The organism is Apibacter adventoris (genome assembly GCF_002964965.1).
Classification (GTDB): Bacteria; Bacteroidota; Bacteroidia; order Flavobacteriales; family Weeksellaceae; genus Apibacter; species Apibacter adventoris.
On sequence record NZ_PSZN01000005.1, the window covers coordinates 1 to 57,671 of the forward strand.

Below are 57,671 nucleotides of genomic sequence, written 5' to 3' on the forward strand. Positions count from 1 at the left end.
CGACGGGATATAGAACAGGCGGTTTTGAGGGAAAACAAAAAAAGACAAAACCTGATAGATATAGAAGTAACCTCCAATAATCCGAATATAATGCTCGGAGATATAGCTAAGATGCTGGTTTGGATTCCGGATCACAAAATATTCAAAAACGGGAAAGTACCTATAGAATCCTATAAAATCACGGAGATTATACATAACTTTGCCGATGGTGAGGGGTATACCAATACCTTTTACGGAGTGCCTAAAGACCTGAGTGTACCTTTTTACACAGACCTTACCGATACCCCCAAGGCAGACATCCAGCATGCCAAGGTTATAGATAATAAAGACCCACAGAAAATGGGAAGGGTACGGGTACAATTTACCTGGCAGCAGCCGTCAAACAGCAGTACCCCTTGGGTACAGGTGATACAGCCGCATAGTGGGGGAAGCAAGGGTACGTATTTTAACCCGGAGATTGGGGAAATGGTCTTATGTGCCTTTCAAGGAGGCAATGCCGAATGTCCGGTAGTACTGGGGACTGCCTATAACGGAGGGGAAATTGCGGCGTATTATACGCAAGGGAATGATATAAAGGTGATACAAACCCGCAGTGGAACCAAGATTATCTTTAACGATGCCCAAGGGAAGGGATCCATCTTGATAGAAGACCCCAGCGGAAACAAAATGTTTATGGATGGTGAAGGGAATATCTCGGTACATGCGCCTAAAAATTTTTCTGTACATGCCGGGGAAGATATAAAGCTGAGTGCCGGAAAAAATATGGTTACCAACGTAGGAATAGATCAAACCACAAGCGTAGGGAAAAATTCCTCCACCCAGGTAGGCAGGCAGTATTCCTTGTTTGCCGCAGATATTTTTGAAACGGCATCGGGAAACATTACTTCCGATTCTTCCCAAACCGTACGAAATGCTTCTCAAAATATTGAAACCCATTCTGCTGAGGGGAATATTATACAAAATGCCCAGTCTATGGTTAAAAACAACAGTGGAGAAAAAAGCACGCAATTTTAAGGCGAAGAGCTTATGGGACAAATAGTAAAAACCGCCGGAGGCAAAATTATAGAAAAGGCTAAGGGAAATGTAATTTATAATTCCAAAGGCTCTATAATGAATACTGCCGCACAGAAAGTACAGCAGCAAGGGGTAGAGAATGGCATAAGCTATGGAGAGTATGAAGATACCTGGAAACAATTTAAGAAATATGACCGGTATACAGGCATGGTAGGGTATACCACATTTGAATTAATTTCGCCCAATACCTCTGTTAAAAGTTGTCTTACCGGTATTTCTCTGTTTGTAAAACATGAAGCCTATAATCCGGAAGAAGTGGCTAAAATAGAAAAGGAGGATCCGTATGGTATACATAAATATACTCCTTATCATAACAACCTGAGTGTATACAATTTTTTAATTAACCGCTATGGGCGTATTGTAAAAGCAAATGTGGCAGATTGTACTTATAGAACCAATAAAATAACTAAAGATATGGAAGATGCCTACAGGAATCCGTCTGATACCGGAATACGGGAAATATCTTCCCTATGTACACAGACCCGTTTTTCAGAAAATGAAGGTTCTATATTGCATGATCAGATATTTACCGATAAAATATTGAAACTTCAGGGAGGAATTTCCCTATCTCTGGAAAAAGATCCTTTATTTTTAACCTTGGGAAAATATTTAGAAGAAGTAAGTCGTTTTAACCGTACCGTAGATATTTCTTATGTATTTGCTCTGAAAAATAAAAAAGACGAGGGAATAGAAGATATAAGCAACTATTTGGGCGTTTCGGGAGGTTTTCCTTTATTTGTTAATATTAAAAATAAGGGAGTAAATAGGTTTTTTTCCTTTTTGGGTTGGGTGGGTTATGCATTAGGCATTAAAAGTGCCTATGATTATGTAATAAACGATCTGGAAAAATACGATCCTGTCTTTTTGGGAGACGTAGTAAAAAACAGTTGGGAAAACCAAAAACAGACCCGTATAAATGAAAAAAAAGGAAAAGAATGCCTGGCTGATGATGTAGATAAAATATGGCAGGAAAGCCCGGGGATAACCTCTTATTATAAAGAAGAAAATGAAACCGATGTTAAATAATTTCTGGCTATGAGTAAACTATATTTACCGGAAAAGCTGGTACTAAACCAAAGAGAAGAAGACGTACGTCCTTACTTTGATAGAGAAAATACCTGCTTTTGCCTGGCCTTTACTGTAAACCGGGACGATATTGGCATCTATGTAGGGGGCAAAGAACAGGAAACCCGGGGCAATTGTTTTACGGCTGTAAGCTGGGTAGAAGATAATATGTGTATTTTACCCATAGAGGGAGTAGATCAATGGTACCCCCGTTATTATCGTATTATTAAAACCCTAACCTTTTATCTGGATATGGGGGGCTTTGTACAGACAGGTAATTACGAAGAAACCCGATTTTATGCCCAAAGACAAAGAAGGTCTCCCCAATCGGACAGAAATGATACTATAGAGAAATTAGAAGGTAAGGTAGAGCGTATTTCCAAAAAAGTACTCCCTATGGATTTTCTGCTGCATAACGATGTTATACGAGATCAAAAAATAAAACTGGAAGATGGTGGGGTGTATGAACTAAATCCTCATTCGGAATTTTACCGTTACCTGTGTTCGGTATCTGCATTTAATCATACGACTGATATGTCTTTTGTTTATGCCTCTGCCTACGAGGCTAAAAAACTACAGGGAAAAGCCGAAGCAGCAATAGGAGTGCTTACCTTTCCGGTAAAGGTATCTGAGTTACCGGTGGTTTTTGCCCTACAAACTTCCCTGGAACTGATTAGTTTTTTAATTGCCGCCAAGAATACCCTGAAACTGGATGAAAAAATGTTTAACTATAGGGGACCTATTATTATTTCCGATGTCTATTACAATCCTTTTATTAATAAAAAATTTTTTGATCCTAATGCAGGAATTGAAATATGGGGAATTCCAGAAATAGATAAAAATGTTAGCAGTTCTTCTTCATCAGATTTTTCTAAGAAAAATGAATTGAATGAGTTTTTAGTTTTAAATACTACCTTAGCCCAAGAAATAAAAAAATAATTTTTCATGAAATATTATAATATTGTATGCTACTCTTTATTAATTTCAGTATTCTTTATTTGTTGTAAAACAAAAAAGATAACAGAATATAAAACAATAGATGAATCTTCACCACCCACAATTGAAGAATTAGGGAATAAGTTTTATAAATATAAAAGGGATGAATCTATTTATAATTTTAGACTTCAAAAAAAGATTCCATTAAAATTTAATATTTATACTAATGTAGAACCACGTTCTAATAATCCAAATATTCCCAAACAGATAGATTATATATGGCGTCCGTTTTTCATTAAAGATACCGAAGACAGTAATGATATTAAATATTTTGAAGATAAGTTAAATAAGAAATATATTCTATATTTAGTAAAGGATAATCAAATTATAACAAGGGAATATGGAGAGTATTTTGTTCATGAAAATGGAAAATGGGATTCTATAAAATGGGCTAATATGGAGAAAAAAATATTCGACTCTCTAAATAAAAATCAAATCAAATATAAAGTAAATTATAAATATTCAAAAAACTTTGATAAGTGGATTAAAATAAACCTTATAGAAAAGGATTATTATGTTTATATTACAATAAATTCTATGTGGGCTATGACTAATACTTATTATCAACCGAAAGATACTATGTTTTTAATTAACCAATATGGGAAGTCCTTATTTTAATTATATACTTATAACAATTAGCTTAGTTTTACTTGGATGTAAATCTCAAAAAACAGAAAATTTTATTGGATTTACTTCACAGCCTACTCCAAATGAATTAAAAAAATATTATAAATATGATTTTAAAGGAGTTAGAGAATTAATTCAATATATAAAAGGAGATACCTTTCGATTTAGCCCAGTTATTTACACTAATATTCCTGAAAGCAATATTAATCCTAAGACTCCTATGTCATGTCTTGGTGTTTTAAGGGGAAAAAAGGAAGAAATTGAATATTTTGTAGAAAAGATGAATGGACAATATGTATTGTACTTGGAAAAAGAGGGGAAGATAATTATGCGTGAATATGGAATGTATTATGATTTTTTTAAAGATAGGTTCTATGATTCTATAAAATATGCAAAGACTCCAAAAATAGTTACAGAGCAACAAGTATATGAGTATTTAAAACAAAATAATATCAAATATAAATTGATTAGCAAAAAAAAATATGGTATTGATAATGAGATAAAAATACAATTACAACCCAATGGTTATTATACTTATATAACTTTTAATGGCAGACATTTAATTTCTAATACTTATTATCAACCTCAGGATACTTTTCCATCTAATAATGAATTAGGAAATTTACTATTAAGATAAATATAATTGGGTTTTTATTATTATTTAAGATGTTTACTATTTAAAAGGATATAAATTTAAGCAGTTCTTCTTCAGATCTTTCTAAAAAAGAGCAATTAAATATTTTTTTAACCTTAAATACTACTCAATCTAAAAAGATAAAATAATTATAATGAAACATATAAATTATATATTTATAACCATTAGCTTGGTTTTACTTGGATGTAAATCTCAAAAAACAGAAAATTTTATTGGATTTACTTCACAGCCTACTCCAAATGAATTAAAAAAATATTACAAATATGATTTTCCTAATTTTTTTGTATATAAAAGAAATGATACTGTAAGTAGTAATTATTTTAAAGCTATAATATACACAAATGTACCTGAAAGTTCAATCTTAAAAAAGTACCCTAAAAAAATATTTCTCTCTAAGATATCTATCCCAAAAGATGTGAAATATTTTGTAGAAAACATGGATGGGCAATATGTGCTTTATTTAGAAAAAGAAGGTAAAGTAATTATGCGGGAATATGGAAATTATTTTGATTTTAATAAGCTAAGAGATACTGATTCTTTAAAATGGCTAACAACTAAAATTACAACAGAGAAACAAGTATATGATTTATTAAAAAAGAATAATATAAAATATAGATTTATTAGTAAAAAATGTAGTGGTAATGAGACCGAAATAAAAATACAGTTGGAGCCTAGTGGTTATTATACATATATTACTGTTAATAATAATTTTTTAATTTCAACTACTTATTATTCAGCAAAAGATACTATTTATTCTTATGACAAATTAGGATATAGAATATTTTAATTTCTAAAATATCAATTATTTTTGCCCTGCAAACTTCCCTGGAGCTGATTAGTTTTTTAATTGCCGCTAAAAATACCCTGAAATTGGATGAAAAAATGTTTAACTATAGGGGGCCTATTATTATTTCTGATGTCTATTATAATCCATATATTAATAAAGAATTTTTTGATCCTAATGCGGGCAAATATTTATGGGGAATACCTGAAATAGATAAAAAATTTAATAATATTTATTCTTCAGATCTTTCTAAAAAAGAGCAATTAAATATTTTTTTAACCTTAAATACTATTTTATCTAAAGAATTAAAATAATGAAATATACTTTATATCTAACACTATTATTGTTTATATCTTGTAAAACTAAGATATCTGAAAATTTTAATGATATTACATTAAAACCTGTAAAAGAACAATTAAATAAAAATTATTACAAATATACTCAAGGAATAAAAGATGGTGATAAAATCTTAGATTTACTTATTTATTCTAATGTACCTAAAAGTAAAACTAATCCTGAGATGCCTATAAACTGCTTTGGACTATTTAATTCAGCAAAAGACTTACAATATTTTGTAGAAGAAATGGATGGGCAATATGTTCTTTATTTAGAAAAAGAAGGTAAAGTAATTATGCGGGAATATGGGAATTATTTTGATTTTAATAAGCTAAGAGATACCGATTCTCTAAAATGGTTAACAACTAAAATTACCACAGAAAAACAGGTATATGATTTATTACATAAGAATAATATCAAATATAAACTTATTAGTAAAAAAAGTAGTAGAACTGAAACTGAAATAAAAATTCAGTTGGAGCCTAGTGGATATTATACCTATATATCTTTTGACGGTTATCATTATTTAGTTTCTAATACTTATTACGAACCTAAAGATACCATTTTTAACTATAAGAAACTTGGATATTCTTTATTTCGATAGTTAAAATGAGGTATACTTTATTAATAGCCCTTTTGCTGTTACTTCTTAATTGTAAAACAACAAGAAAAGAAACAGCATTACTAGATACACACAAATATACCCAGAAAGAACTGCAAAGTAAATATTATAAGTTTAATGGTAGTTCCCCTTATAATTTTACAATCTACACAAATGTAGAAGGAAATCCTAATGATAAAAATATTCCCAGAAGTTTATTCTACCCTTCTATGGATGAAAAAAATTATGATTATTTTATAGATGAATTAGATGGACAATATGTCTTATACTTAGAAAAAGATGGTAAAATAATTATGCGGGAATATGGAAATTATTTTAGTATGAATAAACTAAGAGATACAGATTCTTTAAAATGGGAAACTTCTAAAATGAATTCAGAACAAAAGATTTATGATTATTTAAAAAATAATAATATTAAGTATAAATTTATCAGTAAAAAAAATGATGGTATCGAAAATATAATAAAAATACAACTTATACCTAGTAAATATTATACATATATAAGATTTTGTGGAAATTATATCGTTTCAAATATGTATTATCAACCTCAAGATACACTTCCATCTTCTTCTTACAATAAATTAGGGTATTTGCTATTACGGTAAATAATAATAGGAAACCAATTGTTATTTAAGTTATTTACTATTTAAGGATATAAATTTTAGCAGTTCTTCCTCTTCTGATTTTTCTAAAAAAAATGAACTTCAAAAATTCATAGAACTTAATACTATTTTAGCTAAAGAAATAAAAAAATGAAATATACTTTATATCTAACACTATTATTGTTTATATCTTGTAAAACAAAGGTATCTGAAAATTTTAATGATATTACATTGAAACCAACACAAAAAGAATTGATTAATATTATAAATACGATTTCAAAGGAATCAGAGATTTTAAAAAAATTGTAGGAGAAAAAACTAAAATAACGGTAATTAAATAAAAAGCTGCAGACTGGAAACCCGATGATTAAAATTAACAAAATGAAAAAAATATTATTTATGTCTATTTTATCTATAATGCTAAGTTTAGTTGGGTGTAATCGAGAAAAAAAATACTTAAAAGAGCATCAGGTTATTTATTATGGAACATTTGAATTTGAAAAATTTGAAAAAAATGCAAAAATAAATAAAGAAAAAGCATATAAACTAGGATTAACTTTTTCTAATAAAAATGGATTTATCATGGGAAATAATTTATTTTTTATAATAGATAATTATTATGCTTTTACTAATCACTATATACCTAAAATGCCTGCTGCTTCTACTTCAGGAATATGGGTAAATGCTGAAACCGGAGAAGTAAAATATGTTAAAAAAGGAATAATGCTTAGACCTAAATATCTTCCTGAGAATTACCCAGAATAGAGGCTTTGGGTGGAGGTATAAGGTTTTTCATGTAAAGATTGGAAATCCAATACTTTCAAACAACATAAAGGAGAAAAAACAAAAGTAACGGTAATTAAAAAAGAAGCTGCAGATTGGAAGTCAAAACAAAGATAATTTATAAAAAAAAATTATAATACTTATGTTATCATTTCTTAGTTTCTTAGGGATAAGTTGTAATAAAAAAAAATATTTATTCTGATGATCCTATATTTTCAGTAAAAGAATCAAAATTTAAAATAAAAAAAATAGCCATAGATATTTATAATCAGAATTTTATAAAAAATTTTAATATTTTAAAAGATGAAAATTTTGAAAATCGTTATACAAGGGTTTTTATCTAAAAAAAGAGTGTTATTATATTGGATATAAAAGTAATCTAGATAAACGGGATGTAAAAACAGCTTCTTTATTTTTTTAGCTAAAATTGATTCTAAGACAGGTGAAATTGTAAAGGTAGGAGAATAACTATTAGTAAAGGATATAATGAATTAAAAGATGAAGATTAATGTTTTTTTATATAATTTACTGAACATATTAATTATTATTTCTTGTCATAATAAAGATATGGAAAAAGAAGAATATTATATTTATGGTACCTCTGAATTTAAAGAAAAAGAAAAAGAATTAAAAATTTCTTTGGAAGAAGCTACCCAAATATATGCTAATTATATGTTAAAACAAGACATTCAAAAGGCCAAAATAGAATGCGTATTAGATATTATTTATGAAGATAATTACATATTTGTTAATTCTCCATTACATTATAATGCAAAAACAGGATATAATATTTCAGGAGTATGGGTAAATGGATATACTGGAGAAATAAAAGAAAAATATATATCTAAATACGTGAAAATTCCTAATAAATCTAAAAATATTAATGTGATAGTCCCCTTTCAAAAAGAAATATTAAAGAAAAAGTGATAATTATATAAGAAAATCATTATCAAATGATTTATCTATATATTATCATGATATTCCATAAACTAAGTAAAAATACAATCTTGGTGGGAAGAAAGATATAAACATCTGAAAGTATATAGTGTATGATCTTGGGATATAGAGCAATGTACTACAGCTGTTAGAATCTCTTTAAAAGAAAATACAGCAATATTAAATCTTATTTCTAATTATCAGTTATCCTACTAGATTAAAGCAAACTTCTGAAGGCTTAGAATTATTAATAAAATATGGTTGTCATACATATGGAAAATATAAAGGGGAAAAATTAAAAATATCAAAAGAATATTATGAATTAAAAGATGAAGATTAATGTTTTTTTATATAATTTACTGAACATATTAATTATTATTTCTTGTCATAATAAAAATATGGAAAAAGAAGAGTTTTATATTTATGGTACTTCTGAATTTAAAGAAAAAGAAAAAGAATTAAAAATTTCTTTGGAAGAAGCAGCCCAAATATATGCTAATTATGAATTCCAATTACTGGTAAATAAAAAAGATACTTTATCCTGCAATCTAGATATAATATATAATAATAATTATATATTTTCTCCATTTTTATACAATGCAAAAACAGGAGAATACAATTTATCTGGAATATGGATTAATGGAGACACAGGAGAAGCAAAGAAAATAAAAACAGATAAGAATATACACATCATACTTAAAATACCAAAAAATTATTATAAAAAAGAAATTATAAAGAAAAAATAGAACGTAGATATAAAATGAAATTTACAAATTTTATATTAGAATAATTTTTTTATGGGAATACAATACTTTACACTAATAAAAGGTAATAAATTAAGGTTTAGGTTATTTGATTATTTCTAAAGATGCACAAAAACCTTCCGGATTACTCAATGGATTAAACTATTTGATAACTAATAGTAAAGAACATAATGAATTAAAAGATGAAAATTAATGTTTTTTTATATAATTTACTGAACTTATTAATTATAATTTCTTGTCATAATAAAAATATGGAAAAAGAAGAGTTTTATATTTATGGTACTTCTAGATTTAAAGAAAAAGAAAAAGAATTAAAAATTTCTATAGAAGAGGCAAAAAAATTATATCTATCTGTGAATCAAAATGAAACTGAAAATTATTCTTTAGCTATTATCTATGGGGATAGTTATATTTTTAATTCAATTCTTCTTTATGATTTAAAAACAGGTATTTATACATTATCAGGCATTTGGATTAATGGAAATTCAGGAGAAATAAATAAAATAAAAACAGATAAATATATAAGAATATCATTATCAAATGATTTGTCCATATATTATCATGATGTTCCACAAACTAAGTAAAAATACAATCTTGGTGGGAAGAAAGATATAAACATTAGAAAGTATACAGTGTATGGACTTGAGATAGAGAGCAATGTATCACAACAGTAAAAATAGCAATAAATCAAGGTTTAGGTTATTTGATTATTTCTAAAGATACACAAAAACCTTCCGGATTACTTAATGGATTAAACTATTTGGTAACCAGTACATCCAAACAGCATAAAGGAGAAAAAACTAAAATAACGGTAATTAAATAAAAAGCTGCAGACTGGAAACCCGATGATTAAAATTAACAAAATGAAAAAAATATTATTTATGTCTATTTTATCTATAATGCTAAGTTTAGTTGGGTGTAATCGAGAAAAAAAATACTTAAAAGAGCATCAGGTTATTTATTATGGAACATTTGAATTTGAAAAATTTGAAAAAAATGCAAAAATAAATAAAGAAAAAGCATATAAACTAGGATTAACTTTTTCTAATAAAAACGGATTTATCATGGGAAATAATTGCTAATAATAAGACTTTAGTAAACCGGAGATAGTGGAAAAATATCCTCATACTTAGAAAAAGAAGGGAAAGTAATTATGAGAAAGTAAGAGAATTATTTTTCTGAGAAATTTTCTAGGAGTATTTGTAAATCTTTTACATTAATTAATCCGTTATATTTAAAAATAGGGATATATTCTTTAGAGAAAATCACCCAGGTAGGAGTTGCTATTTTTCCATTTTCCAAAGCATATAAGCAGGCTAGTTGATGGGCTTCGGCTTTTGTATTATATTCATAAACCTGATGATCGAAAATTATCTGAGATTTCTGTTCAGAATTAATTTTTACAAAATAAAAGTTATGAGAAAGGATATCTTGAACTTTTTTATCTTTACTTAATTGTTTTTGTTGTATGGAGCAATAAGCACAATAATCAGAATCTATATACAGTACAATAGGTTTTGGATTTTTTTTCATGTTTTCCGATAAATTATTAAAAGAAATTTGTGAAAACAAAAAACCATTTAAAAAAAAGAAAAACATGCACAGAAACTTACCTAAATTTTTTAAAAAAAAATAGTGTATAGGAAATAAAGAAAAGTATAAGTGTTTAAGCATATATTTTTTTCTGTACATGTTTTTCTATGTTATAATAATCTAATCTTAAAATAAATTATACCTTAGGCCTAAAAAACCATGAATTCCCTGTAATGAAGCATAATTATAAGATGTATCAAAAGTATATCCGTTAGGATTATTCACAGGATCGTCAACATTTTTATCAAATGGGTCAAAAGGACGCATTAAAGGATTTTTAGGAATAAAATTAAATAGATTTTTTAATCCTCCATACACTTCAATTCCATTATCGAATTTCTTAGTAACTTGTATATTAGCTATACAAAACCAAGGAGAATTTTCATCTCGATAATCATTGGGTTCTATAGGTAAACGCATTGGGCCGTTCCATTGACCGGTAAAATCAATAATAACATTTTTTGGGAATGTATAAGTAGCTACAAAGGTACCGGACCATTTTGGAGCATGGAGTTGTCGTACCTTACGGTTAATATAGTTTTCATCTTTCTCTTTCAGGTATACATCCATGTACGTGATTCCTGCAAGTAATTTAAGGGGAAAATTAAAAGTAAGATCTGCATTTAACGAGATTCCCTGAGAAATAGCATGACCGTCTAAATTATCATAAATAATCTGTTTAGGGTTTGTATCAAAATCTCCTACAATTTTATTGGTGAAATAAGAATAAAACCCGGTAACATCAAAATTCATAAGTAAATCGGAAGTAGGAATCTTAAGAACATAATTCAAATTTCCGTTATATGATTTTTCAGGTTTTAAAGAGTGAGTAATAATCACTTCTCTGGCTCCTGTAAGAGCCGCATGATCTTCCGTAAAAATATTAACAACTCTGAATCCTGTTCCAAAACTAGCTCTAAGTGTATTGTTAGTATTTGGCGAAAATTTATAAGCTATTCTTGGAGAGTGAATGTTACCGTGGTTTTTATCATGATCATATCTGTATCCCAATAATAATTTGTTTTGAGTATTTATTTTCCATTCATCCTGAATAAAAGCACCCGGAAGAGGCGTTTCGGCTGGATCGTTACGAAGTCCGTCAGAAGAAGCAGTAGCCGGAGTATTATCATCATAATGAGTAAACCGGAAGGACGCACCAAGCAAAATATTATGGTCTTTGATGGTTTTATCCCAATAAGTCTGTATAAAGGCAACTTGTTGAGTAGCTTTGTAAGGAGTTGCTCCATACCAGGAGTTTTGATCATGCCAATTATATGAAAACTGAGTGTAAATTTTTTCTTTTAAAGGAAGTTGATAAGCACCTATAATTTCAATTCTTTTAGTATAAATACTTTCACCATATACTTCATCACTTCCTCTGAATTTCTTATTCCAATTCATTTCACCTCCCCAACGATCTTCATTGACCCAGCGTAATCCTAAACTAGCAACTCTGTTTTCTTTTCTTTCAAAATTCCATTTATTAAAAACAGAAATTCTGTTTTGAATAGTTAAATCGGTAAATCCGTCGTGATTATTATCAATTGGATTATCATAATAAAAATAATTAATACCTAATAAACTTGTGGCTTTTTTACCTGCTTTAAATTTAAGGGAAGTATCAGTATTCACTTCACCCCAACTAGTACTAAAAACATCTAAACTAAATAGGGGAGCTTTAACTGGATTTTTTGTAATAACATTTATAATTCCTCCCATGGCTTCAGAACCATAAAGAGAAGCAGCAGGACCTTTAACCACCTCAATTCTTTCCACAATACTATTGGGGATACCACTTAGCCCGTAAACGGTCGAAAGTCCGCTTACAATAGGCATTCCATCAATTAATATTAAGGTATATGGGCCTTCCATTCCATTAATATGTATATCTCCCGTATTACATACATTACAATTTAATTGAGGTTTAACTCCGTTAACCATTCCGACGGCATCAAAAAGACTGGGAGTAGGATTTTTTTGAAATAATTTAGGAGTAATAATTTCTACAGGTATAGGGCTGTCAGATCTTCTTACTTCTTTAAGTGTTCCAGTAATGACAACATCTTCTATATTTTTAGCTCTGTCATTCTCTAGAGAATCTTTTTCCGATTGAGAAAATAAATTACTTACTGATATTAAAAGGACAAAAAGGCAATAATACTTTTTCATATATAATATTTATACTTGCAAAATTATAAAATTAGATTTATCTAACAAATTTATTTGGTTAAATTTTAATTTTTGCTTATTAAATAAATTTTTATATTTGTGCATGTACTCTTATGTAGAAGAAAACTATTTAAAAGCGTTATTGGCTTTGACCAATGAAAAAGGAGAGGTTTCAACTCTGGCTTTAAGTCAGTCTTTAAACATAAAAATGCCTACAGTTAATAGCATGATGAAAAAATTCTCTGAAAAGGGATTGGTTCATTATCAAAGTTATAAGCCATTTAAACTGACAGAAAAGGGGCTAAAAGAAGCGGGATTAATTCTTAGAAAACATAGGCTTACCGAAATTTATTTAGTGGAAAAAATGGGATTTAGCTGGGAAGAAGTGCATGAAATTGCAGAACAGCTTGAACATGTTCACTCAGATAAGTTTTTCGAAAAAATGGATAAATTGTTAGATTATCCTAAGTTTGATCCTCACGGATCTCCTATTCCGGATGTAGATGGAAAGTTGGAATGGGTGCATTATAAAAAGCTTAGTGAATGCAAGGTAGGGGATAAAGTTTTACTTGCTGCCGTAATGAATAGTTCCAGAGAATTTTTAAAATATTTAAATTCCAAAAAATTAACTTTAGGTTTAGAATTAGAAGTTATTCAAATTGAAGAATTTGATAAGAGTATGACCTTGAAAATTATTTCTTCTAATCGTGTAGAAGTGCTAAGTAATTTAGTTACCGAAAAATTATTAATAAAAAATAACTGATTTTTAAGTGCTTGTCAGGTAGTATTCTTATACTTTACTCAATCTTTATATTTATTAAAAAGTTAATTACTTATAAAGGTAGTTGGAGTTTTTTTAATTTTAAATTACTAATATACTAAAAGAATGATCTTTTAAGTTTAATGTAAATAAATATTGTTAGGTTGCCAGAGTTATTATTATAACTATTGATATATTATGAAAAGAAGATCTTATTATTGCTATTTGTGTTCATTGTAAAATTTAATTTTTCTGCTCAGGAAAAAGGATATAATTTCAAAAAAAAACTATTTGAGATTACAAACCAATAAAGCTTATATGGAGAGAATAAAAGAGGTAAAACCGATTTTCATTATATAACTAAATTTGAATTACCACGATAAAATAAATCCTTATCTCATATACAGAGAAAGGATTTATTTTTTTAAGATAAGTGAAATAAGTTTTTACCTTACTTATTATTTTTTTTCTTAGTAGTATTCTGAGCTTTTTCAGTAGTCTTCTTTACATCATTAATAGCTGATTGAGTATCTTCAATAGTTTTAGTTGTTTGATTAGCTGTATTGGATATACTGTTGGCTGTGCTTCTTACAGAGCTAGTAATAGAATTTACCGTATCGCAGGAAAAAAATAGTAGAGGAAATAGAGTAAGGAATAAGATCATGTAATTTTTTTTCATAATTTCAATAAATTTTCGGTTATTTTAATTGATTTCAAAAATAGAAATTACACTGCTTTATGATCCTTATACAAGTGTCTACAAAATATCTACCATACGTTTGCAAAGTATCTACATAGCATATGATCTTAGTTATAAAGTAAATATTTTTCCATAATTAATGTTTAGATTATTAGATGCATACATATATTTATTTTCCTTATTAATATTTATAATTTCAAGAGCATTTGCGTAACTTTACATAATGAAGAAAGGATATGCAGATTTGCCTTTACATTATGGAACAGTTCCAATTTGGCTTGCAAAAAGAATGAGTTTGCTAGGAGGAGCAATTGTAGAGGCTATTGTCCAGGAATATGGAAGAAAGGCATTACTGAAAAAATTAAGTGATCCATTTTGGTTCCAATCTTTGGGTTGTGTGCTGGGAATGGATTGGCATTCTTCGGGGATAACCACTTCTGTGATGAATGCATTAAAAAAATCGGTAAATCAGAGATCCTCTGAATTAGGAGTTTATATCTGCGGAGGAAGAGGAAAATCATCACGCAATACACCCTCAGAACTTCTAGATATAGCTTATAAAACAGGATTGAATGGTGAGGATTTAGTAAAAAATAGTCGTTTGGTAGCCAAGGTAGATAATACGGCTGTTCAAGATGGTTTCCAAATATATTTACATTCATTTATAGTAACCCAGGAAGGTGATTGGGCAGTAATTCAGCAGGGAATGAATCCTTTTGAAAAAATGGCAAGGAGATATCATTGGTTATCATCTTCAGTAAAATCCTTTACAGAACAACCTCATACTTTTATTTATGGTAAAAATCAGGGGGAAATTTTGAATCTTACAGATGTAAAAGCTAATTCAACTAAACTAGGAATTTTAGAATTAACTAAAGAAAATCCGGATAAATTAATGAGGGAAATATCTCTTATTATGCCTAAGCACCATGAAGTATTAGAAAAAGATGTAAACTTGAAAAGGCTAGGAGCTACTTTAGTATTAGCACATGAAACAAACATTCAAGATATAGAATCTTTATTATTAGTAAATGGTGTAGGTCCCAGAACCTTACAATCTTTAACTTTAGTCAGTGAAGTTATCCATGGAACTCCTTCCCGGTTCTCAGATCCTGCACGTTTTTCTTTTGCCCATGGTGGTAAAGACGGACACCCTTTTCCTGTGCCTACACGGGTGTATGATGAAACTATTGAAATTTTCGATAAAGCTTTACATCTGGCAAAATTAGGAGAAAAAGATAAATACGAAGCGCTAAAAAATCTTTCTAAAATATCAATGAATATAGAGAAAGATTTTATTCCTGATTATAAATTGCAGGATTGGATAGAGAAAGAAAGAAAAAATTCATGGAAGTATGGAGGTAAAACTGTTTTAGGGGATGTGATTAAAAATTCAGATACTTCAAAAATAATTACTAAATCAGGATTTAAACCTGGAAATAAATTAAAAAATATAGATACAAATCAATTAAGTCTTTTTGACTAAGTATATAATAGAAATTATAAACTATTATAATTTATACAAAAAAATGTTCTACATACAAAAAGCGTAAAAAATATTTCTTATTGTTTTCTTAACAATAAGAAATATTTTACTAAAAATGATTACTAAATTATGGAGACATATTTAATGTAAAAAAATATTAGAGATAATGAAGGAATAGTAAAAGATAATAGAATTACCCTTTATATCCTGAAAATTTTGCATTATTGATGGCGTTAACTTTTGACGAAAAACCTTCACTTGAAGCTGCAACAATTTTGCCATTGCTGGCAATTGATCTCCATCTCCACTCTCCTTTAGAATCTTGATAAAATTCCCATTTTAGATTTTCACTCATAACAATATATTTTAATTTTATAAATATAAAAATAATATTTTGAAATTGGAAATAATATAAAATTATTTTCAATTATATTATATTTTTAAATAAAGTAAGGTATTTGTCTGATGTAAAAAGTTTTTGTTAATTAAAAGCTTAAATACTAAAAATAAATATTAATTATCGATTAAGGAAAACTATAAACACTCAGTAATAAATTTTGCTTTTAATTCAGTTTCTTTCCATTCCTGTATTGGGTTACTTTCAGCCGTAATTCCACCTCCTACAAAAAGTAAGGCTCCATTAGTGTAAAGTTTTCCACATCGTAGATTTACAAAATAATTTTTGGAGATTGAAGTTTCTATACCAATATAACCGGCATAAAAATCTCGATTATATTTTTCTTCATTAATTATAAAATTCCTGCTTACTTCTAAAGGTAGACCACATACTGCAGGAGTTGGATGTAGAGAATGTATGAGTTTCGAAAGCAGTTGTGGGTCATTTAAAGGAATTGAAAAATAAGTGATTAAATGTTTCACATGTCCTAAGTGAAGAGTTTCAGGGCCTTTTACTGAAATAGATGAAGAATAATACTGTAATTTATTATAAATATAATCTGTTACATATTTTTGTTCTTCCATTTCTTTATTTTCCCAAACAAAAGAATCTTTATCAGGAAGAGTACCTGCCAGGGCCATAGTTTTAAAAGTAGAATTACTCCAAGATCCTAAAATTTCAGGTGTAGCTCCTAACCAAACTTCTTCTGAATTCCAAAAACTGAGATGACAAAAAGAATTAGGATATTTTTTGCAGAGAAATAAAAAAGATTGTATAGGATTTATATTAGAATTATCGACCCATTTTTCTCTAGATATTACTATTTTATCCGCATTTTTTTCTTGTAAAAAATATAAGGTTTTGTCTAAAATCCTCAAGTAATTGCTCTCACTAATTGTCTGGGTATTTTTTTTATTAGTTAAGGAGAATGTAAGTTTTTCCCATTCAAATTCGGAAATTTTATTAAATTGAGAAAAAGGGAATACATATTTTTTTGACGAGTCAAAAGAAGTAAACGAGTAAAAATTACTTCCCTTTTGATCCTGTATAATTAAATATATATTTTTTTCTTCGGGAAACTTGATACAGGCAAAAGCGGAACCAGAATTAATAAGATTATTAAAAAAAGACGTAATCATTATTTAAAATCTTTTTTAGCAACAATACGATTTGTCATTGAAGCATAGCCGTTTTTAAATGTTGTATCTCTAGTTTCATTATACAAATTTATTTCTACCACCTGTGTATTTTTCCCTTTATTTATAAAACTGGCTACTGCACGGATTTTCCCGTGTCTTACTGCTTTTATATGATATCCAGTTACCTGAGTACCAAAAACATAATATTTTTTTGTATCAACACTGGTCATGCTAAGTAAAGAACCTACACTTTCTGCCATCGCTAAAGATGCCCCTCCGTGAAGAAATCCCATAGGCTGATGTACAGTTGATTCAACTACCATTTCTGCCGTAAGAGTATCACCGGTAAAATCTGTAAATACAATACCTAGTGTTTCCATTAATGTATTTTTGGATAAAGTATTTAATTCTATTAGTATATCTTCACTTTTCATTATAAAAATTTTCTGCAAATGTATAAAATTAATCCATCTTAATATAGTGGATAATCAATTGCTTTTTTATATATTTAGAAAAAATCATTAAAGTTAAAAACATGAGTAAAAAGAAAAAAATAGTTTTTTATTGCATTTTTTTTAACTTGATTATAGGAAATATTTTGTTCTTTTTATCCTGCAAAGGGATAATTTTTGAGATGAGTATTTCAGCAATTTTATTTTTGTCATTTATTTTCAAATATTCAATTAATAAAAATACACACAAATTTATTTTAGTATTATTAGCTTTTTTTACTACACTTGGCATTGAAATGTTAGGAATTTGTTTATACTCCTTATTTTCAGATTTAAATTATATAAAGGAAATCAAATTACAAACTATTATAAACGTTCTGTTCAATTCTTTAAAAGGAATACCTTTAGCGTTATTGGGAAATGTATTTATATTTCCCGATACAATTATTTTAAGCATTATAAATTATAATTACTTTGTAAAATATAGAAATGCTTTACTTAGAAATTAAGTCAATATGTAAACTTTGCAATTGAGTTGCATTTAGCATAGGGTATTTTTGATATACAAAATTTAAATTTTAATATAATGTGTACACATAATCATTCAGAATGTTGTTCAAGCTCTAATGATAATAAAAAAAATGGGGAGGATCATAACTATGAACAAGACACAGGAATAGAAGAGAATACAAATATTCTTAAATTATTTCTTCCGGCTATTATTAGTTTTATTCTGTTGATTGCAGCTATAATTCTGGATTATTTTGATGTAAGTTTTTTTCATTTGAAATGGATAAAACTTGTGTGGTATCTGATAGCCTATTTTCCTGTAGGATATCCGGTATTTAAAGAAATGTGTGAAGAATTTAAAAATAAAGATTTTTTCAATGAATTTTCATTAATGTTTCTTGCTTCTGTAGGAGCATTTTATATAGGAGAATATCCTGAAGCCGTAGCTGTAATGTTATTTTATTCAATAGGAGAAAATTTTCAGGATTTGGCAGTATCTCGAGCAAAAAAGAATATTAATTCTCTTTTGGATCAGAGGCCTGATGTAGCAACCGTTTTGGAAAATGACAACTCCTTAAAAGTATTTAAAGCAAAAGAAATACAAGTAGGTTCAGTTTTACAGTTAAAACCCGGTGAAAAAGTTGCTTTAGATGGTGAATTAATATCTTCTTCAGCCTCTTTTAATACTTCTGCCTTAACCGGAGAAAGTGCCCCTCAGACTAAAGAAAAAGGAGACATTGTCTTAGCAGGAATGATCAATCTTAATACAATATCTCAAATAAAAGTCACCACACCTTATTCAGATAGTAAGCTTTCTAAAATTCTAAACTTGATTCAGAATTCTAATTCTCAAAAAGCTAAGACAGAATTATTTATACGAAAATTTGCTAAAATATATACCCCGGCAGTATTTTTTATAGCTCTTTTAGTTTTTATTGTACCTTATTTTGTTTTACAAAATTATAATTATCAAACCTGGTTATATCGTTCTCTTATATTTTTAGTAATATCTTGTCCTTGTGCTTTAGTTATATCTATCCCTTTAGGATATTTTGGAGGCGTTGGCTTGGCTTCGAGAAACGGAATTTTAATAAAAGGTTCATATTTTTTAGATATTTTAGTAAAAATCAGACAAGTTGTTTTTGATAAAACAGGTACTTTAACACAAGGTAATTTTATAGTTCAGAATATACATGTCGCAAATGGTTTTGAAAAAGATAAAATATTAGATTGGGTAAATATAACGGAGTCAGGAAGCACTCATCCTATAGCAAATGCTATACGAGAGCAAATACAGATGAAACCTGATGTATCAAAAATATCTTATTTAGAAGATATTCCAGGAAAAGGAATTAAGGCAGAAATTGAAGGAAACGAAATATTAGTTGGTAACTTTAAATTATTAGATCTTTACCATATATCATATGACGAAAATATCAAACAAATAGTTAATACGCTGGTTTTAATATCTGTTAATAATAAATTTGCCGGATATATAGAGATAGCGGATCAACTTAAGCCCGATGTTAAAAAAGACATAGGACAATTGCATGCATTAGGTATAGGTACAACTGTACTTAGTGGTGATAAAAATACCATTGTTCAGGAAGTAGCAAAAGAAGTAGGTATAGATCAGGCATTTGGAGATTTATTGCCGGAAGATAAGGTTATAAAAATGAAAGAAATAAAAAAACAGACAGAGGGCATGGTTGCATTTGTAGGAGATGGTTTTAATGATGCTCCTGTAATAGCATTAAGTGATGTGGGTATAGCTATGGGAGGTCTAGGAAGCGATGCAACAATTGAGGTTGCAGACATAATTATTCAGGATGATAAAACGGCAAAGGTACCTTTGGCTATACGTATAGGTAAAGCTACAAAAAAAATTGTGTGGCAAAATATTATCTTAGCGTTTGGTGTCAAACTTTTAGTAATGATTTTAGGATTATTTGGAGATGCTAATCTATTGGAAGCTGTTTTTGCAGACGTAGGAGTTGCATTATTAGCAATTTTAAATGCAGTACGATTGCAAAATATGAAAATTAGGTTATTTTGATAAATGTCTATAAAAAAAGCTGTTTATATTTAACAGCTTTTTACTATTGCTTTTTTAGAAAAGATATATTTCTTTCATTTTATCTATTTTGACATCTAAAACATCTTGTAGATAAGATTGTACACAGCCGTATTTTTTATTAATTTCAAAAATTGCAGATTCCAGAAATTCAGGTCTGACTGTATATAGGTATTTATTAATAGGATTTTCTTCAAATAGAGGAAGATACTTATCATCCAAATATTCATTGGAAGACATATAATCTTCCATAATTGTTTTATAAGGAATATCTAGGGAAAATAGTAGCAAGGATGCAGCAACACCTGTACGGTCTTTTCCTGCAGAGCAGTGAAAAATAAGTGGATTTTCGCCTCTTTCCATAATTTTGAAAAACTCTTTAAATATAGCAATACAATCAGGAGTAGATACCATAATTCTATAAAGTTCCATCATTTTCTCAATAATATCTTCTTTAGTTACTCCTTCTTGTTTACGTAAACTTAACAAATTACCGGGTTTGATACTTAAAGAATAACATTTCTTTAAACCATTCGGAAACCTATCAGGAGCTGAACTACATTCGTCTTTATAGCGGAAATCTATTACATAATTGATAGGAATACTGGAAAGATATTGTAAATCTTCAGGAGTTAAATTATATAAATCGTCAGTTCTGAATATTTTCCCCCATTTTATATGTTTCCCATTAGAAGATTGTATTCCTCCTAAATCTCTAAAATTATATCCTCCGGCCATTGGCAATTGAGTTTCTGAAAGAATGGCTTCTCCATGATCCGTAGTAAGTTTAAAATAACTTCTTTCGCTTGTACTCACATACAAAGGGTAAATACCATGATCTTTACCTGTCGCTATTGGGGTATCTAAATTTATAGTTTCTGGAGAATTTCCAGCAAATAAAGACCATTTGCTCTGTGTATTTATTTCTAAAGAAGCTAGTTTGGTATATTTATTCCGGATAATTCTGGCTTCTTTATATACATCTGTCGCCACATGATAAATTGGTTCTTTGATATTATTTTTTTTTTCTAAACTCTTATTTACGTTCATATTTCAAGCTATTAAGGTTTATAAATTATAATAAGAAAGTAAATTTAACAAAAATTTATCATATTTATAAAATATATAGGCTATTCATTAAAAACAAGAAGAAAAATCATAGGTTATGAAAATAGCATATGGTTAATTATAGTTGAATTGTAGGTATATGAAAAATAATTTTTGAAATATTCAATATTTTTGTAATATTATATGGCTGCTTTTATAAATTATATTTTGTAATTTATCTCTAATACTATAAAAAAAACTAATGAATTTGGTTTTGTAAACATTAAAAGTAAAAAGGAAAAATAAAAATATTAAATTATAAGTTTTTCTTATTAAAAAAATAAGATGGAATTGGAAAATTGGGGACAGATTATACAAAGTCAAATGGCAAATATTTCCGGATGGGAAATGATAGGGGTATTTTTTGGCGTTGCTGAGGTTATTTATGCAAAATATAATAAAGTATGGTTATATCCATGTGGAATAACAAGCATACTTATTACAATTTACTTATATTTTAATGTAAAGTTATTTGCAGAGATAATCCTACAATTTTATTATTTGATTATGAGCATATACGGATGGTATATTTGGGTTAGAAAACGTAAAAGCCATTTGCAGGTCAGTTATTCTTCAGATAAAGAATTAAAAGTAGCGATATGTATAGTAATTTTCTCTATTTGTGTATTGTATATATTCCTTAATTTTTTTACAAGTTCCGATGTGCCTCTTTGGGATTCTATGGTAAGTGCTTTTGCATGGGCTGGAATGTGGTTGCTTACACAGAGGAAAATAGAAAACTGGATATTTTTAAATATTAGTAATTTTATAGCTATTCCATTAATGTTGCACAAAGGATTAATTCTATATTCGATACTTACTCTATTTTTATTCATTATTGCACTATTGGGATATAATGATTGGAAAAAAATAATAAAAAAAGAGAAATATTAACATAAATATTGATATTTTTTTATATTTTTATATCAAAATTATAAAAATATGAGTGGGGTATCATTCTTTTGGTCTGTTATAATAGGAATTATTGCAGGTTTTTTAGCAGGTGTTTTAATGAGAGGAAAAGGATTTGGATGTTTTATAAATCTTTTAGTAGGAATTATAGGTAGTGTCTTAGGAGGATGGATATTTAGTTTATTACAAATTTCCGTTAATAAAGAAAGCAGAATAGGAGTATTGTCTATGTCTACTATTGGAGCTATAGTATTGCTACTAATAATATCTTTTTTTAAAAAAGAGAAGTAAATTTATTACTCTGTTAAAAATTTTAAAGCTTCAGATTTTACATCCAGTTTCTGTATTTTTTCCTCTAAACTTGGAAACAAATGGATATGGTTTAATATTCCAATTCCAACAGTATGCCATTTATCTTTATATAGAACCTGAATTGTAGAAAATAATAAATAATTTTTACGTTTTGTATATTTTTCAATAAAATTATTTGCCCATTTATATTCTAATGCAGGGAGTATATTTTTACTGAGATTACCAATGAATTTTAAATTAGGATTCTGAATTTTATTTAATTCATTTTCTGCTTTTTGGTCAAATAAATATATGAATTTATTCCTTAAAAAAATTTCATGAGCTTTTTTATCAGGATTAGTTAAAATTAGTATTCCGGAGAGTATTGCAAAAATAAAAAGAAAAATATATCGTAATTTCATAAGGCTTTTTATAAATAATACAACAAATATATTATTTATAAAAAATCACAAAAAATGTTCCTTATTTTTCCACATATATAAAATTGCATTTTTGAGTGCTTTTTCTGATGGAATAGGTGAAAATTCTAATTCATTTTTAGCCTTTGAAATATTAAAATCCTGTTTTAGACCATAAAACATAGAAACTTCTTTTTCAGTAATAGCAGGTGCTTTTCCAGTAATTTTTGCAATAATTCCCATTATATATCCCATAGAATAAAGAATAAATTTAGGAACTGATTTCGGTTTTTTTAACTTTAATTCAGGAAGGATCTGATTAGCTATTTCAATAGTGGTAGTAAGAGACATACCTTTTTCATTAGCCAGGATATATCTTTCTCCTTTGCGTCCTTTTATAGCAGCCATATAGCAGCCTTGAGCCACATCTTTAACATCTATCCAGTTAATATATATATGAGTTTCCAATGGAATTTTATTAGATATTAAGTTTTTCAGTATTTCATTGGAATTGCTTAATTTATCTGTTATAACACTACCAATCATTGCACTGGGTAATACAGTAACTAATTCAATATTGTATTTTTCAGATAATTGAAAAGCTAATTTTTCACTGTCGTTTTTTGAATTATAATACATATCTCTACGGTCCTTATTATATCCGGAATTTTCATTAACCGGAAATGAGGAATAATTTAATGCAGCAATAGAACTTACATATACAATTCTTTTAACTTGAGCAAAAGAAGCTGCTTCAAATAGTATACGACAACCTTTCATATTGGTATCATAAATTTCTTCTTTTGGATGTTTAGCCCATAATTTAAATACAGCGGCAACAGCAAAGACTATACTAACTCCGTTCATAGCTTTAATCATAGAATCTTTGTCGGTGATATCTGCATAAATAACTTCACAATTTACGCCTTCAAATGATTTTGTATTATGTATATTTCGAACAGATGCACGTACTTTATATCCTTTTTGTACAAGTAATCTAACCAAATTGTTACCTAAATGTCCATTTGCGCCGGTAACTAGAACCAATTCATTTGATGTCATATTTTTAAACTTTATATTATAAATACAAAATTCAGAAACTTATAGGAAAATCTACTTAACATTTGTCAAGCAGATTTTTTCGAATTCTGCTTAAGCTTTCTGGTTTAATCCCCAAAAAGGAAGCAATATATTGTAGAGGAACATGATTTATGATCTTAGGATTGGCATTTATTAAATCCAAATATCTTTGTTCAGCAGTTAAAATGGCAAAATTTTTAGCTCTATTTTCATTGTAGTCTAAAGATTTCTGTAAAATGAAAGTGGCATAATCTTTCCATGCAGAGCTATTTTCCATCATAAAGGAATAATCAGATCTATTCATTTTAAGTACATCACAATTTGTAATACAATGAACATTTACAGGAGAACACTTTTGGTCTAAAAATTCCATATAAGAACAAAAAAAACCATGTGGGCAATTTATATGAGTAGTAACTTCATAACCATTTTCATCATAATAGAATAAACGCATAAATCCGGAAATAAGGTAATATATGTATTTTGGGATATGATTAGCTTTTTCAAGAATTGTATTTTTGGAAATATAAACAGGTTCAAATAACTTATAACACAGATTAATATCATTTTCAGAAAGTTTCACTTGTTTTTGTATTTCATATAATAAATGTTGATGCATTTCCATAAATTAGTAGAATTTGGGTAGGTTGAATAGATTATATAAATAACAAAAGTAACGAATAATCTTCCTCTTATTAAAATAAAACTTATATTTTTGTATAAACTTTAGTAAGGAATGAAAAAATATAATTTTGATCAGGTTATAAACAGACAAAATACGGATTCTTTAAAATATGGAGTATTAAAAGAAAGATACGGAAGAGATGATTTACTTCCGCTATGGGTGGCTGATATGGATTTCCAATCTCCTCCGGAATTAATAGATGTTTTAGTGAAAAGATGTCAACATGGTATTTTTGGTTATCCTTTTGCATCTCAAGAATATTATCAGTCTATTATTGATTGGCAGAAAAAACACCATCAATGGAATGTTGAAAAAAATGAAATCAGCTACATACCGGGTATAGTCAAAGGAATTGCTTTTGCTTTAGATGTTTTTTCCGAAAAAGGAGATCAAATTATTATTCAACCTCCGGTATATCATCCTTTTCGTATAATTCCTAATTTACATGACAGAGAGGTGGTAAATAATCCATTAATTCTAGAGGGGGATCGATATAAAATGGATTTTACTGGTTTGGAAAAGCTACTGATAATAAACAAAAAATGTAAAATTTTAATATTATCTAATCCTCATAATCCGGGTGGAAGAGTATGGAGTAAAGAAGAGCTTACCCAATTAGCAGAAATTTGTTATAAGAATAAAGTATTGGTAATTTCTGATGAAATACATTCTGATCTTGTATTAAATGGAAATAAACATATTCCTTTTGCTTCAGTATCTCAAGAAGCGGAACAGAATAGTATTACATTTAATGCTCCTTCCAAAACATTTAATATAGCAGGAATTGTAACTTCTTATTCTATTATTAAAAATGAAAAAATAAGAGAAAAATTTCATAAATATTTAGTAAGCAATGAACTAAATGATGGAACCATTTTTGCATATCTAGCATTACAAACAGCTTATGAAAAAGGAGAAGAATGGTTGAAAGAATTAAAAAAATATATTGAAGATAATGTAAAGTATGTGAATGATTACCTGCAGAATAATATTCCGCAGATTAAAGTTATGCTTCCTGAAGCTTCTTTTTTATTATGGTTAGATTGCCGGGAATTACACCTATCTCAAAAAGAATTGAATTCTCTTTTTATAAATAAAGCACATTTAGCACTTAATGACGGGGAAATGTTTGGAAAAGAAGGTGCCGGATTTATGAGAATGAATATAGGGTGTCCTCGTTCTTTATTAGAAAAGGCTTTACATCAGTTGCAAAAAGTTATTTAGATAGGGACAAGTCATTTTGTAGAGTTATTTGTATTTATATTAATAAATGAATCTATATGAAGAGATGTAGTAAAAAATGTATACTTATTCTTTTTTAAAGTAACCTAAATAAATTATAATTAGGTATTACAGTTGTATTATATAATTAAGTTGTAATGAAAATTTACATTAAATTGGTAATATATAAATATATCTAAATTATAATTTTATATCATTTAAAAAATTAATCACTTCCTCTATAGAGATAAATGTGTATTCTGTTTCATTACTCTGAACTATAAAAAAAGAATCTTTACCGATAATAGTTATTTGTGCATTTTCATGAATAGAAAAAGAATTCCTTATCAAAGCTTTACGTAACCAATAAATAGATTCGATTTTTCCTTCTATTGAAACTTCTTTTTTATTTATATGAGGGGTGAATTCATATTCATTAATAATATAATTAAAATTTAAAGATTTTCCAGCAAAATAATTTAAAATATCTTCCTGTTTAGCAAGGTCTTCGGTAAAGCCTATTTTTAAACTTTTATTTTTTATCATCCAGAGTTTATCAGCTACATTCAAACCTAAAGAAAGATCATGGGAAGTAAACAGTATGGTTTTTTCTTTTTCTTTCGCTAGATAATGAATAATATTCATAACCTCCAGCTTATTGGAAACATCGAGGTGAGAAGTTGGTTCATCCATTATCAATATAGGGGTATCCTGAACTAAGGCTCGAGCTATCATAGCTTTTTGTAAATTTCCATCAGAAAGTTCATTTACATAATAGTTTTTATATTGGTAAAGTTCAAATAAGTTCAGCACTTCTTCAATTTTTTTATCTTCCTCTTTTGTTAATTTTTGATACCATTTTTTATATGGATATCTTCCTAAAGAGACTAAATCATATACTTTAAGATCTGGGCTTAGTTGACTTTTAGATAAAACTACAGAAATTAGTTTACTTAATTCAGAAACAGATATTTTTGTTATATCTTTATCCAATATTTTAATGGTACCCTTAAGTGGAGATATTTCTTTAAATAGAGTTTTCAAAAAAGACGTTTTGCCACTTCCATTTTTACCAATTAATAACAATATATCACCTTTTTTTATTTTTGTATCTATATTTGAAATAAGAGGTTTTGAATATCCTATTGAAAGATTTTCTAGCTGAATTATATTTACACTGTTAGTTTTCAATACATACTATTTTTGAATCGTGTTTTTAAAATCATAAATAGAATGGTAGGAATCCCTATAAGAGACGAAAGTATGTTAACAGGAAGCAGTGTATAAATCATAATAAGGCTAATGAGTAGCATAAAACCGATTCCGGAAAAAATATTTAAAAGTATTTGTGCCCATAATGCAGAAGGATTCCATATTTGTCTGCAGAAATGAGGAATAATAATACCAATAAATACTATAGGTCCTAACATAGCTGTAGTACTTCCTGTCAATAAACAAACAGCAAGAACAACCCATACTTTTAACCGATGCATATTTACCCCTAAAACTTTTGCATACTCATTACCTAATAAAAAACCGATTAATTCTTTCACTGCTAAAAAAGCTGGAAATAATCCAGAAATAACACAAATACTATAAACCCAAATTTGAATTCCAGAAAGTCCTTCAAAAGAGCCGAAAGACCAAAATGTATATTGTTTTAAAGTTTCTGATTGTGAATATATTTGTAAAATGCTTATAAGAGAACCACAAAATGATGAAATTAAAAAACCTATAATAATAAAGGTCGAAACCTCTTTAATTCTTTGAGATAAAAATATCAAAAATACAGATACAAACCATGCACCAAGTAGGGCACTTAGTATAAGTAGCCAACCTGTTAGCCATTGAAAAGAAATTATTAATTGTGTACCTCCTAAGAATACAGAAAAAGCTACTGCTAACGCAGAAGCAGATGATATTCCTAATATCGAAGGCTCAGCCAGAGGATTTTTAAACAATTCTTGTAAAAGAAAACCACTTACAGGTAAAGAAATTCCTGCGAAAATTACAGCTAAAGTTTTATTTAAACGATAAGAAATGATAAGATTTTTGGTTTCATTCTGAGAAGTAAATAAATCTAATATAGAAATGTTTTCATATCCAGTAAGTAAATTAATAAAGAATAAAATAATACAAACTAAAGCTATTAATAGTAACCGTATTACAAATTTTTTTGAAAACATCGTTACAAAGATAAAAAATCCGTCTTTTTTTATATATACAAAAACAAGAGTTTATTTTTTCAAATTCTTAATTTTGTATTTTATAAAAATAACTTATGCCTGAGTATATTACATATTTTATAGAATTATTAGGAAAAGATTTGTGTTTTTATGATGAAAAAACACTTATTGATTATTCATATGATCATACAGAAAATCTTAAATTTTTACCCTCTATAGTTTTAAAACCTAAAACAGTCGAGCAAATATCACAAATTGTACAATATTGCAACCAACATAAAATCCCTATTACTCCCCGTGCAGGTGGAACCGGACAAATGGGAGGAGCCTTACCAATACATGCTGGGGTAATTATTTCTATAGAAAAATTAAACAAAATTTTAGATATAGATACTCAAAATTTTCAAGCAACGGTGGAAGCAGGAGTTATTAATTTTCATTTGCAACAAGCTTTAGAACCATTAGGTTTTCTTTATGGACCCGATCCTTCTAGTTGGGGAAGTTCCTTTATAGGAGGCAATATAGCGACTAATGCAGGAGGATTACGTGCAGTAAAATATGGCGTTACATCAGCTTCTGTATTAAATCTTGAAGTGGTACTTCCAAATGGAGATATAATTTGGACAGGTGCTAATACGCTAAAAAATTCAACAGGATATAACTTAACTCAATTGTTTATAGGTAGTGAAGGAACTTTAGGAATTGTAACAAAGGCAGTATTGAAAATAATTCCTAAACCTAAAACAGATATAACGATTCTCATACCATTCCATAATTTAGAAGATTCAGCAAAAGCAGTAACAGACATATTCAAAAACGGGCTTTTTCCTTGTTCTTTAGAACTTATGGAACGAAATGCTCTGGAGCAGGCAATGGCTCATTTAGAAGATAATTCAATTCCTTTACAAGAAAACGTACAAGCTCATTTATTAATTAGTTTTGATGGGGAATCTCAAGAAGAATTGATGCCATTAATTGAAAAGACTATATCTGTGTTAGAAAATTATACAACAGAAGAGATATATTTTGCTGATAATGAGATGGATAAAAGTAGATTGTGGCAGATGCGAAGAAAAATTGCCGAAATTGTTAAAGCAAATGGTTATACTATAGAAGAAGATACAGTTGTCCCTAGGGCAAAATTACCAGATTTAATAAATTTCGTCCATCAATTAGCATTAAAAAATAATTTAAAAGTAGTTTGCTACGGACATGCGGGAGATGGTAACCTGCATATTAGGTTTAATCATTCCCAATATAAAAATTCTTATAATAATCCTTTTATTCAGGCAATATTATATGATCTTTTTCAATATATTTATTCTTTAGGAGGAACTATTTCCGGCGAACATGGTATAGGGCTCATACAACAACCATATTTACCTATTGTATTTACAAAAGCAAATTTGGAGATTCAAAAAAATATAAAAAAAGCTATTGACCCTAATAATATTATGAATCCAGGAAAAGTTGTGAATAACAATTAATTTAGAAAAAAATAAAACAATTGTAACAACTACTTAAAATTCTATACATATTTTATAGTATCAGGCAGTGAGAAAAATTGAATCAGAATTTTCCGAATTAATACAGAAAAATCAAGGGATTATTCATAAAATATGTAGAATTTATACTACCAATGAAGAAGATTCCCAAGATTTGTTTCAGGAAATAGTATTACAATTATGGAAATCATATAAAAGTTTTAAAGGAAATTCAAAATTTACTACTTGGATGTATAGAGTGGCTTTAAATACAGCAATTACTCTTTTTAGAAAATCAAACCGTAAAATAGATACACAGGAAATAGATCAAAACTTATATAAAATTTCTCAAGATACAGATTATACGGATAAACAAGAACAAATTAATAATTTATATGATGCAATAAAAAAGCTATCAGAGATAGATAGGGCATTAGTATTACTTTATTTAGATGATTTGCCATATAAAGATATTGCAGAAACTTTAGGAATTACAGAAGTAAATGCAAGAGTAAAGATGAAAAGGGCAAAAATTAAACTAAAAGAAATTATGGATAAGGATGAATAAAGATTTAGATTTAGATAATTTAAAAGAATCATGGAAGAAAGATCAAATTTCTGCTCATAAATATTCACGGGCAGAACTAATACGTATGTTGAATAAAAAATCTACTAACAATGTAAAATATATCGTAATAATTAGTATTATTGAATTTATAGTTGTTTTTTTATCATTATTTATTACTTCTGTAGATAAATCTATTTTGAATAATTTAGATGCTGAGGCTCAACAAAATTATTTGAGAAATGCTAGAATAAGCCAATATCTATCCTATGTAAATATTGTTATATCTTTTATTTTTATTTTTTATTTTTATAAATGTTACAAAAAAATTAATATTTTAAACTCTACGAAAGAATTTATAAATAATATTCTAAAATTTAGGAAAACTGTGAATATTTTCATAATTGTAAACTTTACCTTAGGAATGATAATTTTATTTTTAACAGGTTATTACTCTTTTATGGGAGGATTTAGAAAAGCTTTTATAGATGGATATAGTAATGAAATAGAAAAGGTACATCTTCCTATACATTCTCCTAAATATATGCTTATTTTTATTATTATAAGTTTTTTTCTCATAGCTTTTGTTGTTGTTTATTATTTGTTAGTCTATGGAATTTTATTAAGGAAGTTAAAAATAAACTTGAGGGAACTCCAGAAAATAGATAAATAGGAGGAATAAAATATTAAAAAAATAAACAATTTGTTTATTTTCGATCTATATAGATTTGAAATAATAATAAAAAAATGTATTTTTGCTTTTAACTAAGTTATGGGAAATCAATCACAATATACAGAGGATAATATAAAAACTCTTGAATGGCAAGAGCATATACGTATTCGTCCGGGAATGTACATTGGAAAACTAGGAGATGGCTCATCTCCTGACGATGGAATTTATATATTATTAAAGGAAATTTTAGATAATTCCATAGATGAATATGTCATGGGAGAAGGGAAGCGTATCAATATTTCTTTAGATAATAATATAATAAAAATAAGAGATTTTGGAAGAGGAATCCCCTTAGGGAAAATGAAGGATGCAGTATCCAAAATGAATACAGGAGGTAAATATGATTCACGGGCATTTAAAAAATCTGTAGGTTTAAACGGGGTTGGTACTAAAGCAGTGAATGCACTTTCCTCATATTTTAAAGTTAAATCAGTAAGAGAGGGCGTAACACGTACAGCAGAATTCCAAAGAGGTGAAATTGTAAAGGAAAGTCCAGAAACAGAATCTACGGAACGTAGAGGTACAGAAATAACATTTGAACCTGATTCTTTAATCTTTAACAATTATAGATTTAGAAAGGAATACATAGAAAAAATGCTAAAAAACTATGTATATCTGAATCCGGGATTAAAAATATATTTTAACGGAGAAGAATTCTATTCAGAAAATGGGTTACAGGATTTGTTACAAGAAAATATAGAAGGAGATATAATATATCCAATTGTTCACCTTAAAGATGAAGATATTGAGGTAGCATTTACCCATGGTGAGAAATCTCAATCTGAAGGATATTTTTCATTTGTAAATGGACAACATACGACCCAAGGAGGTACTCATTTAACCGCTTTTAAAGAAGCATTTGTAAAAACAATAAGAGAATTTTATAATAAAAATTATGATGCTTCAGATATACGTAAATCAATAATAGCTGCAATTTCAATAAAGGTTATAGAACCGGTTTTCGAATCACAAACTAAAACAAAATTAGGAAGTAGTGAAATGGGGCCGGATTTGGTTTCTATACGAACATTTATGAATGATTTTTTAAAAAAACATTTAGATAATTTTTTACATAAAAATCAAGATGTAGCAGAGTCTCTTCAAAGGAAAATCATAACCTCAGAAAAAGAAAGGAAGGAACTGTCTGGGATCCAGAAATTAGCAAGGGAGAGAGCAAAAAAGGTTAGCCTTCATAATAAAAAATTAAGAGATTGCCGTCAACATTATAATGATCAAAAATCACCTAGAAAGCTTGAATCAACTATTTTTATAACTGAAGGAGATTCAGCGTCTGGATCAATAACTAAAAGTAGAGATGTAGAAACTCAAGCTGTTTTTAGCTTAAGAGGAAAACCCTTGAATTGTTATGGGCTTACTAAGAAAATTGTTTATGAAAATGAAGAATTTAATCTTTTACAAGCCGCACTGAATATCGAAATTAGTTTAGAGGATTTAAGATATAATAATGTTGTTATCTCTACAGATGCAGATGTAGATGGTATGCATATAAGACTTCTAATGATAACATTTTTTTTACAATTTTTTCCTGATTTAATAAAAAATGGTCATTTATATATATTACAAACCCCCCTATTTAGAGTAAGAAATAAAAAAGAAACCCGGTATTGTTATACAGAAGAAGAAAGAATAAAAGCCTTGGAAGAGCTTGGTAAAAATCCTGAAATTACCAGATTTAAAGGTTTAGGGGAAATTTCTCCTGATGAATTTAAAAATTTTATTGGTAAAGATATGAGGCTTGAACCAATTATGCTTGGAAAGGATACATCTATTGATAAATTGTTAGATTTTTACATGGGGAAAAATACATTAACAAGACAAGAATTTATCATAAATAACTTAGTGGTTGATGATATATAATATCTACTTTTTTAACTATTAAAAGTAGAAATACAAAATAAATTAATTATTATTATTCAAAGTCTAATTATGAAATTACAGAATACTTATATAAAACAAAAAGTAGCATTTATTAATATAATGTTACTTATAGTTTTATTAATTTGCCTTATGCTTAATTATTTAAATATTAACATTCTAAAAAAAGAAGATGATATAATTGCCATTATAAGTTTATTAGCCCTTTTATATATGAGTTATTTGGGATGCCCATATTTTAAATATGATAGTGAAGGAGAAACACTAATTTTAAAAAATGAAAAATCATTTTTCCCTACCTTTTTAGTAAGAGAAAAACAATCAGATTTTCCAAAAAGAAAACTTAAAAAATTTGCAATTAAAAATAAATTTTTATTAAAAAAAAGATTAGAAATTTATATATTTAGCACAAGAGTACAAACAGGACAAACTAAAATATATTTTGATATTTCATATCTAACAAAAAAACAAATTAAAGACTTGAACATTTCATTAAATAAAGTAATTAATGATAATAAACAATTCTTAGAAGAAAAACAGCGTAAACAGATAGAAGTATAATAAATGATAGAAGAGAATAACAAAGACAAACAAGAATTAACACCCGATAAAAACAAAGAAAGCATTCAGAAAATATCTGGAATGTATGAAAATTGGTTTTTAGATTATGCTTCTTATGTAATTCTCGAACGAGCAATACCTTCTGTTTATGATGGACTTAAACCGGTGCAAAGGCGTATTCTCCATTCCATGAGAGAGTTAGAAGATGGGCGTTATAATAAAGTTGCAAATGTAGTGGGGAATACCATGAAATACCATCCACATGGTGATGCAGCTATTACCGATGCCATTGTGCAATTAGGCCAAAAGGAATTACTAATAGATACACAAGGGAATTGGGGAAACATATATACAGGAGATGGAGCAGCAGCAGCACGTTACATAGAATCGCGTTTAACCCCATTTGCCTTAGATGTTGTTTTTAATCCTAAAACAACCATTTGGAAACCTTCATATGATGGAAGAAATAAAGAACCGGAAAATCTTCCAGTTAAATTTCCTTTACTTCTTTCACAAGGCGTAGAAGGTATTGCAGTAGGACTTTCAACAAAAATATTGCCTCATAATTTTATAGAAATAATTGATGCAACCATAGCCTATTTAAAAGGAAAATCTTTTGTTTTATATCCTGATTTTCAAACCGGTGGACTAATAGATATATCCAATTATAATGACGGAGAGAGAGGAGGGAAAATAAGAGCCAGAGCAAAATTGTCTAATCCTGAAAAAGGGATTCTAATGATAAGTGAAATTCCATATGGAACCAACACGGGCTCTATAATAGATAGTATACTTAAAGCTAATGATAAAGGAAAAATAAAAATAAAAAAAGTTGAGGATAATACAGCATCGGAAGTTGAAATTTTAATACACCTAGGAAACGATGTCTCTCCGGATAAAATGATGGATGCCCTATATGCATTTACCGATTGTGAGGTATCTATATCCCCTAATGCCTGCGTTATTAATGTTGATAAACCAGAATTTCTTTCTGTTTCACAAATTTTACGAAAAAATACAGATCATACTGTCAGTTTATTAAAAAAGGAACTTGAAATAGAACTGGATGAATTTCAAGAACAATGGCATTTTGCTTCTTTAGAAAGAATATTTATAGAAAACCGCATATATCACAAGATAGAAGAAGTTAAAACTTGGGAAGAAGTAATTTCTACAATTGATTTAGAACTTAAACCTTTTACATCACATTTAATCAGAGAAGTTACAGAAGAAGATATTCTTAAATTAATAGAAATACGCATAAAAAAAATAACCCGTTTTGATCTAGGAAAAGCTGAAGAAAATATATTGGCATTAGAAGGAAAAATAGCTGAAGCTAAGTATAATCTAGAAAATTTAATTCAATATGCCATAGATTATTTTACAAACATAAAGAAAAAATACGGAAAAGGAAAAGAAAGAAAAACAGAAATACGAGCATTTGATACTATAGATGCAGCAAAAGTAGCTGTTGCCAATATTAAGTTTTATGTAAATAGAGAAGAAGGATTTATAGGATATTCTTTAAAAAAAGATGAATTTTTATTTGATTGTTCAGATATTGATGATATAATAATTTTCCGAAAAGATGGAACTATGTTAGTTACTAAAGCAGAGGCTAAAACTTTTGTAGGGAAAAATATTATTTATGTTGGAGTTTGGAAAAAGAATGATAACAGAACTATTTATAATTTAATTTATAAAGTAGGTAAATTAGGCCCTTGGTATATGAAAAGATTTCCTGTAACCTCTATTACCCGGGATAAAGAATATAATTTGATCTCAAATGAAAAAGGATCAGAAATTCAGTATTTTTCAGCAAATCCCAATGGAGAAGCTGAAGTGGTAACAATTTATTTGAAACCTAGCCAGAGGGTGAAAAAACTGAAATTTGATGTTGATTTTTCAGAACTGGCTATTAAAGGAAGAGCATCTAAAGGTAATATAGTATCAAAACACTATGTAAAAAAAATAGAATTAAAAGAAACAGGAGTATCAACGTTAGCTCCTAGAAAAATATGGTTTGATGATTCTATTCAAAGATTAAATGTAGATGGAAGAGGAACTTATTTAGGAACATTTAAAGGAACAGATAAAATATTAACTATAAACTCAAAGGGTATTGCTAAGCTTAATACCTTTGATTTATTAAACCATTTTGAAGAAGATCTTTTAATTATACAAAAATGGAAACCTGAAAAACCAATATGTTGTATTTACTATGATGGTGAAAAGTCCATTTATTATATAAAAAGATTTCTGTTAGAAGATACATTAAACTCTCAAATTTTTTTCATTTCAGAAAACCCTAAATCATTTATAGAATGGGTTGGTACAGGAAATAAATTGATAGCAGAAATTAATTTTGGTAAAAATAAAGAACAAGAAATAGTTAATTTAGAAGAATTTATTGCTATTAAAGGAATTAAAGCACAAGGAAATCAATTATCCAAAGAAAAAATTAAAAATATTAAAATTATTGAAGAATCAGAAGAGGAATTAGAAGATGAGGTAGAAGGAAAAACATCAGAGAATAATGATGATAAATCTGATGATTATGAAGGAGAACAAATTAATTTATTTTAATAATTATATATAATTTATTACTACTTGAAAAAGAAAAAAACAACTAATTCTATCCATATTATTTTTAAATCTTATTATAAAATATTCTGATCTTTATGATATGATATTAATCATAAATCTTATTATATTTGTTAATAAAGAAAAGTTTAATTAAAAAATAGTAATTATGTCATTTAAATTACCAAAATTACCATATGCATATAATGCGTTGGAACCTTACATTGATGCTAAAACAATGGAAATCCATTTAACCAAACATCATGCGACTTATACTACAAATTTAAATAATGCAATTTCAGGAACAGAATTAGAAAATCTTCCAATAGATGAAATTATAGTTAAAGGATTTGATAAAACACCAATAAGAAATAATGGGGGAGGATATTTAAACCATTGTTTATTTTGGGAATGGTTAACCCCTAATGGAAAAGGTAAGCCTCAAGGAGATTTGGCTCAAGCTATAGATTTGGCATTTGGATCGTTTGAGTCTTTTAAAGAAGAATTTTCAAAAGCAGCAGCAGGTAGATTTGGTTCAGGCTGGGCATGGTTAGTAATTAAAGATGGAAAATTATTGATAGGTTCAACAGCTAATCAGGATAACCCTTTAATGCCAGGAGTTGGTATTTCAGGATATCCACTTCTAGGTTTAGATGTATGGGAACATGCTTATTATTTAAATTATCAAAATAAAAGACCTGAATATATAGAAGCCTTCTTTAAAATTGTTAATTGGGATAAGGTTTCTGATATATATTCTAAACATAAATAATAATTGATAAAAAACTTGATAAAAAAAGTCTGATAAATACTTATCAGACTTTTTTATTTTTATATAGTAGATAAAATCTTAATTGAGAAAGCCTCATTTTATAAAAATATTTAATAAAAAATAAAAACCTCGCTTTTGCGAGGTTAAAACTAACTACTATGAAAATTCACTGCCTTATGAACATGTACAATATATCAAAATTAATGCCGTAAAATATTTATTAAAAGTTAAAAATGTTAAAAAATAAAAAACCCCGCAAAAAGCGGGGCCAAAACTAACTACTATGAAAATTCACTGCCTTATGAATTATATATTATTGAGCAAGATTTATGCCATATGAAATTAAAATAATATAAATAAATGTTAAAATATAGTTAAATATTTAATAAATGATTCAATAATAATAGAATCAATTAAATAAGGTGATTTGCAGATATATTAATGATCATATTAAGATTATATCCATTTTATAAAAAGTACTATAAATAAAAAATACTGAAGAATAAAAACCCCGCAAAAAGCGGGGTCAAAACTAACTACTATGAAAATTCACTGCCTTATGAATTATATATTATTGAGCAAGATTTGTGCCACGTGCAATTAAAATAATATAAACAAATGTTAAAATATAGTTAAATATTTAATAAATAGCTCATAAATATTAAAATAAGTTAAATTGCTGATGTGTTAATGATCATATTAAGATTACATCCAAATTATAAAGTACTATAAATAAAAAATACTGAAGAATAAAAACCCCGCAAAAAGCGGGGTCAAAACTAACTACTATGAAAATTCACTGTCTTAATGAATTATTCTATATTTATCAAAAGCCATGCCAAAGTTCATTTAATGGGGTTATTTTTTAGTTCAATAACAAATTACTTTTAGTAATCACTTTTGTAAAATTAGAATATACATAGATTTATTGTATAATTTTATTTTATACAGCTAATAAGTATACATATTTTTTTATAAAATGAATTAAATAATAAAATTTAAATATATTATTTTTATAAAAAAGGATTGAATTAGGATCTATATTTAAATTAATATTTTATATTCTATGTATATGTCATAATTACATTATTACTCTCTTACTTACAAAGATAATTTAACATTCTACTTTGATTAAATGAAATAAGTATAATAAAAATAGTTTGATATTACTGATCAAATAAATTTCTATAATTTACTTTATACGTTTGGTCTTCAATACTATTAGATAAAATAAATTATACATATTTAATATAATAAATAAATGGACGATCTTAAATATCTCCAAATTATTTTTTAGTTATAATAAAAGGTTATAAAAAAAATTTTTAAAAAACAACATTCTTTTTAAAAAAATATTCTATATTTGTAGAACAAGATCTATAAATATAGAATAATGAATTTATCTAAAAAGGAAGAACAGTTAATGGGGTATATATGGAAAGCGGAAAAAATTTTTTTAAAAGAAATTATTGAATGCTATCCAGAACCTAAACCGGCAACTACTACCATAGCTACTTTACTAAAGAGGTTGCAAGACAAAGGATTCCTGTCCTATGAGGTATTTGGTAATTCTAGACAATATTATCCTTTAGTAAAAAAATCAGATTATTTTTCTAAAGAAGTCAAAGGGATTATAAATAAATTTTTTAATAATTCTGCTCCTCAATTTGCCTCATTTTTCACTTCATCTAATGATTTAACAATTGAGGAACTAGAAAGTTTAAAAAAGTTAGTTGATTCTGAAATCCAAAAAAAGAAAAAAAATGATTGAGTATTTTTTTAAAGTTGTTTTATGTTCATCTCTTTTTATAGGGTTTTATTTCCTTTTATTGCAAAAAGAGAAAATGTTCAGATTTAACAGAGCTTATTTATTGATAACCTTAAGTTTATCTTTATCAATTCCTTTCTTTTTTATCACATTACCCAATAAGGGAAATTTAATTGAAAATATACAAGAAACTCCCTTGAAAAAAACGCAGATAAAGGCAAAAGAAAAGATTGAAAATAAAAAAAACGAAAGTACTATTGAAATTACTGAGAAAAATGCAGGTATTAATTCATCTCAGCATACTATTTTATTAAAAGAAACGAAGAAAGATATAATATCTGAAAAGGAGACATTATTTAAATGGGAGAATATTCTGTTATTTTTTTATATAAGTACAACTTCCTTATTAATTATAAAATTTTTAATTAATTTTTTTAGAATATATTTAAATGTCTTTAAAAGTAAAAAGATGAGTTATAACGGAATCTTTCTTGTTATTAATGAACGGAAAGAACCACTCTATAGTTTTTGGAAATATATATTTATACCAAAACAAAATTTAAATGAAAATTTTTCCAGAAAAGAATTATTAGAGCATGAAATAGCTCATATAAGACAAAGACATTCTATAGATATTTTAATTATTGAATTAATAAAATCTATATTTTGGTTCAATCCTGCTTTTTATTTATATAAAAAAGCTATACAGCTTAATCATGAATTCCTGGCTGATGACTCTGTTTTAAAAACAAAAACAGATATTTATGAATATCAAAAACTCATATTAGATACAATTCAAGTAAAACAAGCGGTTCCTATTGCCAGTAATTTCAATTATATATTGACTAAAAAACGGCTACTAATGATGACTAGAAAGAAAAATTCAACCAGGGCCATCTTATTACAGTTTTTCAGCGTACCTTTTATTTTAATCTTAGTTTATATTTTCAGCAATAAAGTGTATGCTCAAGATAAAATAACGAATGAATTAACATCTAGACAAAAAGAGCAAATAAAACAAGCATTACAAATAGATGAGATATCTAATTATTTAAAAGACACATTGGAGAGTGGTTCTCATGATTATATAGATACACTTATGGTAGGAAATAAAGCATATGTAATATCTACATCTAAAGAAGCTCTTGATAAAATTTTTAAAAATGAGAAGAACCAAAAAGTATCAAAATTGCCTAAAGAAGAATTTTCTAAGATTTTTGAAAACAGTAATACAGAAGAAATAGAAAAAGCTTTTGCAATTAAAGAACTAAATGAAGAAGATAAACAAAAAATTTGGATAAGAAATACAAATAGTAAAGAAGATAATAATACATACTCATACAAAGATTTTCCGATAAAATCAAGATCAGAAAAGGAACAAATTACTGTTAAGTATTATTATAATTCAACGGACCCGAAGAAGAAAGTAGAAGAGATGGAAAAAAAGAGTCGTGAAATTTCGAAACCTTATAATACACAAAAAATTGATAAAGAAATGGAGAATGACGTAAACATAAAGCAGAAAATAAAAAAAGATAATTCAAGAGATATAACCATATTAGTAAATAGATCATCGGAAAAAAGTGATATGGATGAGTTTAAGGAGGAAATGAGAAAATTTAGACAGGAAATGAGTAGTTTAGGAAGACAAATAAGAAATTTATCTAAAAACTAAAAACCAATTTTTAATAATAAAAATATGAGATTTACAATATTAATTTTAGCTCTATTAGGAGTTTTTCAAAGTTGTAATTCACAAATAGAAAAAGCTCAAAAACAGGAAAAAAAATATAGTTTCTCATCTAAAGAAATAATAGTAGGTAACGGAGAACTAATAAAGAAAATTCAAAAAGTAGATAACTATACAGAAATATCTTCCCGCAGTTCTATAGATATTGTTTTAACAGATGGTAATGTAGGAGATATTACTGTAGAAGCAGAATCTAATCTGATAGATTTTATTGAGATAGAAAGCAAGTCAGGAACATTATATGTAAGATTTAAAAAAAACACGAATATATCTTCCAAAAAAAGAATGGTGGTTTATATACCTGTAGATAAAATAAAATCAATAACATCTGCAGGGAGTGGTGATATTTATGTGAAAAAAGATTTAGATATATCTGAATTTAGTCTTCTAAATTTAGGTTCGGGAGACATTATATTTAAAAATGTAAAAGCAAGTCATTTTACAATAAAGACATTAGGTTCAGGGGATATATTGATAAAAAATTTAATTGCAGATAATACAAGTTTACAATTATCCGGATCAAGTGACGTTAAAATGGAAGTTAATTCGACAATAACTAAAGTTAGCGTTTCAGGATCCTCAGACCTTCTTTTGACAGGAAAAACCCAAGATTTTAATATTCAAATTTCAGGGTCCTCTGACATAAAAGTAGATGAATTTAGAGCTGAAAATGTAAATGTTTCAGTATCAGGATCTGGTACTATAGCACTATTTGCAGAAAAAACTATATCAGCAAGTATATCGGGTTCCGGAGATATATATTATAAAGGGAATGCTAATTTAATCAGGACAAAAACTTCTGGATCGGGAACTATAAAAAAATTATAAAAAAATTAAATTATATTTTTATTAAGAATGATTTTTTTGAATGAAAAAGAATAATTCTATAAAAAGATAAAAATATTTTCAATTGCATTCAAAAAATTCATATTTAATGTAACAAAGCTGCTATATCTAATACATATTGTATAAAATAGTTGCTTATATAAGTTGCTATTATGTATAACAAAGTAATAAATCGAAATTAATAGCTATGAAAAACAGTGTTTTAAAAATATTTTTGCTAAATATAGCCTTATTTATACCTTATTTAGCCTTTTCACAAAACATGAAAGAAATTACAGGGAAAATAGAAACAGATTCAAATTCTGAAGAAATTTCATGGGCACAAATATCTGTACTCAAAGAAGGGAATGCTATAAAAGAATTTTTTTCAGATGAAAAAGGTAATTTCAGTACACTACTTTCCGAGGGAAAATATATATTATTAATAGAAGAATTTGGGTATGAAAAGAAAGAGCTATCGTTTAGTATTGAAGATTCTTCTATTAATATAGGAACTATAGTATTGAAGAAAATATTTAAGGAAAAGGAAATAGAAGGAGTGGTTGTATTAGGAAAAAAAACAACTATTGTTAATCAAATAGACAGGAAAGTAGTTACCGTGGGAGATGATTTAGCAGGAGCATCACAAGACTTATCTCAGGTTATGAATACAATTCCCGGTATATATGTTAATCAAGACAATCAAATTTCTTTAAGAGGAAGTTCCAATGTAAAAATTTTAGTAGACGGTAAACCCACTACTATCTCTTTTGAACAAATTATGAGACAATATCCTCCTGATTTAATTGATAAAATAGAGGTACTTACTAATCCTCCGGCCAAATATTCTCCGGAAGGAAAATCCGGAATAATCAATATTATTTTGAAAAAAGGTTCCAAAAAAGGTACTAATATAAATTTGAATACAAATTATATCCACGGAGCAAATTCAAAATATACGACAGGTATTGATTTTAATCAAGGCTTTGAAAAATTCAATATTTTCGGAAGTGGTACATATAATGTATGGAACTGGCAAAATTCAGCTTATTTATTTAGAGAGAGTACTCATTCTCTTCAAACATCAAAATTAAATGGTGAGCCCATTAATCGGTCAGGTAAAATAGGATTTGATTATTTTTTGAATGACAAGAATACATTATCATTATATACCTATCAATCGGGAAATAATTCAGAAACTGAAAATAATAGTTTAGAATCTAGTATTTATAATGAAAAATTTTATCAACAAAATTATAGTTACCATATAAAAAATCAGGAATACGATTTATTTTATAAATCTGAGTTCGCAAAATCTGGACATAAGATAGAAGTTCAGGCTAATTATGATAAATATTACGAAGATACAGAAAGCAACTCTACATTACAAGGATTAGAATTATGGAATCAGAAAGAAGAAAATTTTCGGGCAAATTTAGACTATACCAATCCGCTTTCAAATAATTCAGAATTAACAGCAGGAGCAGAGTTTCGTTTAAATAAATTTAAAGATAAATATGGTGTGTTGACCAAAAACTTTTATGAATTTGGCAGAGATATTTATAGCTTATATGTAGAATATAAGAAAGAATGGACGAGACTGGGGATAAAGGCAGGTATAAGAGGAGAATATTCTGATACCAGAACTAACACAGACTTTGCTAATTCGAAAAATTTTAAGGATTATACCTATCAGATTTATCCGACATTACATGCAGGATATAAATTGGGAAAAGAAAAGAAAACAGAAATATCATTTAATTATTCCAGAAGGATAGACCGACCTTGGGCAGGCCTATTTTCTCCAGTCCCGCAGTTTTCAATTGGTACCATAGTTTATTCAGGTAATGAAAATATTAAGCCGGAATATACTAATTCTTACGAAATGGGAATATCTACCAATCTTTCAAAATTGTATATAGGGGCTAATATTTTTATAAGAGATATAAAAGATCAGATACTACAACGTTTTATAGAACAACCTACTTATATAGAAATTGTAAGTGAAAATACAGAGGGCAATAATCAGTATGGTGGAGAGTTGGATATTAATTATAATCCATTTAAATGGTGGAGTATAAATTCTGGTTTTGAATATTATTGGGGGAAAATTTCAGGAACTATTCAAAATAAATGGAGCAAAAGAAATATAGATTCTCATACTCTAAAGATAAATAATACATTTACTCTACCCAAATCTATTAGTGTACAATTATTTGGAATTTACAAATCCAAAAATAAAGATTTACAAAATAATTATAAAGAGCAATGGAAAATAGATCTTTCTGTAAAAAAAGCATTTATGGATGATAAATTAAGTTTTACTGTGCGGATTTCAGATTTGTTTAATGCTCAGCATTCTCAATTTAATAAAATTATTCCTAGTTATATAGATGGAAGATATGATTGGGAGAGTAGAAGAGTAAGTTTAGCAGTTAAATATACCTTTGCTAATGGTAAAATTAAAAAGACAGAAAGAAAAGAAATAAAAGATAATACTAAAAAAGAAGGAGGAAATAGATAAGAAGTGTTCTTTTCAAATATAAATTTTATACTTTTTGAAAACTGTAAATATTATATTTACAGTTTTCTATTTTCAATCCATAATTGATCCAAGTATTTATAACGATCCAATACATATTGAGCATACATTTTAGCAATTATGTATCCGGATTTTCCATCTAAAAAACCTAATTGTAAAAAATAGTGGCTAAAAAATCGAAAAGCTGGTTTTATATAATAATGAAAAAAGTTTGGTTTTTGCCTTTTTTTAAATAATTCTTCAGCTTTTAAACTTGCATATTGATTTAATTTTTTGTGATAAGAATCTATAGAATTAAAAGAAAAATGGTCAATCTTGTGTTTTAAAAATCCGGCTTTAGTATCACAAATAATTTCTTCATGTACAAATTTATTTTCTCTGTAATGAACCTTATTTTTTTTGAAAAGTCTTATAACCTTATCATTTTTCCAACCACTATATTTTATATGTTTACCTGAAAAAAAGAAATTTCGATATACCCAATACGCATCTTTAGTGTTTTCAGAATTAACAGTCGTAAGAATTTCAATTTTTAAACCTTCAGGAATGTGCTCATCTAAATCAAAAAAAATAATCCAATCATTAGAAGCCTGTGAAATTGCAAAATTCTTTTGATTGGTAAAATTATCAAATTTGCGTTCTATAAATTTTACATTTGGATATTTTAAAAATTTGTTTTTGGTATTATCAGTACTGTAAGAATCTACAATAATAATTTCATCTGCAAATGATATATCATTCAAATATCTGTCAATGTTTACTTCTTCATTATAAGTAATAGCTAAAGCAGTAATTTTAGGATGTAATGAAGGTATTTTAAAAAAAGTTTTTCCTTTAGGACTTATTTTTAGAACTTCTTGTAAATATTTGTCAATATTTGGTAATACCTTATCAGGAGACATTATTTTGTAAAAAGGAGTTGGGTTTTTTAGAATTTCCTTTATGGAAAATTCCTGGTATACTTCAGGAAAAATATCCATGAGATGAAAACTCTTATGTATAAAAAGATTCTCATAACATCCCCAATCTTTTCTGAATTTGTGAGGCGAGAAAATTGAAAAAGTAGGTATATCTATTGCCTTTGCTGTATTAACAGCTCCTCCTTCATTAGCAATCAGTGCAGTACAATTTTTTAAAATAGCAGAAAATTCTCTTATATTCTTTCCTAAAATATTTGAATAAATTGGTTTTTTGTTTGTGACGTTTTTTAAAATATTTTCAACTTCTTTTTTTTGATTAGGAATATAATTTAATAATATATCTACATTAAAATTTTGAGTTAACAAATTAATCAATTCAGACATATATTCTAAAGGCCAAGATTTATCTAGAACACTACCTAATACCCCTATCATTAAAATGGGCTTAGAAAAGGTAATTCCTACTTGAGACATAAGCTTGCGGGCATCAGCAATTTCAGAATCCTTCAGAAATATTTCTGTTTGAAAATTTATAGTTGAAAAGTCTTGAAAGAAAGGAGTGAGAAGTAAACACCTATTTTCTATAGAAGTACAGCAGACAATTTTTGGATATTTTTCTTCCAAAAATACATCCGTATATAGATTTTTAAAAAAAGGTTTATTGAAACTTATTCTTCGTTTTGCATTTGAAAATAAAATAATAAAACGGCTTTGCAACTTTGCATAAGGGTCAAAAATAATATCATATTTTTCTTTTCTAATATATTGAGCATATTTCCATAATACAGGTATTTTTTTTAGCTCAGTATCATCAAAATCTATAATTTTATTTATATAAGGATTATTATCCAATATGCTGATGGCTTTATTGTAACAAAAGAAATGGACCTCAATATCGGGAAAAACGGATTTGATATTCTTTGCAATAATACTTGCGACTAAAACATCTCCTATGTATTTATTTTGTATAATTAAGGCTTTTTTCAAAAGGCTTTTTTAATATATATTAATTATTTTGCGTTGCAAAAATATAGATATTGTTTTAAAATAGAATTGCAAATATTCAAAAATTTATTTATTCATAATTTAATACATAAGCCATGTAATAATTATTAATCTTTTTATAATGGGCGTAGTATTTAACACTTGAATGGTCATCCGTAATCCAACAAATAATGGGTTTATCACTTTTAAGTTCAAACGGTTCAATTCTGTAATGATTTAAAAAAGACCAAAGGTTCCCCTGATGTATTTTATATAGAGCTTCTTTTATCCCCCATATGATATGATAATAGTCTTTTTGAGATTCATCAGGAATGTATGTAAATTCATCACTTCTAATAAATTTATATTTTATATTATTTATTTTTTCATCCCTTTCCAGTTCAATATCTACACCTATATTAAAAGAAGAAGCACCTACACAGACTACACCGTGTGAATGAGATACTGATATATTATATGTTCCTTCAATAAAAGGTTTTCCTTCAGTTGTATATTGTACATTGTCATCTAAACCTAAAGCCATTAAACAGGCTCTTAATCCTAAATACTCACGTTTTCTTTTAGGAGTTAAGGATTCATAGGTAGCTAGTCTTTTTTTATTCAGATTTAGTATTCTCAATAGTTCTTCAGTTGTTTCACTAACTTTCCATGAAACAATCCTTGTAAAATAATCAGGAATTATAAAATCAACAATTGGCATCTAATATTTTTTAAGTAAGAAATGGAGTAAATATATGAATAAAATAATTTTAGTTATAAAAAAAAGAATAAATTGAAAATATTATAATTAATAAAGATTTTAAAGTTCATTATTATAATAAATTTTATAATAAAACATTTTTTTTTCTTCATCATATCCCTGTTCCAAAAAATCTTCAGAACTTTCGGGTTTATTAACATCTAATTTAATTTGTATATGTGTATCTAGCTTTATTTCTGCTTTTATTTTTTTCTTTTCCCTATTTAAGGCTAATGTAGAAACATCGAAAATTTCTGAAAATTGAATTTTGGAATTTTCTGCATATTCTTTTTTATAGGATTTAAATTCATCTACCATATCATAATTTTCCAATAATTCTTTTTCTAATAAATCTTCAGATATAGTTTCATTAGAATTGAAAATTTGTAAACAATTGCCAATAAATTCTGTTTGAATTTTTTTACCCTTTTCTTCAAAAATTATTTCTTGAGAAAAATTGGAAAGTAAATTAATGTAATTTTTTGTCTGGTAAGCATTATCTTTAATATATTCTACATCCAGAAATGATTTTTTCCAGTATTCAGATTCAACCAAAGTATCATCATGAACTAAAACACAATATCCGTCATCCTTTAAAGTATTGAGTATTAAACAGCCTTTATCTATAGTAGATTCCAGTCTATAACCTTTTTGTATTGCACATTCAACAATGTCCGTATGTTTAAATCGAAGAAATTTATTTTTATTTTCTAGTTTAAAAATACCAATTCCCTTAATTTTAGATTCCTGTCCTATATCAATTTCCTCTAACAAAGCGATGAAAATTTCTCCGGCTTTTATTTGAGGATGGTTTGATCGTTCAAATAAATGATCTAAAACCCTATCTGAAAATGAGACAAAATCAGATATTTCTTCAAACATATCTTTACATAAAGAATATAAAACATTAAAATTTACATCTTGTGTATAATGAGTAAATTTATAATATTCTGAACTTTTTTTAAATGCAGACATAAAAAAAGGTTGAAGGTCTTCTTCTTCTCTTTCCGTTAAATGAAACAGATCTCCGGCATATATATTTTTTTCTTCCCTTAACTTATTTCCTACAGATTGTAATGTAAGTTGAGTTATAATAGCATTTTTTAGATTAATATTCATGATTCAGAATAAGAATTGAAAAGACAAAAGTATAATTTTTCAATAAAAATAAATATCATTCATAAAAAAAGATTCATTATTTTATTAACTATATATAAATGAAACAAATACATAAGCAAAAATAAATATGCATTAAAATATCCTATATTTGTAATCATTTTTCGATATTAAGCTAGATACAATATGAGTACTCATTTAGAAAAAGAAATAGGAAGACGAAAAACCTTTGGTATTATTTCCCATCCTGATGCGGGAAAGACTACACTTACAGAAAAACTTTTGCTTTTTGGGGGAGCAATTCAAGAAGCAGGAGCAGTAAAAAGCAATAAAATTAAAAAAGGAGCAACTTCAGATTTTATGGAAATTGAAAGACAAAGAGGGATATCTGTAGCTACTTCAGTATTAGCTTTTGAATATAAAGGCAAAAAAATAAATATTTTGGATACTCCTGGGCACAAAGACTTTGCTGAGGATACTTATAGAACTTTAACTGCTGTAGATTCAGTTATTGTAGTAATAGATGTAGCAAAGGGTGTAGAAGAACAAACCGAGAAATTAGTTGAAGTTTGTAGAATGAGGAATATTCCTATGTTAGTTTTTATAAATAAATTAGACAGAGAGGGAAAAGATGCTTTTGATTTACTAGATGAAGTAGAACAGAAACTAAAATTAAGAGTAACACCTCTTTCTTGGCCTATAGGAATGGGACTGGATTTTCAGGGAATTTATAATATGTGGGAAAATAAACTTAAATTTTTTACAGAAGAAAAAAAACAAAAAGTAGGAGATAGCATAAATATAGATGATATATATAACACTGAATTAGAAACTCTAATAGGAGGTCAAGCCTCAGAAGCATTAAGAGCAGAGCAAGAGTTGATAGCCTCAGTATATCCTGAATTTTCTAAGGAAGAATATTTAGAAGGAACTTTACAACCAGTATTTTTTGGTTCAGCATTAAATAATTTTGGTGTACAGGAATTATTAGATGCCTTTGTAGAAATAGCACCTAATCCACTACCAAAGATGAGTGATATAAGATTAGTAAAACCCGAGGAAAAATCGTTTACCGGATTTGTATTTAAAATACATGCCAATATGGATCCTAAACATAGAGATAGATTAGCTTTTGTAAAAGTGGTTTCAGGCACTTTCAAAAGAAATACAAATTATTTACATGTTAGACAAAATAAAATATTAAAGTTTAGTAGTCCGGCAGCTTTTTTTGCTGATAAAAAAGAAGTAGTAGAAGAAAGTTATCCTGGAGATATTGTTGGATTACATGATACTGGAAATTTTAGAATTGGAGACACGTTAACGGAGGGTGAAAAATTAAACTTTAAAGGAATACCTTCTTTTTCACCCGAGCATTTCAGATATATTAATAATGAAGATCCTATGAAAGCTAAACAGTTGGCAAAAGGAATAGATCAATTAATGGATGAAGGTGTAGCTCAACTATTTACTTTGGAAATAAATAATCGTAAAATTATAGGAACAGTAGGTGCTCTGCAATTTGAAGTAATTCAATATCGTTTAGAACATGAATATTCTGCCAAATGTAGTTATGAAACAAGCAATGTTCACAAGGCTTGTTGGGTAGAAGCTGAAGATGAAAAATCTCCCGAATTTTTAGAATTCAAAAGAGTAAAACAAAAATTTTTAGCAAAAGATAAATTTGGACAATTAGTGTTTTTAGCAGATTCTGCTTTTAGTATTACTATGACTCAGGAAAAATATCCATCAGTAAAGCTACATTTTACCAATGAGTTTTAATTATATTAGAATAATGTAAAAAAGAGAGCTATTACTTAATAGCTCTCTTTTTTATAATAAATACATACTTTTATCTTAAAACATAAAAAGCTATACCTTCATATTTATATCCAAATTTTCCTCCAGCAACTTCAGTATTACTAGTAGTGAAAAGGTGATCAGGTTTATTTGTTCTTTTAAAATAGCGATAAATGGGAATAGTATTAGGTTGTTGTATATTATAAGCATAACCACTTATTCCTTCATATTTCCAGCCATCTTGTCCACCATTTCTTAATTCATTCCAATTTAAGGTAGATAAACGGTCTCCATTGATAGTATTAAAGTACCTATAAATAGGAAAAGTATTAGAAATTTGAGAACTATAAATTTTACCTAAGATACTTTCATAGTAACTATTACCTAATTCAGCATAATTGGATGTATAAAAATGTTGACCATTAATATTATATCTATAAAGATTATTTGTTTTTTGATTTATTGTTTTACCAGGATATTCTTTAGCTATAAAATTTTTATCAGTTTGAGATAAAACCGTATTCCATCCACTTGACCAACCATTTAAAGTAAAAGATGATGGAAAAGAGTAAAGCATAATTGATTTACTGTCAAAAGCAGAATAATTAGTGACTGTAGAACTATATTTATAAAAAATATTGTTATCTACTTTATCATGATTCCAGTAATTAGGAGCTCCACCATAATATTCATATACTTTAGACTTGTTCCATTGTATATTTGAAGCAGGACTTTGATGTTCATGAATAAGACCTAAAGCATGTCCAAATTCATGGATAATTACTCTTGAAAATTCTGTATCCGAAGTAAAATTTGTAAACCAGCCAAAATTCATGGATGGTTGATTGGAACTAATTCGATTACAATCTGTACCTAAGTAGGACCAGGAACCTCCACTATTATCAAAATTTATTCTTATATCTGCATTTTGATTAGAATCTACATATTGGAATTTTAAATTAGCATATTTTAGCCATTCATCAGCATATTGTTTTACTTTATTTTGTAAAAAAGGAGTTCCATTTAAGAATTTAATTTTAATTATCTGTCCATTATTCCATTTTTTTGATTTAAGTAAAGCTGCATTTGTAGTGATTCCCGTATAAATAGAGTCAACCTCTTCAGGTAAATAAGCATCAAGACAAAAATTTTCTTTCGTATTCAATCCTTTACTAGGTGTAATATCAGGGCTTAATGAATCTTCATTGTTACATGATAATAAAAGAAATGAAGAAAAGATAAATAGTAAGTAAATGTAATTTTTCATATATAAATTTTATTTGGTTATTTTACAAATGTAATTAATTAAATCGATATAATTATATTTAATAGTCATTTATTTATTTAATTTTATGTCTTTTATATGTATTTATGGTTGTGTTTTTATTATTGTATGATTTATACATTGTAAAATAGATATATATCATTAAAATGATAAATAAATAAAGATTACTTATTTAGTATATTAAAATTATATACATGTTAAAAGATAAATAAATAGCATAATGAGTTAAAGAGAACAGTTAATGTTTCTATATTTAAAACAAACAGTTATAATTTTTTTTCTGTAGACTTGAATTAGATTAATATCACTAGAATAAATAATTGTATTTGACAATATGTCACTTTATTTTGGAATAAATATGACAAAATCTAATAAAATATTACGTGGCATAATCATTGAAAATAATATAAGCAAAAATTTTTAAACATTTAAAATTAGTATTAAGAAAAAAATATAAATATGAGCAAAATTATAGGTATTGATTTAGGAACAACAAACTCTTGTGTGGCAGTGATGGAAGGTAGTGACCCTACAGTTGTAACCAACGCTGAAGGAAAAAGAACCACCCCTTCAGTAGTGGCTTTTATGGAAGATGGAGAAATTAAAGTAGGAGATCCGGCTAAAAGACAAGCAGTAACTAATCCTCATAATACAGTTTATTCCATAAAAAGATTTATGGGAACTAAATTTTCTTCAGATGCAAATGAAGTTTCAAGAGTTCCTTATAAAGTAGTAAAAGGAGATTCAGATACTCCAAGAGTAGATATTAATGGAAGATTATATACTCCTCAAGAAATTTCTGCTATGATTCTTCAAAAAATGAAAAAAACAGCTGAAGATTTCCTTGGAGAAACAGTTAGTAGAGCTGTAATAACTGTTCCGGCTTATTTCAATGATGCTCAAAGGCAAGCTACTAAAGAAGCAGGAGAAATAGCAGGTTTAAAGGTAGAAAGAATTATTAATGAACCTACAGCAGCAGCTTTAGCTTATGGTTTAGATAAAGCACATAAAGATCAAAAAGTTGCTGTATATGATTTAGGAGGAGGTACTTTTGATATTTCAATTCTGGATTTAGGAGATGGTGTATTTGAAGTATTATCTACTAATGGAGATACACATTTAGGAGGGGATGATTTTGATGATGTTATTATTAATTGGTTAGCAGATGAATTTAAATCAGCTGAAGGAGTAGATTTAAAAGCAGATCCTATAGCATTACAAAGATTAAAAGAAGCTGCAGAAAAAGCAAAAGTAGAACTTTCTTCTTCTACACAAACAGAAATTAATTTACCATACATTACAGCAACCGCTTCAGGACCAAAACATTTAGTACAAACCTTAACAAGAGCTAAATTTGAACAATTGGCAGCAGATTTAGTTAAAAGATCTATGGAGCCTTGTAAAAAAGCACTTGAAGATGCTGGATTAAAAACTTCAGATATAGATGAAGTTTTATTAGTAGGAGGTTCAACACGTATTCCTATTATTCAAGAAGAAGTTGAAAAATTCTTCGGAAAAAAACCTTCTAAAGGAGTAAATCCAGATGAAGTTGTGGCCATAGGAGCTGCAATTCAAGGAGGAGTTTTAACAGGAGATGTAAAAGATGTATTATTATTAGATGTTACTCCACTTTCTTTAGGAATTGAAACTTATGGAGGAGTATTTACAAAATTAATAGAAGCCAATACTACTATTCCTACAAAAAAATCAGAAACTTTCTCTACTGCAGCAGATAATCAACCGGCTGTTACTATTAGGGTAGGACAAGGAGAAAGACCTATGTTTAACGACAATAAAGAAATTGGTAAATTCGATTTAGTTGATATACCACCGGCACCAAGAGGTGTTCCTCAAATTGAAGTAACGTTTGACATAGATGCTAACGGAATTTTAAGCGTATCTGCTAAAGATAAAGGAACAGGTAAAGAACAATCCATCAAGATCCAAGCATCTTCAGGATTAAGTGAAGCTGAGATTGAAAAAATGAAGAAAGAAGCAGAAGCAAATGCTGAAGCAGATAAAAAAAGAAAAGAAGAAGTAGAAAAATTAAATGCAGCAGATGGAATGATCTTCCAAACAGAAAAACAATTAAAAGAATTTGGAGATAAATTACCTGCAGATAAAAAACAACCGATAGAAGAAGCTTTAGGAGAATTGAAAAAAGCTCATGAAAGTAAAGATATACCAGCTATTGAAGCCGCAATGGAAAAAATCAATACTGTTTGGGCTTCCGCCTCAGAAGATTTATATAAAACAGGTCAAGCCGGAGGTACAGCAGATGCAGGAGCTCAGGCAGGAGGAGAACAAGGAGCTGCTGGTGCTAATCCGGGAGGTGATAATGTAGAGGATGTTGACTTTGAAGAAGTAAAATAAATGTAAATTTATTATAATAAAAAAGCAGTTTGGATAATCATAATATTCAAATTGCTTTTTATTTTTTATATACAGTATATTATATTGATTTTTTTTATTACTTTTGCAAAGCTTAAAAATATTTGATTAGATTTTAATATTATAAATTATTAAAATTTATATTTTATAAGTAAACAAAATTTAAATTTAATTTTTTATATCAAGTTTTATTATAAACAAGGTTTACATTTTTATTAAGAAATAAGTAAAAAATGTAATAAGTTTATAAAAATAATTTTTAAATTGAAATAGAAGAAACAAAAGTATTATTAGTTTTTTTAATAAGTATTTTAATAAATTATAAATAAAAATACTAAATATAAACTTATTAACCTGTAAAAAAGTGTTAATTTTTGGCACGATATTTATGATAGTATTAACAAAACTAATAGTAAATTAAATTTGTACCCTTTTTTAATTAAATAAAACAAAAGGGATTAGTTATTTAAATTTTTAGAATTAAATTATTTTATAAAAAGAGAAAATTATGAAAAAGTTAGTATTGTTAGCAGCAGTAGTTTTTGGATTAACAACTATGAATGCTCAAAAAAACAGTATTCTATTAGGAGGTAATGTAGGTTACAGCCATACTGAAAACAAGACTGGAGGATCAAAAGATAAGGTAGATTCTTATGATTGGTCTCCATACTTAGGATATCAGTTTTCAGATCATTTTACGATTGCAGCCCAAGTTTCCTTTCAAAAATCAGACTTAGACAAAAATCAACTAACTGATTTAAGCTTAACTAGTGGAGACAGTAAAACAACAAAAATTGGAGGTTTTATACGTTACACACAACCTTTGAGTGAAACTTTTGCTATTTATGGCGATTTAGGAGCTGGATGGCAACAAAATAAAATTAAAGGTAAAGATGCGTTGTTGAGTTATGAAGAAAAAGCAGATGGATTTTATATAGGTTTTAAACCCGCATTATTTATCAACTTTAAAAACAATTTTGGATTAAATTTCAGCATTGGAGGAATAGAATATAATCATTTAAAAGAAAAGAAATCAGACAGTAAATCAAATGGTGTGGATGTAACTTTTGGTAATGCATTTAATATTGGTATTTCTAAAAACTTTGCGTTATAATATCAAATATTTATTAACAAAAGAATCTAAACGAAATTTTTAATTAAAAAGATTTACAATGAAAAAAATAATACTAGCAACCTTTGCTCTTTTAGGGGTGATGTCTGTTAATGCTCAGAAGAATTCTATTCTTTTGGGAACAGATTTCAGTTATAAAAGAGTTAATGGTTTTGATAATAAAAAAGCCAATGAATTTACTTTTTCTCCTATTTTAGCCTATGAAGTAGCTGATAATTGGTTTGTAGGAGCAAAAACAAGCTTGAGCTATAGTGAATCTTCAGAAAAAACAACAGATGCTTCATTAGTTACAGTTAAAAATAAAACTAAAGATTACACTACAAAAGTGGGAGGGTTTGTACGTTATTATCATCCCTTTAGTGAAACATTTGGAATTTACGGAGATTTAGGTGCAGGTTATCAACAATATAGATCAGATGTTACAGTACGAGATTATTCTACTGGGTTAACTTCTGATACACCATCTAAGAGAGCAAGAGAATATGGATATTATATAGATTTTGTTCCTGCTTTATTTATAAATTTTAAAAATAATTTTGGATTAAATGTTTCATTTGGAGGAGTTGAATGGAATGATACAAAAACCAATACAGCAAGTGATTATAAAAACTACTCTAAATCCAAAGATTTTGATTTTAATTTTGGTAAATCCATCAAAGTTGGAGTTACCAAAAAATTTAGTTTTTAAAAAAAAAATATTTAAAATATTGAAAAAACCTTTGATAATTCAAAGGTTTTTTTTATTTGATAAAACAAGATAAATAAGTAACTTTGTTTAGCTAAAAAAAAATAAAAATGTCATTACCAAAAATTAATCCTACTGAAACTCAAGCATGGAAGTTATTAGAAGAACATTATAAACAAATACAAAACAAACATTTACGACAATGGTTTAAAGAAGACCCACAAAGATTCAAAAAGTATTCTATACACTTTAATGATATAGTATTTGATTATTCCAAAAACAGAATAGAAGATAAAACTTTGGATTTATTATTAAAACTAGCAGAAGAAACTAAAGTAAAAGAAGCTATAGAAAAATTATTTACGGGAGATAAAATCAATGAAACAGAAAACAGAGCAGTTCTGCATACAGCATTAAGAAATCGTAAAAATACACCTGTATATGTAGATGGGGAAGATGTTATGCCAAAAATCAATAAAGTTTTAGCTCAAATGGAAAAATTTTCCGAATCTGTAATTTCAGGTCAATGGAGAGGATATTCTGGCAAAGAGATTACAGATGTAGTTAACATAGGAATTGGTGGATCGGATTTAGGACCTTTAATGGTAGTAGAGGGCTTAAAATATTATAAGACCAGATTAAATCTTCATTTTGTATCTAATATTGATGGAACTCATATTGTAGAAACATTGAAGCAGCTTAATCCTGAAACCACATTGTTTATTGTTGCCTCTAAAACTTTTACTACTCAGGAAACCATGACTAATGCACATACAGCAAAAGATTGGTTTTTAAAATCAGCTAAGTCCGAATCAGAAGTTGCTAAACATTTTGTTGCATTATCTACAAATCAGGAAGCAGTTATAAATTTTGGAATAGATGAAAGAAATATGTTTGTGTTTTGGGATTGGGTAGGAGGCAGGTATTCTCTTTGGTCAGCAGTTGGGTTAAGTATTTGTTTAGGAATAGGCTACGATAATTTCACTCAATTATTAGAAGGAGGATTTGAAGCGGATTTACACTTTAGACATTCAGATTTTAAGGAAAATATTCCGGTAATTTTAGCATTATTAGGAATTTGGTACAATAATTTTTTTGGAGCAGAAAGTGTATCATTACTTCCTTATGAGCAATATTTACACCGTTTTGCAGCTTATTTCCAACAAGGAGATATGGAATCTAATGGGAAATATATTGATAGAAATAGACTAAAAGTAAATTATCAAACAGGTCCCATAATATGGGGAGAACCCGGCACTAACGGTCAACATGCATTTTATCAATTAATACATCAAGGAAAAAAATTGATTCCTTGCGATTTTTTTGCTGGGGCTAATACATTAAATAAAGTTTCAGATCATCATGTTAAATTAATATCAAATTTTTTCGCACAAACTGAAGCTCTAGCTTTTGGAAAAAATGAAGAACAGGTAATAGCTGAATTAAAAGAACAAGGAAAGACAGAAGAAGAAATCCAAAAATTAAAAAACTATAAAATATTTGAAGGTAATCGTCCAACCAATTCTTTTTTATATAAAATATTGACCCCTAAATTATTGGGTGAATTAATCGCCCTTTATGAACATAAAATATTTGTACAAGGTGTTATTTGGAATATTTTTAGTTTTGATCAATGGGGAGTTGAATTAGGAAAACAATTGGCTAATAAAGTATTACCTGAATTAATGGATGAAAAATATATATCATCACATGATTCTTCTACCAACGGATTAATCAACGCATATAAAGATATGAAAGATTAATAAATAGATTTTAGTTTAGCTTTATACATATAATAATTTTAATATCAAATGAATTTAGGTTATAGTTAAAAATTATAAGTCTATATTTAAATATAATTTTTTTATTTTATTTTAGGTATGAAATTTGTTCATTTATAAGTATATTATAAACAATTAAAAAAAAAAGTCATGATTAAAGAACAAAACGAAGTAAAGAGTACCTATAATGATTTAGAAAAAAATAAAAAATTAGGTAAGTTTTTTGGAGAATTATTTTCTTATAATAGTTCATTAAAACTATATCACTGGCATGTAACAGGAAAAGGAAGTTATGCAGCACATATTGCATTAGATGAAGCAATAGATTCTGTACTTGGAATTATTGATCGTATAGTAGAAACATCTTATGCTCAGTTTGGCACTATAGATATAACTATTAAACAAACTTCAACTCCTAAAGATATTGTAAAACACTGTGAAAATTTTTATTTGTTATTGCAAGATGGAAGAGAACTTTTTTCAGATGATTATTCCTTATCAATTTTTGATGATTATCAAGAAGCCATACAACAATTATTATATCGTCTAAAAAGATTACAATAATTTTTATTTCAATTTAAAATACTTCATAATATAATATTAAAAAGTTTTATGAGAGTATAAATCGAATACTGTTAAAAATAAATATAATAATATGGCAACCAAAATAAAACATAGTGAAGTAAATATAGGAATAAGTAAAGAAAACAGGCAATTCGTTTCCGATAATTTAAATAGGTTATTAGCTAATGAATACTTTTTATATACTAAAACCAGAAAATTTCATTGGAATGTTGAAGGAGTACATTTCAGATCTTTGCATACCTTATTTGAAGATCAATATAAAGAATTAGCAGATGTCATTGATGATATAGCTGAAAGAATAAGAAAATTAGGACATTATGCATTAGGTTCT

The 57,671-nt window shown here is 27.5% G+C and carries 54 protein-coding genes (1 of these 54 running past the window's edge); 38 read left to right on the forward strand and 16 right to left on the reverse strand.

Annotated elements, in window-relative coordinates; genetic code table 11:
• The 14 genes from C4S76_RS11735 to C4S76_RS03340 all read left to right on the forward strand — a co-directional run.
• Positions 1–1,014, forward strand: a 1,014-nt coding sequence (locus tag C4S76_RS11735) for a phage baseplate assembly protein V (protein ID WP_221404976.1), incomplete at its 5' end; no start/stop codon positions are given.
• A 12-nt stretch (positions 1,015–1,026) separates the two neighbouring features.
• Positions 1,027–2,100, forward strand: a complete 1,074-nt coding sequence (locus tag C4S76_RS03280; RefSeq protein ID WP_105192628.1) for a hypothetical protein — start codon at positions 1,027–1,029, stop codon at positions 2,098–2,100.
• Positions 2,101–2,109: 9 nt separating this feature from the next.
• Entirely contained in the window at positions 2,110–3,078 is a 969-nt protein-coding gene (locus C4S76_RS03285) for a hypothetical protein (protein WP_105192630.1), read from the forward strand.
• A 6-nt stretch (positions 3,079–3,084) separates the two neighbouring features.
• The gene (locus C4S76_RS03290; RefSeq protein WP_105192632.1) at positions 3,085–3,753 is read left to right on the forward strand and encodes a hypothetical protein; all 669 of its coding nucleotides are present in this window, start codon (positions 3,085–3,087) and stop codon (positions 3,751–3,753) included.
• Positions 3,734–4,399 carry a hypothetical protein gene (locus C4S76_RS03295; RefSeq protein ID WP_105192634.1) on the forward strand — a complete coding sequence of 222 codons (666 nt, stop codon included), beginning with the start codon at positions 3,734–3,736 and terminating at the stop codon, positions 4,397–4,399. Before C4S76_RS03290 ends, C4S76_RS03295 begins: the two co-directional genes overlap by 20 nt.
• A gap of 151 nt (positions 4,400–4,550) precedes the next feature.
• A complete protein-coding gene (locus C4S76_RS03300; RefSeq protein WP_105192636.1) occupies positions 4,551–5,204 on the forward strand; it encodes a hypothetical protein in 654 nt (217 codons plus the stop codon).
• Between the two features lie 95 nt (positions 5,205–5,299).
• On the forward strand, positions 5,300–5,515 hold the full coding sequence (locus tag C4S76_RS03305) for a hypothetical protein (RefSeq protein ID WP_146105674.1): 216 nt from the start codon (positions 5,300–5,302) through the stop codon (positions 5,513–5,515).
• Positions 5,515–6,141, forward strand: coding sequence for a hypothetical protein (locus tag C4S76_RS03310; RefSeq protein WP_105192640.1), 627 nt, complete (start codon positions 5,515–5,517; stop codon positions 6,139–6,141). Before C4S76_RS03305 ends, C4S76_RS03310 begins: the two co-directional genes overlap by 1 nt.
• 5 nt (positions 6,142–6,146) lie before the next feature.
• The gene (locus C4S76_RS03315) at positions 6,147–6,764 is read left to right on the forward strand and encodes a hypothetical protein (protein ID WP_105192642.1); all 618 of its coding nucleotides are present in this window, start codon (positions 6,147–6,149) and stop codon (positions 6,762–6,764) included.
• Positions 6,765–7,142: 378 nt separating this feature from the next.
• Complete coding sequence (locus C4S76_RS03320) at positions 7,143–7,526, forward strand: hypothetical protein (protein WP_105192644.1); 384 nt, start codon at positions 7,143–7,145, stop codon at positions 7,524–7,526.
• A gap of 585 nt (positions 7,527–8,111) precedes the next feature.
• The gene (locus tag C4S76_RS03325) at positions 8,112–8,471 is read left to right on the forward strand and encodes a hypothetical protein (RefSeq protein ID WP_146105675.1); all 360 of its coding nucleotides are present in this window, start codon (positions 8,112–8,114) and stop codon (positions 8,469–8,471) included.
• Positions 8,472–8,878: 407 nt separating this feature from the next.
• A complete protein-coding gene (locus tag C4S76_RS03330) occupies positions 8,879–9,226 on the forward strand; it encodes a hypothetical protein (RefSeq protein ID WP_105192648.1) in 348 nt (115 codons plus the stop codon).
• Positions 9,227–9,495: 269 nt separating this feature from the next.
• Complete coding sequence (locus tag C4S76_RS03335) at positions 9,496–9,828, forward strand: hypothetical protein (protein WP_146105676.1); 333 nt, start codon at positions 9,496–9,498, stop codon at positions 9,826–9,828.
• Between the two features lie 279 nt (positions 9,829–10,107).
• A complete protein-coding gene (locus C4S76_RS03340; protein ID WP_105192652.1) occupies positions 10,108–10,326 on the forward strand; it encodes a hypothetical protein in 219 nt (72 codons plus the stop codon).
• An 88-nt stretch (positions 10,327–10,414) separates the two neighbouring features.
• Here the strand turns inward: C4S76_RS03340 and C4S76_RS03345 are convergent, their stop codons facing one another.
• Positions 10,415–10,777 (reverse strand): thioredoxin family protein, encoded by a 363-nt coding sequence (locus C4S76_RS03345; protein WP_181044045.1) that lies wholly within the window; start codon positions 10,775–10,777, stop codon positions 10,415–10,417.
• Positions 10,778–10,963: 186 nt separating this feature from the next.
• Entirely contained in the window at positions 10,964–13,006 is a 2,043-nt protein-coding gene (locus tag C4S76_RS03350) for a TonB-dependent receptor plug domain-containing protein (protein WP_105192656.1), read from the reverse strand.
• Positions 13,007–13,109: 103 nt separating this feature from the next.
• Between C4S76_RS03350 and C4S76_RS03355 the strand changes: the two genes are divergently transcribed.
• On the forward strand, positions 13,110–13,769 hold the full coding sequence (locus C4S76_RS03355) for a metal-dependent transcriptional regulator (protein ID WP_105192658.1): 660 nt from the start codon (positions 13,110–13,112) through the stop codon (positions 13,767–13,769).
• A 448-nt stretch (positions 13,770–14,217) separates the two neighbouring features.
• On the opposite strand, the gene C4S76_RS03360 is transcribed toward C4S76_RS03355, so the two are convergent.
• The gene (locus C4S76_RS03360) at positions 14,218–14,445 is read right to left on the reverse strand and encodes a hypothetical protein (RefSeq protein ID WP_105192660.1); all 228 of its coding nucleotides are present in this window, start codon (positions 14,443–14,445) and stop codon (positions 14,218–14,220) included.
• A gap of 244 nt (positions 14,446–14,689) precedes the next feature.
• On the opposite strand from C4S76_RS03360, the gene C4S76_RS03365 reads away from it, so the two are divergent.
• Positions 14,690–15,952: a DUF763 domain-containing protein gene (locus C4S76_RS03365; RefSeq protein ID WP_105192662.1), complete on the forward strand. Its 1,263-nt coding sequence runs from the start codon at positions 14,690–14,692 to the stop codon at positions 15,950–15,952.
• 193 nt (positions 15,953–16,145) lie between these two features.
• Here the strand turns inward: C4S76_RS03365 and C4S76_RS03370 are convergent, their stop codons facing one another.
• The 3 genes from C4S76_RS03370 to C4S76_RS03380 all read right to left on the reverse strand — a co-directional run bounded on the left by C4S76_RS03370 (position 16,146) and on the right by C4S76_RS03380 (position 17,922).
• Complete coding sequence (locus tag C4S76_RS03370) at positions 16,146–16,307, reverse strand: YegP family protein (RefSeq protein WP_105192799.1); 162 nt, start codon at positions 16,305–16,307, stop codon at positions 16,146–16,148.
• A gap of 179 nt (positions 16,308–16,486) precedes the next feature.
• Positions 16,487–17,488 (reverse strand): chorismate-binding protein, encoded by a 1,002-nt coding sequence (locus tag C4S76_RS03375; protein ID WP_105192664.1) that lies wholly within the window; start codon positions 17,486–17,488, stop codon positions 16,487–16,489.
• Entirely contained in the window at positions 17,488–17,922 is a 435-nt protein-coding gene (locus C4S76_RS03380; protein WP_105192666.1) for a hotdog fold thioesterase, read from the reverse strand. Before C4S76_RS03380 ends, C4S76_RS03375 begins: the two co-directional genes overlap by 1 nt.
• A gap of 604 nt (positions 17,923–18,526) precedes the next feature.
• On the opposite strand from C4S76_RS03380, the gene C4S76_RS03390 reads away from it, so the two are divergent.
• A complete protein-coding gene (locus tag C4S76_RS03390; protein WP_105192670.1) occupies positions 18,527–20,506 on the forward strand; it encodes a heavy metal translocating P-type ATPase in 1,980 nt (659 codons plus the stop codon).
• A 54-nt stretch (positions 20,507–20,560) separates the two neighbouring features.
• Here the strand turns inward: C4S76_RS03390 and C4S76_RS03395 are convergent, their stop codons facing one another.
• The gene (locus C4S76_RS03395; protein WP_105192672.1) at positions 20,561–21,574 is read right to left on the reverse strand and encodes a tyrosine-protein phosphatase; all 1,014 of its coding nucleotides are present in this window, start codon (positions 21,572–21,574) and stop codon (positions 20,561–20,563) included.
• A 342-nt stretch (positions 21,575–21,916) separates the two neighbouring features.
• On the opposite strand from C4S76_RS03395, the gene pnuC reads away from it, so the two are divergent.
• Together pnuC and C4S76_RS03405 are read left to right on the forward strand one after the other, a co-directional pair.
• Positions 21,917–22,525: a nicotinamide riboside transporter PnuC gene (pnuC, locus tag C4S76_RS03400; protein WP_105192674.1), complete on the forward strand. Its 609-nt coding sequence runs from the start codon at positions 21,917–21,919 to the stop codon at positions 22,523–22,525.
• A gap of 48 nt (positions 22,526–22,573) precedes the next feature.
• Positions 22,574–22,834 carry a GlsB/YeaQ/YmgE family stress response membrane protein gene (locus C4S76_RS03405; RefSeq protein WP_105192676.1) on the forward strand — a complete coding sequence of 87 codons (261 nt, stop codon included), beginning with the start codon at positions 22,574–22,576 and terminating at the stop codon, positions 22,832–22,834.
• A gap of 5 nt (positions 22,835–22,839) precedes the next feature.
• Here the strand turns inward: C4S76_RS03405 and C4S76_RS03410 are convergent, their stop codons facing one another.
• Genes C4S76_RS03410 through C4S76_RS03420 form a run of 3 tightly spaced genes read right to left on the reverse strand, consistent with a single transcriptional unit; the run spans position 22,840 to position 24,958 of the window.
• Positions 22,840–23,256 (reverse strand): DUF4359 domain-containing protein, encoded by a 417-nt coding sequence (locus C4S76_RS03410; protein ID WP_105192677.1) that lies wholly within the window; start codon positions 23,254–23,256, stop codon positions 22,840–22,842.
• 45 nt (positions 23,257–23,301) lie between these two features.
• Positions 23,302–24,315 (reverse strand): NAD-dependent epimerase/dehydratase family protein, encoded by a 1,014-nt coding sequence (locus tag C4S76_RS03415; RefSeq protein WP_105192679.1) that lies wholly within the window; start codon positions 24,313–24,315, stop codon positions 23,302–23,304.
• Positions 24,316–24,370: 55 nt separating this feature from the next.
• A complete protein-coding gene (locus C4S76_RS03420) occupies positions 24,371–24,958 on the reverse strand; it encodes a Crp/Fnr family transcriptional regulator (protein ID WP_245915783.1) in 588 nt (195 codons plus the stop codon).
• Between the two features lie 111 nt (positions 24,959–25,069).
• Here C4S76_RS03420 and C4S76_RS03425 point away from each other — a divergent pair, with 111 nt between their 5' ends.
• Complete coding sequence (locus tag C4S76_RS03425; RefSeq protein WP_105192683.1) at positions 25,070–26,242, forward strand: MalY/PatB family protein; 1,173 nt, start codon at positions 25,070–25,072, stop codon at positions 26,240–26,242.
• A gap of 198 nt (positions 26,243–26,440) precedes the next feature.
• On the opposite strand, the gene C4S76_RS03430 is transcribed toward C4S76_RS03425, so the two are convergent.
• The gene (locus C4S76_RS03430; protein WP_105192685.1) at positions 26,441–27,430 is read right to left on the reverse strand and encodes an ABC transporter ATP-binding protein; all 990 of its coding nucleotides are present in this window, start codon (positions 27,428–27,430) and stop codon (positions 26,441–26,443) included.
• Entirely contained in the window at positions 27,427–28,425 is a 999-nt protein-coding gene (locus C4S76_RS03435) for a FecCD family ABC transporter permease (RefSeq protein WP_105192687.1), read from the reverse strand. The genes C4S76_RS03430 and C4S76_RS03435 overlap by 4 nt, the downstream gene beginning before the upstream one ends.
• A 95-nt stretch (positions 28,426–28,520) precedes the next feature.
• On the opposite strand from C4S76_RS03435, the gene C4S76_RS03440 reads away from it, so the two are divergent.
• The 11 genes from C4S76_RS03440 (at position 28,521) to C4S76_RS03490 (ending at position 43,886) form a co-directional block, all read left to right on the forward strand.
• Positions 28,521–29,912, forward strand: a complete 1,392-nt coding sequence (locus tag C4S76_RS03440) for an FAD-binding oxidoreductase (RefSeq protein WP_105192689.1) — start codon at positions 28,521–28,523, stop codon at positions 29,910–29,912.
• A 67-nt stretch (positions 29,913–29,979) separates the two neighbouring features.
• Positions 29,980–30,477, forward strand: a complete 498-nt coding sequence (locus C4S76_RS03445; RefSeq protein ID WP_105192691.1) for an RNA polymerase sigma factor — start codon at positions 29,980–29,982, stop codon at positions 30,475–30,477.
• Positions 30,470–31,147 (forward strand): hypothetical protein, encoded by a 678-nt coding sequence (locus C4S76_RS03450; RefSeq protein WP_105192693.1) that lies wholly within the window; start codon positions 30,470–30,472, stop codon positions 31,145–31,147. The genes C4S76_RS03445 and C4S76_RS03450 overlap by 8 nt, the downstream gene beginning before the upstream one ends.
• A 99-nt stretch (positions 31,148–31,246) precedes the next feature.
• Positions 31,247–33,085 carry a DNA topoisomerase IV subunit B gene (locus tag C4S76_RS03455; protein ID WP_105192695.1) on the forward strand — a complete coding sequence of 613 codons (1,839 nt, stop codon included), beginning with the start codon at positions 31,247–31,249 and terminating at the stop codon, positions 33,083–33,085.
• 69 nt (positions 33,086–33,154) lie between these two features.
• Positions 33,155–33,664: a hypothetical protein gene (locus C4S76_RS03460; RefSeq protein WP_105192697.1), complete on the forward strand. Its 510-nt coding sequence runs from the start codon at positions 33,155–33,157 to the stop codon at positions 33,662–33,664.
• 3 nt (positions 33,665–33,667) lie between these two features.
• Positions 33,668–36,250, forward strand: coding sequence for a DNA gyrase/topoisomerase IV subunit A (locus tag C4S76_RS03465; RefSeq protein WP_105192699.1), 2,583 nt, complete (start codon positions 33,668–33,670; stop codon positions 36,248–36,250).
• A gap of 166 nt (positions 36,251–36,416) precedes the next feature.
• Complete coding sequence (locus C4S76_RS03470) at positions 36,417–37,019, forward strand: superoxide dismutase (protein WP_105192701.1); 603 nt, start codon at positions 36,417–36,419, stop codon at positions 37,017–37,019.
• A 1,393-nt stretch (positions 37,020–38,412) separates the two neighbouring features.
• Positions 38,413–38,790, forward strand: coding sequence for a BlaI/MecI/CopY family transcriptional regulator (locus C4S76_RS03475; protein WP_105192703.1), 378 nt, complete (start codon positions 38,413–38,415; stop codon positions 38,788–38,790).
• Entirely contained in the window at positions 38,783–40,462 is a 1,680-nt protein-coding gene (locus C4S76_RS03480) for a M56 family metallopeptidase (RefSeq protein ID WP_146105677.1), read from the forward strand. Before C4S76_RS03475 ends, C4S76_RS03480 begins: the two co-directional genes overlap by 8 nt.
• Before the next feature lie 24 nt (positions 40,463–40,486).
• A complete protein-coding gene (locus tag C4S76_RS03485; protein WP_105192707.1) occupies positions 40,487–41,365 on the forward strand; it encodes a head GIN domain-containing protein in 879 nt (292 codons plus the stop codon).
• A 205-nt stretch (positions 41,366–41,570) separates the two neighbouring features.
• A complete protein-coding gene (locus C4S76_RS03490) occupies positions 41,571–43,886 on the forward strand; it encodes an outer membrane beta-barrel family protein (protein ID WP_105192709.1) in 2,316 nt (771 codons plus the stop codon).
• A 56-nt stretch (positions 43,887–43,942) separates the two neighbouring features.
• Here C4S76_RS03490 and C4S76_RS03495 read toward each other — a convergent pair whose 3' ends face one another.
• From C4S76_RS03495 to C4S76_RS03505, 3 genes are all read right to left on the reverse strand, one after another.
• Complete coding sequence (locus C4S76_RS03495) at positions 43,943–45,811, reverse strand: glycosyltransferase family 9 protein (protein WP_105192711.1); 1,869 nt, start codon at positions 45,809–45,811, stop codon at positions 43,943–43,945.
• 88 nt (positions 45,812–45,899) lie between these two features.
• A complete protein-coding gene (locus C4S76_RS03500; RefSeq protein WP_105192713.1) occupies positions 45,900–46,529 on the reverse strand; it encodes a 4'-phosphopantetheinyl transferase family protein in 630 nt (209 codons plus the stop codon).
• A gap of 99 nt (positions 46,530–46,628) precedes the next feature.
• Positions 46,629–47,687: a nucleoid-associated protein gene (locus C4S76_RS03505; RefSeq protein WP_105192715.1), complete on the reverse strand. Its 1,059-nt coding sequence runs from the start codon at positions 47,685–47,687 to the stop codon at positions 46,629–46,631.
• 183 nt (positions 47,688–47,870) lie between these two features.
• Between C4S76_RS03505 and C4S76_RS03510 the strand changes: the two genes are divergently transcribed.
• The gene (locus C4S76_RS03510; RefSeq protein ID WP_105192717.1) at positions 47,871–49,463 is read left to right on the forward strand and encodes a peptide chain release factor 3; all 1,593 of its coding nucleotides are present in this window, start codon (positions 47,871–47,873) and stop codon (positions 49,461–49,463) included.
• 70 nt (positions 49,464–49,533) lie between these two features.
• Here the strand turns inward: C4S76_RS03510 and C4S76_RS03515 are convergent, their stop codons facing one another.
• Positions 49,534–50,748 carry a M12 family metallopeptidase gene (locus C4S76_RS03515; RefSeq protein ID WP_105192719.1) on the reverse strand — a complete coding sequence of 405 codons (1,215 nt, stop codon included), beginning with the start codon at positions 50,746–50,748 and terminating at the stop codon, positions 49,534–49,536.
• A gap of 477 nt (positions 50,749–51,225) precedes the next feature.
• Between C4S76_RS03515 and dnaK the strand changes: the two genes are divergently transcribed.
• The 6 genes from dnaK to C4S76_RS03545 all read left to right on the forward strand — a co-directional run.
• Entirely contained in the window at positions 51,226–53,139 is a 1,914-nt protein-coding gene (gene dnaK / locus C4S76_RS03520) for a molecular chaperone DnaK (RefSeq protein WP_105192721.1), read from the forward strand.
• A 526-nt stretch (positions 53,140–53,665) separates the two neighbouring features.
• Positions 53,666–54,271 carry an outer membrane beta-barrel protein gene (locus C4S76_RS03525; RefSeq protein ID WP_105192723.1) on the forward strand — a complete coding sequence of 202 codons (606 nt, stop codon included), beginning with the start codon at positions 53,666–53,668 and terminating at the stop codon, positions 54,269–54,271.
• Positions 54,272–54,329: 58 nt separating this feature from the next.
• Positions 54,330–54,977: an outer membrane beta-barrel protein gene (locus tag C4S76_RS03530; RefSeq protein WP_105192725.1), complete on the forward strand. Its 648-nt coding sequence runs from the start codon at positions 54,330–54,332 to the stop codon at positions 54,975–54,977.
• Positions 54,978–55,084: 107 nt separating this feature from the next.
• Positions 55,085–56,737 (forward strand): glucose-6-phosphate isomerase, encoded by a 1,653-nt coding sequence (gene pgi, locus C4S76_RS03535; RefSeq protein ID WP_105192727.1) that lies wholly within the window; start codon positions 55,085–55,087, stop codon positions 56,735–56,737.
• Positions 56,738–56,905: 168 nt separating this feature from the next.
• A complete protein-coding gene (locus C4S76_RS03540; RefSeq protein WP_105192729.1) occupies positions 56,906–57,319 on the forward strand; it encodes a DUF5856 family protein in 414 nt (137 codons plus the stop codon).
• A gap of 91 nt (positions 57,320–57,410) precedes the next feature.
• A protein-coding gene (locus C4S76_RS03545) for a Dps family protein (RefSeq protein WP_105192731.1) crosses the window boundary here: on the forward strand, positions 57,411–57,671 show its 5' portion. Its footprint extends 237 nt past the window's final position; the window shows 261 of its 498 coding nt (coding positions 1–261); the start codon lies at positions 57,411–57,413; its stop codon lies off the right edge, out of view.

What these genes read in the sequence shown, in the direction of transcription:
- C4S76_RS03525 (WP_105192723.1), top strand. Translation starts at nt 53,666, where the DNA reads ATGAAAAAGTTAGTATTGTTAGCAGCAGTAGTTTTTGGATTAACAACT.
- C4S76_RS03505 (WP_105192715.1), bottom strand. Translation starts at nt 47,687, where the DNA reads ATGAATATTAATCTAAAAAATGCTATTATAACTCAACTTACATTACAA.
- C4S76_RS03425 (WP_105192683.1), top strand. Translation starts at nt 25,070, where the DNA reads ATGAAAAAATATAATTTTGATCAGGTTATAAACAGACAAAATACGGAT.
- C4S76_RS03475 (WP_105192703.1), top strand. Translation starts at nt 38,413, where the DNA reads ATGAATTTATCTAAAAAGGAAGAACAGTTAATGGGGTATATATGGAAA.
- C4S76_RS03480 (WP_146105677.1), top strand. Translation starts at nt 38,783, where the DNA reads ATGATTGAGTATTTTTTTAAAGTTGTTTTATGTTCATCTCTTTTTATA.
- C4S76_RS03415 (WP_105192679.1), bottom strand. Translation starts at nt 24,315, where the DNA reads ATGACATCAAATGAATTGGTTCTAGTTACCGGCGCAAATGGACATTTA.
- C4S76_RS03515 (WP_105192719.1), bottom strand. Translation starts at nt 50,748, where the DNA reads ATGAAAAATTACATTTACTTACTATTTATCTTTTCTTCATTTCTTTTA.
- C4S76_RS03440 (WP_105192689.1), top strand. Translation starts at nt 28,521, where the DNA reads ATGCCTGAGTATATTACATATTTTATAGAATTATTAGGAAAAGATTTG.
- C4S76_RS03280 (WP_105192628.1), top strand. Translation starts at nt 1,027, where the DNA reads ATGGGACAAATAGTAAAAACCGCCGGAGGCAAAATTATAGAAAAGGCT.
- C4S76_RS03295 (WP_105192634.1), top strand. Translation starts at nt 3,734, where the DNA reads ATGGGAAGTCCTTATTTTAATTATATACTTATAACAATTAGCTTAGTT.
- C4S76_RS03310 (WP_105192640.1), top strand. Translation starts at nt 5,515, where the DNA reads ATGAAATATACTTTATATCTAACACTATTATTGTTTATATCTTGTAAA.
- C4S76_RS03395 (WP_105192672.1), bottom strand. Translation starts at nt 21,574, where the DNA reads ATGAACGTAAATAAGAGTTTAGAAAAAAAAAATAATATCAAAGAACCA.
- C4S76_RS03305 (WP_146105674.1), top strand. Translation starts at nt 5,300, where the DNA reads ATGTTTAACTATAGGGGGCCTATTATTATTTCTGATGTCTATTATAAT.
- C4S76_RS03500 (WP_105192713.1), bottom strand. Translation starts at nt 46,529, where the DNA reads ATGCCAATTGTTGATTTTATAATTCCTGATTATTTTACAAGGATTGTT.
- C4S76_RS03365 (WP_105192662.1), top strand. Translation starts at nt 14,690, where the DNA reads ATGAAGAAAGGATATGCAGATTTGCCTTTACATTATGGAACAGTTCCA.
- C4S76_RS03465 (WP_105192699.1), top strand. Translation starts at nt 33,668, where the DNA reads ATGATAGAAGAGAATAACAAAGACAAACAAGAATTAACACCCGATAAA.
- C4S76_RS03510 (WP_105192717.1), top strand. Translation starts at nt 47,871, where the DNA reads ATGAGTACTCATTTAGAAAAAGAAATAGGAAGACGAAAAACCTTTGGT.
- C4S76_RS03330 (WP_105192648.1), top strand. Translation starts at nt 8,879, where the DNA reads ATGGAAAAAGAAGAGTTTTATATTTATGGTACTTCTGAATTTAAAGAA.
- C4S76_RS03300 (WP_105192636.1), top strand. Translation starts at nt 4,551, where the DNA reads ATGAAACATATAAATTATATATTTATAACCATTAGCTTGGTTTTACTT.
- pgi (WP_105192727.1), top strand. Translation starts at nt 55,085, where the DNA reads ATGTCATTACCAAAAATTAATCCTACTGAAACTCAAGCATGGAAGTTA.
- C4S76_RS03290 (WP_105192632.1), top strand. Translation starts at nt 3,085, where the DNA reads ATGAAATATTATAATATTGTATGCTACTCTTTATTAATTTCAGTATTC.
- pnuC (WP_105192674.1), top strand. Translation starts at nt 21,917, where the DNA reads ATGGAATTGGAAAATTGGGGACAGATTATACAAAGTCAAATGGCAAAT.
- C4S76_RS03285 (WP_105192630.1), top strand. Translation starts at nt 2,110, where the DNA reads ATGAGTAAACTATATTTACCGGAAAAGCTGGTACTAAACCAAAGAGAA.
- C4S76_RS03320 (WP_105192644.1), top strand. Translation starts at nt 7,143, where the DNA reads ATGAAAAAAATATTATTTATGTCTATTTTATCTATAATGCTAAGTTTA.
- C4S76_RS03390 (WP_105192670.1), top strand. Translation starts at nt 18,527, where the DNA reads ATGTGTACACATAATCATTCAGAATGTTGTTCAAGCTCTAATGATAAT.
- dnaK (WP_105192721.1), top strand. Translation starts at nt 51,226, where the DNA reads ATGAGCAAAATTATAGGTATTGATTTAGGAACAACAAACTCTTGTGTG.
- C4S76_RS03405 (WP_105192676.1), top strand. Translation starts at nt 22,574, where the DNA reads ATGAGTGGGGTATCATTCTTTTGGTCTGTTATAATAGGAATTATTGCA.
- C4S76_RS03455 (WP_105192695.1), top strand. Translation starts at nt 31,247, where the DNA reads ATGGGAAATCAATCACAATATACAGAGGATAATATAAAAACTCTTGAA.
- C4S76_RS03360 (WP_105192660.1), bottom strand. Translation starts at nt 14,445, where the DNA reads ATGAAAAAAAATTACATGATCTTATTCCTTACTCTATTTCCTCTACTA.
- C4S76_RS03380 (WP_105192666.1), bottom strand. Translation starts at nt 17,922, where the DNA reads ATGAAAAGTGAAGATATACTAATAGAATTAAATACTTTATCCAAAAAT.
- C4S76_RS03435 (WP_105192687.1), bottom strand. Translation starts at nt 28,425, where the DNA reads ATGTTTTCAAAAAAATTTGTAATACGGTTACTATTAATAGCTTTAGTT.
- C4S76_RS03345 (WP_181044045.1), bottom strand. Translation starts at nt 10,777, where the DNA reads ATGAAAAAAAATCCAAAACCTATTGTACTGTATATAGATTCTGATTAT.
- C4S76_RS03530 (WP_105192725.1), top strand. Translation starts at nt 54,330, where the DNA reads ATGAAAAAAATAATACTAGCAACCTTTGCTCTTTTAGGGGTGATGTCT.
- C4S76_RS03410 (WP_105192677.1), bottom strand. Translation starts at nt 23,256, where the DNA reads ATGAAATTACGATATATTTTTCTTTTTATTTTTGCAATACTCTCCGGA.
- C4S76_RS03355 (WP_105192658.1), top strand. Translation starts at nt 13,110, where the DNA reads ATGTACTCTTATGTAGAAGAAAACTATTTAAAAGCGTTATTGGCTTTG.
- C4S76_RS03350 (WP_105192656.1), bottom strand. Translation starts at nt 13,006, where the DNA reads ATGAAAAAGTATTATTGCCTTTTTGTCCTTTTAATATCAGTAAGTAAT.
- C4S76_RS03315 (WP_105192642.1), top strand. Translation starts at nt 6,147, where the DNA reads ATGAGGTATACTTTATTAATAGCCCTTTTGCTGTTACTTCTTAATTGT.
- C4S76_RS03325 (WP_146105675.1), top strand. Translation starts at nt 8,112, where the DNA reads ATGGAAAAAGAAGAATATTATATTTATGGTACCTCTGAATTTAAAGAA.
- C4S76_RS03540 (WP_105192729.1), top strand. Translation starts at nt 56,906, where the DNA reads ATGATTAAAGAACAAAACGAAGTAAAGAGTACCTATAATGATTTAGAA.
- C4S76_RS03460 (WP_105192697.1), top strand. Translation starts at nt 33,155, where the DNA reads ATGAAATTACAGAATACTTATATAAAACAAAAAGTAGCATTTATTAAT.
- C4S76_RS03450 (WP_105192693.1), top strand. Translation starts at nt 30,470, where the DNA reads ATGAATAAAGATTTAGATTTAGATAATTTAAAAGAATCATGGAAGAAA.
- C4S76_RS03335 (WP_146105676.1), top strand. Translation starts at nt 9,496, where the DNA reads ATGGAAAAAGAAGAGTTTTATATTTATGGTACTTCTAGATTTAAAGAA.
- C4S76_RS03490 (WP_105192709.1), top strand. Translation starts at nt 41,571, where the DNA reads ATGAAAAACAGTGTTTTAAAAATATTTTTGCTAAATATAGCCTTATTT.
- C4S76_RS03375 (WP_105192664.1), bottom strand. Translation starts at nt 17,488, where the DNA reads ATGATTACGTCTTTTTTTAATAATCTTATTAATTCTGGTTCCGCTTTT.
- C4S76_RS03470 (WP_105192701.1), top strand. Translation starts at nt 36,417, where the DNA reads ATGTCATTTAAATTACCAAAATTACCATATGCATATAATGCGTTGGAA.
- C4S76_RS03370 (WP_105192799.1), bottom strand. Translation starts at nt 16,307, where the DNA reads ATGAGTGAAAATCTAAAATGGGAATTTTATCAAGATTCTAAAGGAGAG.
- C4S76_RS03485 (WP_105192707.1), top strand. Translation starts at nt 40,487, where the DNA reads ATGAGATTTACAATATTAATTTTAGCTCTATTAGGAGTTTTTCAAAGT.
- C4S76_RS03340 (WP_105192652.1), top strand. Translation starts at nt 10,108, where the DNA reads ATGAAAAAAATATTATTTATGTCTATTTTATCTATAATGCTAAGTTTA.
- C4S76_RS03420 (WP_245915783.1), bottom strand. Translation starts at nt 24,958, where the DNA reads ATGGAAATGCATCAACATTTATTATATGAAATACAAAAACAAGTGAAA.